The 57,671-nt window shown below is 62.8% G+C and carries 50 protein-coding genes and 2 pseudogenes (2 of these 52 cut by a window edge); 27 read left to right on the forward strand and 25 right to left on the reverse strand.

From position 1 onward, the window contains the following. Window positions 1-1,511, forward strand: the 3' portion of a protein-coding gene (locus tag KZX46_RS21715; protein ID WP_219777376.1) for an ATP-dependent helicase. 397 nt of this gene lie to the left of the window's left edge; the window shows 1,511 of its 1,908 coding nt (coding positions 398-1,908); the start codon falls outside the window, past its left edge; the stop codon is at window positions 1,509-1,511. 311 nt (window positions 1,512-1,822) lie between these two features. Here the strand turns inward: KZX46_RS21715 and KZX46_RS21720 are convergent, their stop codons facing one another. The 5 genes from KZX46_RS21720 to KZX46_RS21740 form a co-directional block, all read right to left on the reverse strand. Next, window positions 1,823-5,443 carry a hypothetical protein gene (locus KZX46_RS21720; RefSeq protein WP_219777377.1) on the reverse strand — a complete coding sequence of 1,207 codons (3,621 nt, stop codon included), beginning with the start codon at window positions 5,441-5,443 and terminating at the stop codon, window positions 1,823-1,825. A 417-nt stretch (window positions 5,444-5,860) separates the two neighbouring features. Next, entirely contained in the window at window positions 5,861-7,081 is a 1,221-nt protein-coding gene (locus tag KZX46_RS21725) for a tyrosine-type recombinase/integrase (RefSeq protein WP_219777378.1), read from the reverse strand. After that, window positions 7,078-8,070, reverse strand: coding sequence for a site-specific integrase (locus KZX46_RS21730; protein ID WP_226896345.1), 993 nt, complete (start codon window positions 8,068-8,070; stop codon window positions 7,078-7,080). The genes KZX46_RS21725 and KZX46_RS21730 overlap by 4 nt, the downstream gene beginning before the upstream one ends. 1,243 nt (window positions 8,071-9,313) lie before the next feature. Beyond that, window positions 9,314-9,583, reverse strand: coding sequence for a hypothetical protein (locus tag KZX46_RS21735; RefSeq protein ID WP_219777379.1), 270 nt, complete (start codon window positions 9,581-9,583; stop codon window positions 9,314-9,316). Between the two features lie 60 nt (window positions 9,584-9,643). After that, the gene (locus KZX46_RS21740; protein WP_219777380.1) at window positions 9,644-9,877 is read right to left on the reverse strand and encodes a hypothetical protein; all 234 of its coding nucleotides are present in this window, start codon (window positions 9,875-9,877) and stop codon (window positions 9,644-9,646) included. Window positions 9,878-10,277: 400 nt separating this feature from the next. Here KZX46_RS21740 and KZX46_RS21745 point away from each other — a divergent pair, with 400 nt between their 5' ends. After that, on the forward strand, window positions 10,278-10,628 hold the full coding sequence (locus tag KZX46_RS21745; RefSeq protein ID WP_219777381.1) for a DUF6437 family protein: 351 nt from the start codon (window positions 10,278-10,280) through the stop codon (window positions 10,626-10,628). Continuing rightward, window positions 10,594-10,833, forward strand: coding sequence for a hypothetical protein (locus tag KZX46_RS21750; protein WP_219777428.1), 240 nt, complete (start codon window positions 10,594-10,596; stop codon window positions 10,831-10,833). The genes KZX46_RS21745 and KZX46_RS21750 overlap by 35 nt, the downstream gene beginning before the upstream one ends. Window positions 10,834-10,936: 103 nt before the next feature. Here KZX46_RS21750 and KZX46_RS21755 read toward each other — a convergent pair whose 3' ends face one another. From KZX46_RS21755 to KZX46_RS21770, 4 genes are all read right to left on the reverse strand, one after another. Next, a complete protein-coding gene (locus KZX46_RS21755; protein ID WP_219777382.1) occupies window positions 10,937-11,137 on the reverse strand; it encodes a hypothetical protein in 201 nt (66 codons plus the stop codon). Window positions 11,138-11,164: 27 nt separating this feature from the next. Continuing rightward, window positions 11,165-11,416: a hypothetical protein gene (locus KZX46_RS21760; RefSeq protein WP_219777383.1), complete on the reverse strand. Its 252-nt coding sequence runs from the start codon at window positions 11,414-11,416 to the stop codon at window positions 11,165-11,167. 268 nt (window positions 11,417-11,684) lie between these two features. Continuing rightward, window positions 11,685-12,374, reverse strand: coding sequence for a hypothetical protein (locus KZX46_RS21765; RefSeq protein WP_219777384.1), 690 nt, complete (start codon window positions 12,372-12,374; stop codon window positions 11,685-11,687). Between the two features lie 71 nt (window positions 12,375-12,445). After that, window positions 12,446-12,964 carry a hypothetical protein gene (locus tag KZX46_RS21770; protein ID WP_219777385.1) on the reverse strand — a complete coding sequence of 173 codons (519 nt, stop codon included), beginning with the start codon at window positions 12,962-12,964 and terminating at the stop codon, window positions 12,446-12,448. Between the two features lie 50 nt (window positions 12,965-13,014). On the opposite strand from KZX46_RS21770, the gene KZX46_RS21775 reads away from it, so the two are divergent. Then, the gene (locus KZX46_RS21775; RefSeq protein WP_219777386.1) at window positions 13,015-13,218 is read left to right on the forward strand and encodes a hypothetical protein; all 204 of its coding nucleotides are present in this window, start codon (window positions 13,015-13,017) and stop codon (window positions 13,216-13,218) included. Between the two features lie 399 nt (window positions 13,219-13,617). Here KZX46_RS21775 and KZX46_RS21780 read toward each other — a convergent pair whose 3' ends face one another. From KZX46_RS21780 to KZX46_RS21790, 3 genes are all read right to left on the reverse strand, one after another. After that, window positions 13,618-13,971, reverse strand: coding sequence for a single-stranded DNA-binding protein (locus tag KZX46_RS21780; RefSeq protein ID WP_219777387.1), 354 nt, complete (start codon window positions 13,969-13,971; stop codon window positions 13,618-13,620). 747 nt (window positions 13,972-14,718) lie between these two features. After that, window positions 14,719-14,907 carry a hypothetical protein gene (locus KZX46_RS21785; protein WP_219777388.1) on the reverse strand — a complete coding sequence of 63 codons (189 nt, stop codon included), beginning with the start codon at window positions 14,905-14,907 and terminating at the stop codon, window positions 14,719-14,721. A gap of 344 nt (window positions 14,908-15,251) precedes the next feature. Beyond that, on the reverse strand, window positions 15,252-15,605 hold the full coding sequence (locus KZX46_RS21790; RefSeq protein ID WP_219773887.1) for a single-stranded DNA-binding protein: 354 nt from the start codon (window positions 15,603-15,605) through the stop codon (window positions 15,252-15,254). An 850-nt stretch (window positions 15,606-16,455) separates the two neighbouring features. Between KZX46_RS21790 and KZX46_RS21795 the strand changes: the two are divergent. The 4 genes and pseudogenes from KZX46_RS21795 to KZX46_RS21810 all read left to right on the forward strand — a co-directional run. Further along, window positions 16,456-17,231, forward strand: a pseudogene (locus KZX46_RS21795) (IS1380 family transposase); the annotation flags it as partial. Window positions 17,232-17,745: 514 nt separating this feature from the next. Then, a complete protein-coding gene (locus tag KZX46_RS21800; protein WP_226896346.1) occupies window positions 17,746-19,899 on the forward strand; it encodes a TonB-dependent receptor in 2,154 nt (717 codons plus the stop codon). A gap of 28 nt (window positions 19,900-19,927) precedes the next feature. Then, a complete protein-coding gene (locus KZX46_RS21805) occupies window positions 19,928-20,371 on the forward strand; it encodes a Fur family transcriptional regulator (protein ID WP_219777390.1) in 444 nt (147 codons plus the stop codon). Window positions 20,372-20,423: 52 nt separating this feature from the next. Then, window positions 20,424-20,924 (forward strand): Fur family transcriptional regulator, encoded by a 501-nt coding sequence (locus tag KZX46_RS21810; RefSeq protein ID WP_370647573.1) that lies wholly within the window; start codon window positions 20,424-20,426, stop codon window positions 20,922-20,924. Window positions 20,925-20,939: 15 nt separating this feature from the next. Here the strand turns inward: KZX46_RS21810 and KZX46_RS21815 are convergent, their stop codons facing one another. Then, complete coding sequence (locus KZX46_RS21815) at window positions 20,940-22,616, reverse strand: S10 family peptidase (RefSeq protein ID WP_219777413.1); 1,677 nt, start codon at window positions 22,614-22,616, stop codon at window positions 20,940-20,942. A gap of 127 nt (window positions 22,617-22,743) precedes the next feature. Here KZX46_RS21815 and KZX46_RS21820 point away from each other — a divergent pair, with 127 nt between their 5' ends. The 8 genes and pseudogenes from KZX46_RS21820 to KZX46_RS23120 form a co-directional block, all read left to right on the forward strand. Beyond that, window positions 22,744-23,211 (forward strand): MerC domain-containing protein, encoded by a 468-nt coding sequence (locus KZX46_RS21820; RefSeq protein ID WP_219777391.1) that lies wholly within the window; start codon window positions 22,744-22,746, stop codon window positions 23,209-23,211. A gap of 108 nt (window positions 23,212-23,319) precedes the next feature. Next, window positions 23,320-23,760 carry a hypothetical protein gene (locus KZX46_RS21825; RefSeq protein ID WP_219777392.1) on the forward strand — a complete coding sequence of 147 codons (441 nt, stop codon included), beginning with the start codon at window positions 23,320-23,322 and terminating at the stop codon, window positions 23,758-23,760. Next, window positions 23,748-24,401 (forward strand): ABC transporter ATP-binding protein, encoded by a 654-nt coding sequence (locus KZX46_RS21830; RefSeq protein ID WP_219777393.1) that lies wholly within the window; start codon window positions 23,748-23,750, stop codon window positions 24,399-24,401. Before KZX46_RS21825 ends, KZX46_RS21830 begins: the two co-directional genes overlap by 13 nt. After that, a complete protein-coding gene (locus KZX46_RS21835) occupies window positions 24,398-25,630 on the forward strand; it encodes an ABC transporter permease (protein ID WP_219777394.1) in 1,233 nt (410 codons plus the stop codon). Before KZX46_RS21830 ends, KZX46_RS21835 begins: the two co-directional genes overlap by 4 nt. A 3-nt stretch (window positions 25,631-25,633) precedes the next feature. Next, on the forward strand, window positions 25,634-26,089 hold the full coding sequence (locus tag KZX46_RS21840) for a DUF3299 domain-containing protein (RefSeq protein WP_219777395.1): 456 nt from the start codon (window positions 25,634-25,636) through the stop codon (window positions 26,087-26,089). Next, window positions 26,086-26,568 carry a DUF3299 domain-containing protein gene (locus KZX46_RS21845; RefSeq protein ID WP_219777396.1) on the forward strand — a complete coding sequence of 161 codons (483 nt, stop codon included), beginning with the start codon at window positions 26,086-26,088 and terminating at the stop codon, window positions 26,566-26,568. Before KZX46_RS21840 ends, KZX46_RS21845 begins: the two co-directional genes overlap by 4 nt. Continuing rightward, entirely contained in the window at window positions 26,565-27,341 is a 777-nt protein-coding gene (locus KZX46_RS21850) for a phosphatase PAP2 family protein (RefSeq protein WP_219777397.1), read from the forward strand. Before KZX46_RS21845 ends, KZX46_RS21850 begins: the two co-directional genes overlap by 4 nt. A 157-nt stretch (window positions 27,342-27,498) precedes the next feature. After that, window positions 27,499-27,989 (forward strand): annotated as a pseudogene (locus KZX46_RS23120) (transposase); the annotation flags it as partial. A 1,266-nt stretch (window positions 27,990-29,255) separates the two neighbouring features. On the opposite strand, the gene KZX46_RS21865 reads toward KZX46_RS23120, so the two are convergent. Further along, window positions 29,256-30,440 (reverse strand): helix-turn-helix transcriptional regulator, encoded by a 1,185-nt coding sequence (locus KZX46_RS21865; protein ID WP_219777400.1) that lies wholly within the window; start codon window positions 30,438-30,440, stop codon window positions 29,256-29,258. Between the two features lie 116 nt (window positions 30,441-30,556). On the opposite strand from KZX46_RS21865, the gene KZX46_RS21870 reads away from it, so the two are divergent. From KZX46_RS21870 to KZX46_RS21910, 9 genes are all read left to right on the forward strand, one after another. Continuing rightward, the gene (locus KZX46_RS21870) at window positions 30,557-31,045 is read left to right on the forward strand and encodes a nuclear transport factor 2 family protein (RefSeq protein WP_219777176.1); all 489 of its coding nucleotides are present in this window, start codon (window positions 30,557-30,559) and stop codon (window positions 31,043-31,045) included. 53 nt (window positions 31,046-31,098) lie between these two features. Continuing rightward, window positions 31,099-32,283, forward strand: coding sequence for a ScyD/ScyE family protein (locus KZX46_RS21875; protein ID WP_219777414.1), 1,185 nt, complete (start codon window positions 31,099-31,101; stop codon window positions 32,281-32,283). Window positions 32,284-32,465: 182 nt separating this feature from the next. Then, window positions 32,466-34,130 (forward strand): hypothetical protein, encoded by a 1,665-nt coding sequence (locus tag KZX46_RS21880; protein WP_219777177.1) that lies wholly within the window; start codon window positions 32,466-32,468, stop codon window positions 34,128-34,130. 234 nt (window positions 34,131-34,364) lie between these two features. Further along, on the forward strand, window positions 34,365-34,544 hold the full coding sequence (locus tag KZX46_RS21885) for a hypothetical protein (RefSeq protein WP_219777178.1): 180 nt from the start codon (window positions 34,365-34,367) through the stop codon (window positions 34,542-34,544). 106 nt (window positions 34,545-34,650) lie between these two features. Continuing rightward, a complete protein-coding gene (locus KZX46_RS21890) occupies window positions 34,651-34,974 on the forward strand; it encodes a hypothetical protein (protein ID WP_219777179.1) in 324 nt (107 codons plus the stop codon). Window positions 34,975-35,216: 242 nt separating this feature from the next. Then, window positions 35,217-35,435: a hypothetical protein gene (locus KZX46_RS21895; RefSeq protein WP_219777180.1), complete on the forward strand. Its 219-nt coding sequence runs from the start codon at window positions 35,217-35,219 to the stop codon at window positions 35,433-35,435. Between the two features lie 447 nt (window positions 35,436-35,882). Then, window positions 35,883-36,545 (forward strand): SOS response-associated peptidase, encoded by a 663-nt coding sequence (locus KZX46_RS21900; protein WP_219777181.1) that lies wholly within the window; start codon window positions 35,883-35,885, stop codon window positions 36,543-36,545. A 540-nt stretch (window positions 36,546-37,085) separates the two neighbouring features. Further along, window positions 37,086-37,535: a LexA family protein gene (locus KZX46_RS21905; RefSeq protein WP_370647564.1), complete on the forward strand. Its 450-nt coding sequence runs from the start codon at window positions 37,086-37,088 to the stop codon at window positions 37,533-37,535. Between the two features lie 3 nt (window positions 37,536-37,538). Beyond that, window positions 37,539-38,801 carry a Y-family DNA polymerase gene (locus KZX46_RS21910; protein ID WP_219777183.1) on the forward strand — a complete coding sequence of 421 codons (1,263 nt, stop codon included), beginning with the start codon at window positions 37,539-37,541 and terminating at the stop codon, window positions 38,799-38,801. 8 nt (window positions 38,802-38,809) lie between these two features. On the opposite strand, the gene KZX46_RS21915 is transcribed toward KZX46_RS21910, so the two are convergent. From KZX46_RS21915 to KZX46_RS21925, 3 genes are all read right to left on the reverse strand, one after another. Next, window positions 38,810-39,037, reverse strand: a complete 228-nt coding sequence (locus tag KZX46_RS21915) for a hypothetical protein (RefSeq protein WP_219777184.1) — start codon at window positions 39,035-39,037, stop codon at window positions 38,810-38,812. A 58-nt stretch (window positions 39,038-39,095) separates the two neighbouring features. After that, the gene (locus KZX46_RS21920; RefSeq protein ID WP_219777185.1) at window positions 39,096-40,034 is read right to left on the reverse strand and encodes a DUF2493 domain-containing protein; all 939 of its coding nucleotides are present in this window, start codon (window positions 40,032-40,034) and stop codon (window positions 39,096-39,098) included. Between the two features lie 340 nt (window positions 40,035-40,374). Further along, window positions 40,375-40,653: a hypothetical protein gene (locus KZX46_RS21925; RefSeq protein ID WP_219777186.1), complete on the reverse strand. Its 279-nt coding sequence runs from the start codon at window positions 40,651-40,653 to the stop codon at window positions 40,375-40,377. Window positions 40,654-41,538: 885 nt separating this feature from the next. On the opposite strand from KZX46_RS21925, the gene KZX46_RS21930 reads away from it, so the two are divergent. Beyond that, complete coding sequence (locus KZX46_RS21930) at window positions 41,539-43,149, forward strand: peroxidase family protein (RefSeq protein ID WP_219777187.1); 1,611 nt, start codon at window positions 41,539-41,541, stop codon at window positions 43,147-43,149. Between the two features lie 176 nt (window positions 43,150-43,325). On the opposite strand, the gene KZX46_RS21935 is transcribed toward KZX46_RS21930, so the two are convergent. The 4 genes from KZX46_RS21935 to KZX46_RS21950 form a co-directional block, all read right to left on the reverse strand. Continuing rightward, window positions 43,326-43,943 (reverse strand): zincin-like metallopeptidase domain-containing protein, encoded by a 618-nt coding sequence (locus tag KZX46_RS21935; RefSeq protein WP_226896321.1) that lies wholly within the window; start codon window positions 43,941-43,943, stop codon window positions 43,326-43,328. Continuing rightward, complete coding sequence (locus KZX46_RS21940; protein ID WP_226896322.1) at window positions 43,940-45,709, reverse strand: reverse transcriptase/maturase family protein; 1,770 nt, start codon at window positions 45,707-45,709, stop codon at window positions 43,940-43,942. Before KZX46_RS21940 ends, KZX46_RS21935 begins: the two co-directional genes overlap by 4 nt. Before the next feature lie 774 nt (window positions 45,710-46,483). Further along, complete coding sequence (locus KZX46_RS21945) at window positions 46,484-46,912, reverse strand: ArdC-like ssDNA-binding domain-containing protein (RefSeq protein WP_219777189.1); 429 nt, start codon at window positions 46,910-46,912, stop codon at window positions 46,484-46,486. Between the two features lie 75 nt (window positions 46,913-46,987). Then, window positions 46,988-51,250, reverse strand: coding sequence for a strawberry notch family protein (locus KZX46_RS21950; RefSeq protein WP_219777190.1), 4,263 nt, complete (start codon window positions 51,248-51,250; stop codon window positions 46,988-46,990). Between the two features lie 362 nt (window positions 51,251-51,612). Here KZX46_RS21950 and KZX46_RS21955 point away from each other — a divergent pair, with 362 nt between their 5' ends. Then, a complete protein-coding gene (locus KZX46_RS21955; protein ID WP_219777191.1) occupies window positions 51,613-51,873 on the forward strand; it encodes a hypothetical protein in 261 nt (86 codons plus the stop codon). A gap of 50 nt (window positions 51,874-51,923) precedes the next feature. Here KZX46_RS21955 and KZX46_RS21960 read toward each other — a convergent pair whose 3' ends face one another. From KZX46_RS21960 to KZX46_RS21975, 4 genes are all read right to left on the reverse strand, one after another. Then, window positions 51,924-52,340 (reverse strand): BLUF domain-containing protein, encoded by a 417-nt coding sequence (locus KZX46_RS21960; RefSeq protein WP_219777192.1) that lies wholly within the window; start codon window positions 52,338-52,340, stop codon window positions 51,924-51,926. 4 nt (window positions 52,341-52,344) lie between these two features. Beyond that, entirely contained in the window at window positions 52,345-54,225 is a 1,881-nt protein-coding gene (locus KZX46_RS21965) for a bifunctional diguanylate cyclase/phosphodiesterase (protein ID WP_219777193.1), read from the reverse strand. Window positions 54,226-54,971: 746 nt separating this feature from the next. Then, on the reverse strand, window positions 54,972-56,939 hold the full coding sequence (locus tag KZX46_RS21970; protein ID WP_219777194.1) for a ParB/RepB/Spo0J family partition protein: 1,968 nt from the start codon (window positions 56,937-56,939) through the stop codon (window positions 54,972-54,974). Window positions 56,940-56,978: 39 nt separating this feature from the next. Beyond that, on the reverse strand, window positions 56,979-57,671 hold the 3' portion of the coding sequence (locus KZX46_RS21975) for a toprim domain-containing protein (RefSeq protein ID WP_219777195.1). 198 nt of this gene lie beyond the right edge of the window; 693 of the gene's 891 nt are visible here — the last part of the coding sequence; the start codon falls outside the window, past its right edge; the stop codon is at window positions 56,979-56,981.

The raw sequence follows: 57,671 nt of genomic DNA on the forward strand, positions 1-57,671 counted from the left end.
GGCTGGACAGCGACGACGATCGGTTCCTGGGTACGATCGACAAGCTGAAGGCACGGTTGATTCAGCCGGATGGCTGCGCGAAGCTATTCAAGGACAGCGGCGTCGGGCAGCGCGTCGAGCTGGTCTATAGCGCCTATGAAGCGGCTCTCCAGTCGGCCAACGCGCTCGATTTCGGATCGCTCATCGCGCAGGCCTACCGCCTGATTTCCACATACCCGGGCGTCGCGCTCCACTACCGCCGCGCCTACGCCTATTGGATGTTCGACGAGTTTCAGGACACGACGGACGGGCAATATCGGCTCATCAAAGCCCTCGCCGGAGACGGCTTCCACAACGTGTTCGCGGTTGCAGACGACGACCAGATCATCTATCAGTGGAACGGCGCGAGCTATAAGCAAATCCAGCGGTTCCGAGCTGACTTCGACCCGACTGAAATCCAGCTCCCCACTAACTACCGCTGCCCGCCGAGCATCGTCGCCGCCGCGAATCGGCTTGTCGTTCATAACACGCAGCGCACGGCTGCCAAGCAGCCGCTGGAAGCAGGCAAGACGACGCTGCTTTATCCAGACGGACAGCATATTAACCTCTTGCGCTATTCGACCGAGGAGGCAGAGGCGACGGCGATAGCGGCTGGTATCGCTGGGATACCCAAAGGCAAGCGTGGCCAGATCGCGGTGCTGGCGCGGACTCGGGCGCTGCTCGAACGAATGAACAGAGCGCTCGCGAATGCCGGGGTCGCCGGCGCTATTGCACAGCGCCGGGACGACTTCCGGTCTGCACAATTTTTGTGGCTGGCCGCTGCATTGCGGCTCGCGGCCCGCCCCGCCGATCGGCGCGCTCTCGATGCGCTAACCGGCGCGTTTAATCGCTGGTTCGACCTTAGCGTCTCGTCCGACGACATCGCCGCAGGCGCGGAAATCAGCGGCCACTCGCTGCTCGTCGAATGGGCCGAGGCCGTTGGATTTGTGGAAGACGACCAAGCAAACGCCCTGACAGGCATGACGACGGCGCTGACCGCCCAGCCGACGACGTTTCGCGCGTTCATCGACCAAGTTCTCGAAAAACTGCCCGCCGAGGGAGGCGAGGACGCGACTGACATCGATGAGGACCGGACGGCGTGGGTGTCACTCGTTCGGAGCATTGGGCAGACCATCGGGCGCGACGCGGGACTCGATCAATTTCTACAGGAATTGGCGCTGCGCTCGAAAGAACCGCCGGCTCCCGCCAACGCCGTCACGCTCATGACCATTCACAGCGCCAAGGGGAAGGAATTCGACCACGTCTATGTGATTGGCCTTGCCGAAGACGTTCTACCCAATTTTCAGAGCGTGAAGGCCGGGGAACAAAGCGCCGAAATGGAAGAGGAGCGCCGCAACTGCTTTGTGGCGATCACGCGGGCGCGGGAGTGGCTTTGCCTCTCCTATGCCGATCGCTACCGGGGGTGGGCAAAGCAGCCCTCGCGCTTCCTGCTGGAAATGGGGTTGAACCTGCCGCAAGCCGTGAGTGCGTGAAGTCGGGGATCGACCGAACTGCGCCCGCAAAAGGCGGCGTTCGATAGCTGCCGTCGCGCTACAGCTAAACGGACGTCTGCGTACGCCGAATCGTCGCCTGAAAGCAGCCGTTCCGCTCTCCACCCAACATCGCCTCTGTCGGCAGTGAACGAACGGCAGCTTTTTCGGGATCGCCGTCGGCACTTTCGAACGTCCGGAATTGGAGGCATAGCCGGCGCGCTGGCTAACGAAGCGATCGCATCGGGCGGGGAAGACACCCCTACACTCCGTCGTTAGAACTGACACCAAGACCGAAAAAAAACGTCGATGGATTACAACGAGCGACGTCGGACTTCGTAGATGCAGGCCTCGACGGCCGTGTGGCCAGTGTGGCGTAGAGCCGGCGGGATGCGGTCGAACAAAGCGAGATCCGGTCGCTCGCCGAAGTAGGTTATCGCCTCGCACAGTACCCGCAGGGCAGTATCGCTGCCGCGGTCGACTGCCCAGTCCGCCACAAGGTCGAGCAGGGCGGAGCGCTGCCACAGCTCCTTCTCCCTGGTCTCGAACCAGTGGTCGATGGCCAGCCAGCCGCGATCGTGTTGAGCGGCGCGCTCGGCTTCGGCGTCGAGGGACGCGTAGATATCGTGGCGATCGGATCCGCAATGGCCGAATTTCCCGGTGGTGAGGAGCGGATCGAGGTGTTGCCTCCTCCATTCGAGCTCATTCAGGCTGTTGGCGGCACTGGCCAACTCGCTCAGATGCATCTGTCCAAACTGCCCCTCCCCGATAAGCGCGAGGAACGGCTCGATCGCCTGCAGTTGGGCTAGTTCGGTGACGCCGGGCCGCCGGTTGGTCTTGATGCCCCAGCGGCTGGTGAGGAACTCAAGCATTCGCCCCGGCTCGCCGCTCTCCCGCACGGCTGCTTGAGCGAGCGCGATGGTCTCGGGCGTCGCCAGATGCAGCGCCGCGAGGACGTAGACCGGGACGGTCCGGATGTGCTCCCAGTTTGCCACGATGGTGGTCACGGCAAACTCGCTGCGCGAATCCATGAGCAGCTCGGCCACAATAGAGTCGCTGTAGCCGTCATCCGTCTCCGGCGGATCCGCCCGCCGGTCCTCGAAGTGTCGACGGACCTCAACCTCGAGACCGGTCAGGCCGACCCTGCGCGCCTCCTGCCACCAAGCCGATCGACGTGCAGAAATATGGAGGCGATCGGCTAAGAGGGGAATGGCGGTCCGGTCGCCGGCGGCCAGGCGGGCGCGGAGCGCATGGTCAGCAAGGACCTTGTCGGCCTCGAGGACGGGTAGGCCGGCCAGCTCGAACGCGGTCGGGGCCAGGGACCAAATGCGGAAGGTCGCCCGGCGGTCGAACCGGTTGGTCCGCCGGTCGCGCCAGACCTTCTGCAAAGCAGCGCGGCTCTTTGGGCTGAGCGCCCGCCCGTCCCAGTCCGGCGACCAGCGCCGTTCGATGTCGTTTCGGAAGATGTTGATGCCGCCTGATCCCTCAGCGCGGCGGTCGATCGCCGCCGATGCCCTTGCCGATGAGAGGATAGCATCGGGATCGTCGATGTGGCCGATGATCTGCTGGACGATGCGGGAGAGGCCCCTGTAACGCTTCGGGAGCTGGATCATGAAGGCGAGTGTCGCCGGGTCGGACCTTCGAGCCAGGCCCCACGGTAGGGTATAACCAGCGACGTCCCATCGCGGATTTCGGTCGCGGTCATTGGCCCCGTCGCGGACCTTGGACGGTAGCGCCGCCCAGACGCGGCATACGTCGTCGGCCAAGGTATGCCCGATGCGCGGGCAGCAGCGCAGGACTGCCCACAGCCATCCGGACGAGAGCGCCGCGCTTCCACCACCGCGGGTCCAGCGGTCGGCGAGCGGGGCGCACAGCCGCGGATCGCCGATCTCGCCGGCGAGGTTAAGGACGCCCTCAAGACCCGTCGCCGAGAGTTCCCCATCGAGCAGCAGGGTCGCGACATCGTCGACAAATCGGGGGTGGCGCGCGAGCGCATGCTCGACGATGCGGTCGCGCCAGGCGTTGCGCACGCCCGGGTCGGACGCCAGGCACAGCGATGCCGCCGCGCGGGCGTCGCCGTTGCGGGCCTGCGCCTCAAGCGTCCAGAAGTTTCGGGGGAATGGCTCGACTAGGGGCCTCACGAACTGGCCATCGGTCCGCAGCAGGTACCTCAGCGCGTGCGAACGCCGGCTCTCGGCCCCGGAGTCATTGAAGCCGGCCGACGCGGTCCACCGAGTCGCAGCGGCGAGAGCGCAGGCAAGCCTCTCTTTGGTCAGGCCCGGATCCTGAAGCGCCGCGAAGACGGCCACCGGATTTCGGGCGGCGGCTTCATCGATGCGCTCGAATGGTAGCACGGTCAGCGCCGTGCCGATCAGCCCTGCGTAATACGGCTCTTCCCAGAGATCGGGAGTGAAGCGACCGGCTTCGACCAGCCGCACCATCGCGCTGACGAGGAGGTGGTCCCGGACCCGGTCGTGCCTATAGGCAAGTCGCCCATCCCCACCGAGCCGCACCACCCTCCCCCGGTCGACGAGCCGGCGGATCGCCGCCAGACCGTCGGACTCTCCCGCGAACCAGGTCCTGATCTCGTTCCACGACGGCGATATGATGCGGGACTCCACCATTCGTTCGGCAAGGGATTCGAGAGCTGATAGGAGGTCGGGTGCCAGCAACCGGTCGTCGGCAGCATCCCCGACGTCTGCGGCGACGTAGGACCGGATCGCGTCGCTGGGATTGGCACCCGTCCACTTCGTGGTGAGCCCGATCAAGAGGGGGTCGTCGCCTAGCGAAGCGGCAAGATCGCCCGCCTGGAGATCGGTCAGCGCGACCCCGAACGACTGGGCTCGGGTCAGGACGGCCTCGATCGCCTCGGCGGGCTCGAATCGCTCGACTGTCAGCGAACGGCTGAGAACGTGATCCCGGAGCCGATCGTCATTAACGCCGGAGTTGCCGCGCCACACCGGGCAGAGGAGGCGCCACGCGGGCGCCCCTTCGCCCGCGGTGGCGGTGCCGGACCAGGCGATCAGCCGCTCGACGATGCGGCCCGGGTTGGCGGAGCGGTTGACGTCTTCGAGGATCAGCAGGAGCGGGTACTCGGGTGTGGCGAGCGACAGCGCGGCGAGGCCGCATCCGGCATCGAGCGAAGGCGCCCACCTGCGCAGGCCTGACGCGACCGCCTGGTCGATTGTCGCCGATCGCTCGATCGCCTCGTGGTCGAGCACGAGGGCGTGCCCGCCGTCCTCGAGCCACCTGTCGCCAAGTCGGCGGAGCGCTGCGCTTTTGCCGAGGCCGGATTCGCCGATCACGAACCCGGCACCCCTCACGTCCCGCGCGAACGCCAGCAGCGCAGGATCGAGAGAGCGCGCAACGATGTCGGCGCGGGACACGAGGGAAAGTTGTCCCTCCAGCGACAGCCGTCCGATCTCCTGCGCCTGCGACGGCGAGAGCCGGACCGCCTCGATGCCGAACGCGCGCTCGCGGATCCACTGCCCCTCCGAGTCGAGATCGAGGAAGTCGGCGATCCGCGAGCCCGGCCAGATGTCGAGGTGAAGGCCGCAGCCGGCCGCGGCGTGGACGTCGCGGACCAGCTGCTCATCGGGATCCGTCGAGCTGCAGAGGATGAGGGTGGCTGCGTCCACCGCCCGCCGTGCCCGTTCGGCGGCTGCGATCACTTGCGCCTTGGGAAGATCGCCGATGTCCGGCTCGAGCCATTTGCGCCTTAGCTCCCGCCGAGCCGTCGTCGTGTGCTGGGCCAGAAGCAGGCGGCGCGAGCCGCGATGGACGCGCAGCCCGATCCCGTCGACGGGCGACCGCACGGTTCTTCCAGCGGCGTTGGTCCCGACATGGATGAGGGAGGCGTAGGACGCGTCCGCCGCGCGCAGGACGGCGGTGGCAAGCGTCTCGAAGGCCTCCGCCGAGGTCATCGCGCCGATCATTTCCCGGGTTGCCGTTAGCATTGCCATCGATCGACACATGAACGTATGCCGCCGTGACGGCAACGGTGGGCATCGGGACCCACTATTCCAAGGGCACCGTGCCGCGGAGACTGCAACTTGGGTGGTAGGCAGCGGTCTCGATTGACAGGGATTGGGGGCGAAGCCGGAGCCGTTAGATTTCTGAACAAACGACCGCTTTTCGGCCGGTCGGCGGGGTCTAGAATCGGCTGAGTTTGGGCGCAAAGCCGTCTTGAGCGGCATGCTGAACAAACGACCGCTTTTCGGCGGCGCGACGGCGGTCTCGAGCGGCCCATAATGACGCGCGTAGCTGCCGTTGCCGCGTTATCATCGAACGATTGCTTCCGCTGGCTGCGAGCCAGAAAGCGGCCGTTCCACATTCCCCATGCAAAGGCGACCTTATCGCAAAGCCTTCCCGCTCATCATCGCTTCAATGACATCGCCGACCTTCCGCGCGGCGCCGATGAGGTGGGTATCATCGAGATGGGCATATCGTGCGGTCGACTTCACCGAGGCATGGCCGAGCAACTTGCCGATCATCGGCAGCGCCTCTTCGGTCATTGCGGCATGGCTGGCGAACGTGTGCCGCAGGTCGTGGATGCGAACGCCGCGAAGGCTGGCGGCATTGCGGACTTTGCCCCAGCGAAAGTCGAGCATGCCGGGAGTGATGCGCTTTCCTGCCGACGTCGTGAACATCCACGCCGGCTCCATCTTCCTCGATCGCGGCAGAGTGTCGATCAGCGCTCGGGCATCGTCGCCGAGCCAGACGATACGACCGCCTTTCTTGCCGTCGCGGAGACGGAGCCGGTTGCCCCGTACGTCGGGCCACTGCAGATCGAGGACCTCGCTTTTTCGGCAACCGGTCAGCGTCAAAAGCGTGATCGCGGCAGCTGCGCGGGCATCGGTTTGATCCTCGCTGGCGCGGACTGTGCCGAGCACGGCTCCGAGCCGCTCGAGCTCGGGCACCGACAGGAAGCGCTCGCACTTGCGCCGCTTATTCCAGCGGATGCCCTGCAGCGGGTTGCTTCCCTCTGCGCGGTAACCCCACGCCTCTGCCCTAACCATCATCGTATTCAGGATCGTCATGCACTGGTTCGCTCCACCCGGTCCGCTGATCCGGGTCGTCTCCGCGAACCAGCGCGCGACGTCGGCGGTCGTTATAGCATCGATTGTCAGACCTTCGAAGGCGTCGTCGATGTAGAGCCGCCGATAGACGTCGTAGGCCCGTCGGGTTGTCGGCTTCCAGCGCGGACTCGCCTTAGCCCAGTATTCGTCGAGGAACCGCCGGAACGTTGGCGCCTGGCGTTCGCGCTTGCGCGTCGATGCCGGGTTATTGCCGACCATCGCGTGCGCAAGAACGCGCCGGGCCACGAGCACGGCTTGCGCCTCCGACAACACCGCGGCCGACCCGATCGTGACCGTTCGAGACTGACCGCCCATCCGCGTTTGGGCGACGAAGATCTTCCGCCCCGAGGCATAGTGACGAAGCCCGATACCGAACAGGTTGGGGAACCATTCGGTCCGTCGCGGGCGACCTCGCGGCGGCGCTTCGGGGTCGATCCTGACGCCGATATCGGCAAGCGATTCCGCGACGACTTGCTCGATCGTCAGCGCGTTCATGGCCGCAGCCCGAGGTGTTTGGCGAGCCCGCCGCAGACCCGCTCGGCGGCCTCGGCGATCGCCTCGTCGGCGAGGTGCGCATAGCGCGCCGTCGTCTCGGGGAGGGCATGCGCGAGCAGCCTGCTGAGGCTCGCAAACGGGACCCGCGCGCGGGTAATTGCCGCCGACGCGAAGCTGTGACGGAGGTCGTGCAGGCGGACGTCGGGCAACGCTGCCCGACGTCGCGCGGCGGCCCAATACCGCTCGACTTTGCGCGGCTTGCGCCGGGTTTTCATCGGGAAGATCAGCGCGTCAAGATCACGCAAAATCGCGGGACGGAGCGAGGCAAGAACAGCCTCGGCTTGGTCGTTCAGATAGACGATCTTCGCATCCGTTTTGCTATCGTCGAGCATCAGACGCGAGGGCTGGACCATGCGCCATTTGAGCGCCTCGATCTCGCCCGATCGCGCGCCCGTAAAGATCAGCAATCGGACGATTGCGACGTCGAGCGGATGGTCGCTTTCGTCCGTCGCGAGCACGCGTGCGAGGCGGTTATATTCGATCGGCGAGAGGAAGCGTTCGGGCAGTTCTCGCTTGTATCGAGGGATGCCGCGACACGGGCTCGAGCCCTTCTGGCGGTAGCCAAGCAGCTCGGCATATTTGAACATGACCGACAGCACCGGGACCGCGCGATTGAACACGCCCGAGCGGGTTTCGGCGAAGCTGTCGCGCCAGCGAACGATGTCGCTCTTGGCGATCTCGGCGAGGTTCATCGCGCCGAAGAATGGCACCAGTTCGCGGTGGATCGCGCCGGCTGATGTCTCCTGCGTCGAGGGCTTCCAGTGCCGGTGGTAGTCACGCCAGAACTCGGCCACGAACGCCTCGAACGTCGGCACTTTCGGCACCGCGGCGCGCTTCGGCAAACCGTCCAGCGCCGCCTTCGCCAGCAGCTGCTTTGCCTGTACCCGCGCCTCCGGTGCATCGAGATTCTCGGTTTTGCCGAGGGTCACCCGGCGAGCCTCGCCACGGCTTCTAAACTTGACGATCCAGCTGCCGCCGACCCCGCTCTGTTTACGTAATCGCAGGCCAAACCCGACCAGCTCATCGTCCCACAATACGCGGTCGCCCGATGACGACCGATAACGTCGGCGGGCGACGGTGCCCGTCAGATGCATGTGGTTGGCGTCTTTCGCCGACACGGGTACCATATAGCCAGCGGGCGCTTCATCCGGCGGTGGACAAGCCATTGACGGGTCGTCGCTTTCGGGAACCGCATGGCCTGAACGAGACACCGACTTCCCCTCCACTCGCGCGAGTCGTGGCATTGATTATACTCGATAATTTTCCTCTTGCTGGCGGTACGCTGCGTAGGATGTGCTCACTGAATACACATCTCGGTATTCGTTCTCAATGGGACGGGACTGTCATTTTGTTTTTGCGGAGCATGACGATCCCGTAATCGGCGATGCCGCTTCAGGCGAGCCGGACAGGGCCACGCGGACCTCGTTGTGATCGTGCGGAGCGACACCGCCACGGCCGTAAGCCGGGCGGTCGGCGATGCCGCTTCAGGCGAGCCGGACAGGGCCACGCGGTCCTCGTTGTGATGGTGCGGAACGACACCGCCACGGCCATAAGCCGGGCGGTCGGCGAGGCCGGTTCAGGCGAGCCGGACAGGGCCACGCGGTCCTTGTTGTGATGGTGCGGAACGACACCGCCACGGCCATAAGCCGGGCGGTCGGCGAGGCCGTTTCAGGCGAGCCGGACAGGGCCACGCGGTCCTTGTTGTGATGGTGCGGAACGACACCGCCACGGCCATAAGCCGGGCGGTCGGCGATGCCGCTTCAGGCGAGCCGGACAGGGCCACGCGGTCCTCGTTGTGATGGTGCGGAACGACACCGCCACGGCCATAAGCCGGGCGGTCGGCGATGCCGGTTCAGGCGAGCCGGACAGGGCCACGCGGTCCTTGTTGTGATGGTGCGGAACGACACCGCCACGGCCATAAGCCGGGCGGTCGGCGATGCCGCTTCAGGCGAGCCGGACAGGGCCACGCGGTCCTCGTTGTGATGGTTCGGAGCGACACCGCCACGGCCATAAGCCGGGCGGTCGGCGATGCCGCTTCAGGCGAGCCGGACAGGGCCACGCGGTCCTCGTTGTGATGGTTCGGAGCGACACCGCCACGGCCATAAGTCGAGCGGTCGGCGAGGCCGTTTCAGGCGAGCCGGACAACGCCGCAGGTGCGATACCGCGATCGCATTATGGCTCCGGCTTCTCGTCATAGGTGTAGAGGCGCTGATCAAGGGCATCAGCATGGATGAGCAGGTTCAGGACCATGGCGTCCAGCTGCTCGCTGCGGGCTGCGAAGGTCGCATCGTTGGACGGCACCGTCAGTTCTCGATGGGCTTTGTCGCGGCGTTTGGCCCGGCGGATCATATAGGCTCGTAAGCGGTCGATGCGCCTGCCGGTAGCGGCGGCTTCGACTGCGTACCAAGTCAGCGCCTCATCGGACAACATCGTGGTCGGCATGGGGACCTCCTTTGGATAAACGTGTGACGGCCGATGCCGCCACGAGGTGGGATGGCGCGCTCAGTAGAGCCCGCTCATCCGGCCGCAGAGGGTGTGGACGATCCGGTCCTCGAACTCACCCAGCTCGCAGGCGTAGTCACCCTCGTCGACGTACCAGTATGAGCCGTCGCCGTTGCGGATGACGTGGACATCGAAGTCGGAGACCCGCGCGCGCTGCTCGGCGAGGTTGTATGTCGCGAGGTACGCTGCGGTGTCGGTGACGACTGGCGCGATCGAGAGGGTGTTGATCTGCATTTGCGGTCTCCTCTGGTGGTGCCGGGCGGCCTGTCCGTCGGCGTGTGCCCTCTTTCTGGGCGGGGCAGCCGGAGGGGTCAGGGACGCGCTCTTGCGCGCCGCGGAGCGGGCGGTGGGGGAGCCGATTTTGTTGGCCGCGAGCGAAGCGAAGACGGGCCGGCAAAATTGGGGGAACCACCGATCCTTGCCCTCTCCGGCTGCCTCGCCCAGGGGCCTCTGCACGCCGACGGACAGGCCGCCCGGGAGCACAATGATGGCTGCGTGGATCAGCTAACCGGATGTCGCGTTATCCGGCCCCGTGCCTTCAGTGCGAGGGCTTTCGTGCTTGTCTGGTTTCGCGCGGTCTGGCAGATTCGGTGCGGTCACCTGCGGTTGGTGGCGCGTGGCGGTGGAGATCGGTGTGGCAGCGGGAAAGAGTGCGGCAGTCGAGGCCTACGAACGGGCCGAGGACGAGATGCGCAAGCAGCAGGCGCGTGTTGCCGAAGCGCGAAAAGCGGCGGCACGTGAGGTTGGTGAAGCGGTTTTGGCGACGGGTGCGGGCAAGCTGCCGACAGCGCAGCTGAAGGCGATTCTTGGCGCGGTCGTTGCCATGGGCGGCGAGCAGGCGTTGACGGCGCTCGGTGTTAAGGCAACGGGGTCTGACGGGTCGAAGGCCAATGGTGGCGGTGAGCGCGGGTCTGGACCGCGCGGGCAGACCAATGGTGCAGCGTCCGACGATGGAAAGCCGGTCGGTGCTGTCGCCTTACTGTGACGGCGATGCGCTCGGCGTAGCCGAGGCGCGCATCGCCGCTGTGCGCAATCATCCGGCGACCAGCCAATGGTTGAGGGACGCGCTTGGTGGCGCTCTTGGTCGTGATCCGGTCGATGTTCTCGACGACGCCGACGCGCTTCGTGAACTGCTCTGCGACCGCACCGCAGCGGCCGTCGATCTCATGATCGACAGCGCTCGCCGGTAGCCGGAAGCCCGCCGGTTACGACGATCCTGCTGGCCTTGTTGCGCGTCGATAGGTGAAAAACGGGGGCCGTGTCGTCGGCTATGCCATCTCGTGTCGATCGCGGTCAGCCGACTTTTAGGATGAGCGCGATGAAGCCGGCGCCAGCGGCGAAGATCGCTGCGCCGGCGCCGAGGCTGGTCACGACGATCTGCCATGGTGCGATGCGAACCTCCTGCCGTTTACGCGCCGCATCGGCGAGCAGCTGGTCGATGCGGGCGATCTGCTCGCGCAGGTCGAGGGGCTCTTCGTCGAAGATTGTCGCCATGATGGTCTCCATATAGCTGGTTACGGGTCAGTTGCTAAGCGCGGTTACGCCGCGCGCTGCGGCGGCCGTATCGAGATCGCACGGGTGAAGGTCGACGAGCCAGCTGGGGCCGCGATGATTGCGGATCCAGCGGAGCGAAGCACTGCGCGGATCCTGCTCGTCGCGGCCGTTCTGCCACGCGAACAACAGGTCGTTTTTCCAGCTGCGGCCCTTGCGCTGTTTCCAGTCGAGCAACGCCGAGAGCTGCTTGTCATCGAGGTCGTTGGGATCGGATTTCATGCGAACATCTCCTGCTGTTTTGGTTGGCGAGCCAGACCGCACAGTCCGAGTGGACAGGGGCCATAGGCCCCGGCGGCATCGGCGGCGAGATCGCGCGCGGCATGCAGTTCGACGAAGCCGCCATCGTGTCCGCTCGGCCGGCGACAGCCGGTGCCGACGGGCGCGAAGCAGTCGGGGCATACCACGTCGAGACAAGGATCACGCGTCCATGTAAGGGTGCACCCGGGCTTGGCGCAGACGCATGGACCGCGGCGGAGTTCGAGGCCGCTCATGCCGCCAGTGCCATTGCCGACCTTGGCTCGGCACGGAAGCGCTCGCCGCGAACGAGCGTCGCCCGCGACAGCGTGCGGAAGCGGAAGTAGTCGACGACGAAGTCACACCCCTCGTCGTAGGCGCATCCCGGAGCGTCGCCGATCTGGCCGGAGGTCATGTCCACGGTCAGCGATCCGTCGAACGTGACGGTGTGACCACTGCCCCAGATGTAGGCGATGATGCCCACCTGAAACCTGCCGGTGACAGTGACGGCTGGCATTTCGCGCGGGAGACAGAAGTCGGTATCGACATAGCCGGCAATCGCGAGGACGCCGCCGTAGCTGGCGTTCTCCATCACCTCGACGAGCTGGTCGTCGGTGAGCAGCTGCGGCCGCTTGGGGTCATGCGGCACGATGAGCGATCGCCATGCGGCGGCGTACTCGCCGCGGTAGCGCCACGGCCCGGTCCCGGATCCCTGCGGCTTCGACGATCGCAGGTTGATGCCACGCCGCTCGATGACGAGATCGATAAACCGTTTCTTCGAGATGTTGATAAAACTGAGTGTCGCCGCGAGCGCCGCATTCGGTTCGGCAAACTGGAGATCGAAGCTCGGTGCGGTCTTGGTCAGATATTGATCCTCGACCGACAGGCCGGCGGGCAGGCACGGCAGGATCGCGATTTCGCGGAGGTGTTGGTAGCGTCCCATGGAGGTGTCCTTGTCGGACCTGATTGTCCGACCGGGTGCCGCCCCCTCCCCTCTGGGTCACGCCGTAGTGGTCAGGCGTGTCCGGCGGCCTCACCGACGAGGGCGGCGGCCATTCGGGCGCAGCCCGGATAGGCGCGGGTGAGGTTGGCGACGACAGCCTCCTCGCGCTCGGTGCCGTAGCCTTGGGCGATGAGCATGTGGCACGTTGCCAGCGCGTCGACGATGCAATCGAAGGCGGTGCGGCGCGAGCCGGGCAAGGGCTGGCTGCGATCGTCGTAAAGCACCGGGGCGGTGAAGTTTGCGGCCATCCACGATTTGAGATCGGCGGCGAGCTTGTCCGCGTAGACCGAGGCGACGACGTCGCCGCTGGGATAGCGCACTTCGATGCAGGCATAGCCGCCGAAGTCATGGTGGAATGTGACAACTGGCATGTGCAGGTCGGCGGGCGGTGGTCCGAGGACAGCGATGAGCGCGGCGCGATACGTCGTCGCCTCGAGCTGCTGCAAGACCAGCCAGTCGGTGGTGACGCGTGTCTGCGCGCATCGCTCGTTATAGGGAGCGGGTCCGAGTGTGAAGGTGAGCGTGGACATGGCTACTAAACCCGGAACGGCGACGTCGGACTAGCCGGCGCGCAGGTTGCATGATCAGTTTTGAACCCGTCGTGCGATTCTGCGATTGCAGCCTGTACGGCGTGCGGCCGGGACATTTCGTCGTCGATGACGAAGACGGCGTACCCGAATATGACGGTGGCGGTAATCATTGCGGTATTGGTCAGGTGGACGAACACGGTGGATCTCCGAGCGGGCGGAATGCCCATTACCCGCGCAGCCCCCTCCCCTTCTAAGTCTCGGAGCCCGGCCAGAAGTGTGCTTTTGTCCGGCATCGATGATGGATTACAGACGGTGTCGACGGTCGATGAAGGTGCGAATGTCGACGCAGTAGCTTCGGCGGTGGCGGCGGCTCGATGCCGTCGACCCCGCATCTTTTGCGCGGTCATGCAGCGACGCACAGAGTCTCAGTTATCGTGGCGTGAATCTCACCTTTTGACGAACTGAGTCTCAGCGTTGGTGAATTTCCCATGGTAACGGGTCGTTGCCAGTCTCAACTTTCGTGAACTGCGAGACACGCTCAGTCTCATCTTAAGTGAATATCTTGCCGTGCCCGGTCTCACTTGTCTTGCCGCCCTGCCTTGCTGCGAGCACGACAAAACCCCGGCGGGCGAACCCGCCGGGGTCGGTGTCGATCAGCCCTCCTGACCGATGTCGGCTGCGCCGGGGGCCTTGGTGAGGAAGTCGACCGTCTCGGCGATGATCTCGACACCGTAGCGCTCGGTGCCGTCCTTGTCGGTCCACTTGGTGTAGTGGAGGCGGCCCTGCACCGAGACCTTCGAGCCCTTGCGGACGTACTTGCCGACGTTGGTCCCGAGGCCGTTGAAGCAGGTGACCTTGTGCCACTCGGTTTCCTTCTTGGCTTCGCCGGCGGGGGTGTTCCAGCGTCGCTCGGTGGCGACCGAGATCTGGGTGACGTTGCCGCTCTGAGTGGCGCGGGTGATGGGATCTGCGCCGACGTTGCCGACGATTACGACGATGTTGGTCATGGTGGTTTCTCCTGAGCTTCACTATCGCGGGCCTGCCCCGTCGATGGCTCCGTTAAGAGCCGTGCGGTGGTGGCCCGGCACCGAGCGCGAAGACGCGAGGGGAACCCCGATTGCAGGGTCTTGGTGCGGGCAGCCTGTCCCCCGGCCCCGCGTAGCGGAGAGCCGGAGAGGACAGGCAACACGGCCCTGCCATCGGGGTTGCTGGGCTACTGCCGTGCGGCTTAGGAAGGCCATTGAAGACGGGTCAGGCCTGCGAGCGAAGCGCCCCAGTGAGAGACCGCTGACCCACTCGCCCGCAAGGCAGGGTTGGCGCCGGTCCCGCTCCCCCGTTCACCGCGGCATTGTCACGGCTGTCGGTGTCCGGATTTCGCGGACGTTTCGCTGTTGGGTCAGAAGGTGGGTGTGGCACGGGTACGCTGATCGAGGCCGGGGCCATGCTCGGGCAGGGGTCGACCGGGCCGACTGACGCGGCAGGGCCGCCGCACCACCGTGAACCGACGGCGAGACGCGCCGTCGCCGGTGTCGCCGATCGCCGCGGCGATGATCACCAGGCCGCGGAGGTCAGCGATAGCGTGGGGGCGTGATTGATGCTGGCCGGCGTTCACCGCCAGGCCGCGAGCAGCCCGTTGGACCGAGCGCGGTAGCGCCGGGCGGTGATCGGGGCTCGATGCCCCGATCCCCGCCTTGCTCGGTCGCGATCATGGTCAGCGGCGAGGCACCGCGCGGGCGGCACCTCGCCGTGTTGTCTCACGCCTGTGCGTAGGTCTCCCGGCGCTTGCGGCTGAGCATCGCGTCCCAGGCGGCGTCTTCGGCATCGTCGTCGCGGCCGTCGAGGCGCAGCTGCTGGACGCGGTCGAAGCTGAGTTCGACGAGGTCATCGTAGGAGACTTTGTCGTAGTCGACTTTGGCAATCGCCGTGTTGGCCCTGATGAACATTTTGTCCTCCATCTAATCGCCTCATCATCGAAGCGGCGGTGGAGAGGACGGGCGCGGTCGCTCGGTCAGGAACCGCGTCAGCGGCCGCGGCACGCGGCGGTAGGGGCAACGATTTTGTCGGCCGCGAGCGTCAGCGAAGACGGGCCGGCAAAATGGTGGGACCCTGCCGTTCTTGACGGAGCGAGAGCCGCGCCCGTCAGACTACCGCCCAGTTGAGAGAGAGAGCGTTCACTTCGTGGCGCGCAGCGCCGCGGCGGTCGGGGCCTTGTGCCCCGATCCGCTTCCCTGCCTTGCTGCGAGCACGACGAAACCCCGGCGGGCGAACCCGCCGGAGTCGGTGTCGATCAGCCCTCCTGACCGTTGTCGGCTGCGCCGGGGGCCTTGGTGAGGAAGTCGACCGTCTCGGCGATGACCTCGACACCGTAGCGCTCGGTGCCGTCCTTATCGGTCCACTTGGTGTAGTGGAGGCGGCCCTGCACCGAGACCTTCGAGCCCTTGCGGACGTATTTGCCGACGTTGGTGCCGAGGCCGTTGAAGCAGGTGACCTTGTGCCACTCGGTTTCCTTCTTGGCTTCGCCGGCGGGGGTGTTCCAGCGGCGCTCGGTGGCGACCGAGATCTGGGTGACGTTGCCGCTCTGGGTGGCGCGGGTGATGGGATCTGCGCCGACGTTGCCGACGATTACGACGATGTTGGTCATGGTGGTTTCTCCTGAGCTTCGCTATCGCGGGCCTGCCCCGTCGATGGCTCCGTTAAGAGCCGTGCGGTGGTGGCACGGCACCGAGCGCGAAGACGCGAGGGGAACCCCGATTGCAGGGTCTTGGTGCGGGCAACCTGTCCCCCGGCCCCGCGCAGCGGAGAGCCGGAGAGGACAGGCAACACGGCCCTGCCATCGGGGTTGCTGGGCTACCGCCGTGCGGCTTAGGAAGGCCATTGAAGACGGGTCAGGCCTGCGAGCGAAGCGCCCCAGTGAGAAACCGTGGCCAGCTCGCCCGGTTCTGTCGACGTCGGCGCTGGTCCCCCTCCCCCGTTCACCGCGGCAGTGTCTCCGCTGTCGGTGTCCGGGCTTCGCGGACGTCCGGTGGTGGGGTCGGAAGGTGGTTGTGGCACGGGTATGCTGATCGAGGCCGGGGCCATGCTCGGGCAGGGGTCGACTGGGCCGACTGACGCGGTAGGGCCGCCGCACCGCCGTGGACCGAAGGCGGGACGCGCCGTTGCCGGTGTCGCCGATCGCCGCGGCGACGATCACCGGGCCGCCGACGTCAGCGCTAGCGGGGGGCGTGATCGATGCTGGCCGGCGTTGACCGCCGGGCCGCGAGCAGCGCCGTTCTTTCCCCGCGCGCCGCGCACACGAATTGGTTTATCCTCGGGCTCTTCGGATTAGTCGCTGGCGTTCGCGAGCATCTGCGGCCGCCCATGCCTCCGGTGAAACACCTGCAGGGGCTCGGGGTAGCGGGGCGCAGGGCGGAGGCTCATCGTCCGGTGGCGGGGGAAATATCCGGGTGTTCTGGCCCTTCTCAGTCAACAGTGGCCACCACGGCGTATGTTCGCCGGTGCTGAACATGTTGCGCACCGGCAAGACACCCTCAGGGCCGAGATCGCCGGCCATGTCCGCCGACTGATCCGGCGTATCAAGGGCCACTGTCCCGACACCGCGATTACGCTGCGCGGCGACGGTCATTATGGCCGGCCCGAGGTCATGGCGTGGTGCGAGGCCAACGCGGTCGATTATGTGTTCGGGCTGCCCGGCAACCGGACGCTGCACGGCGATCCCGTCATTGTCGCCGCCGCGGATGCGGTCTGCGTCGACCGTGCCACCCGCGCGCTACCGGTGCTGCACCGCTATGCCGAGACCAGCTATGCGGCCAGGAGCTGGGGCGACACTGGCAGGCGGGTTGTCGCGCGCATCGAGGCCACCATGCTCGGTCTCGACATCCGCTTCGTCGTCACCTCGCTCAAGGCCGGCAGCGCCGAACATATCTACGACACGCTCTATTGCGCCCGCGGCCAGGCCGAGAACCTCATCAAACTCCATAAGACCCAGTTGAAGAGCGATCGCACCTCGTGTCGGTCGGACAATGCCAACCAGATGCGGCTGTTCCTGCACACCGCCGCCTACTGGTTGATGTGGCGCCTACGCCAGGCGCTGCCGCAAACCACTGCGCTCAAGGCCGCTGAGTTCGCCACCATCCGCCTGCGGCTGATCAAGGTCGCGGCCCGCGTCATCGAGACCGCCACCCGGATCCGCATCGCGCTCGCCAGCGCCTGTCCCGATGCCGCCCTGTTCCGCCATGTCGCCGTCAGCTTGTGCGCCGCAAGCCCATAGCCGGTTCGGCGGTTGCTGGCGCTGGCAGTGATTTACGATGGCGCGGCACGAAGCGGCGCGGGCCGGTGGTGTCGGTCTGCAGACGGTTCGGAATTGGTGCACTCGGTCGCAAACGTGCACTAACCGGCGGACAGCGTGGTGTTGGTTTTGACCAACTCCTCATATGTCGTACAGAATGCTGCTGGCCTGGATGGCTTTCCTGAGCCTGAAGTGGCTGCTGACGAGCATTGTCATGGCGACCGCAGCTAGGGGAGCGACGCTAAGCATCCCGCGGCGTTTTCTAAATTTCACCGAGACACTGTAGAGCTACCTCGCCAACCTCATGTGCCCGCGCAGACGGGTTATGATGTAACATTTCTACCACAGGCTACTGCTTATTACCGTTGTTTAGACGTCATACGAGAAAATTGATTGGCGACATGCGCGCGAGGCGGTTATCGACGAAATAGTATATTGTCACCCGGAGATGATCGTGAAATGTATGCGGCTCAGCCTTAAAGCATCTCTGCTCGCGATGACGGTCCTCGCCCCGTCTATCCTTTATGCCGCCGATGCCGCCGATGCCGCGAGCGGAGCCCCCGCCGATGAGATCATCGTCACCGCCAAGCGGCTCGATGAGGCGCGCGATGCCATCCTGCCGAGCCTAGGCGCGAGCAAATACACCTTCGACCGGCAAGCAATTCTGGTGCTGCCACAGGGTCAGGATCAGAGCCTCGTCAACCTGCTGCTGCAGGCTCCCGGCGTCGTTCAGGACAGCTACGGCCAGATCCACGTCCGCAACGAGCACGCCAACGTCCAGTACCGGGTCAACGGCGTCATCGTGCCGGAAAGCATCACCGGTTTCGGTCAAACGATCGACGTCCGGCTGGCGGATTCGATTTCATTGCTGACAGGCACGCTGCCAGCGCAATACGGCTACCGGACGTCGGGCGTGGTCAATATCACCACCCAGACCGGAGCGTTCGCCAACGGCGGCGATGTCGGGTTTTACGGCGGCAGCCGCGGGACAATCGAGCCCAGCGCTTCGATCAAGGGATCGAGTGGCGGCCTCAACTATTTCGCGAGTGGCAGCTATCTGCGGAACGATCTCGGCATCGAAAATCCGACGTCGTCGCGCGATGCGATCCACGACCGCACAGATCAGTTCCGCGGCTTCGCGTATGTCTCCGATATTTTGTCGGAGACGAGCCGGATCAGCGCGTTCGGCGGAGCCTTTTCCGGCCGCTTCCAGATTCCTAATAATCCCGGGCAGACGGCTGGCTTTACCGTCAACGGCGTGTCGGACTTTAACTCGGCGCTGCTCGATCAAAATCAGCACGAGAACACCTATTACGGCGTCCTTGCGTACCAGTATTCGGCCGATGCGCTATCGGTCCAGGTGGCTCCCTTCGTGCGCTATTCGCGGACGACGTTCACGCCCGATCCGCAGAACGGCGATATCATCTTCAACGGCTTCTCCGACCGATCGCGGCTGTCGAGCCTCGCCTACGGGGTCCAGACTGACGCCAGCTACAAGCTGTCCGACCACCATACCCTGCGTGGCGGCTTCTTCTTCCAAAACGAGCGGACGCGGTCGAGCGTCACGTCGCTGGTCCTGCCGACCGGCGCGCCAAATGCAATCGGCGGCTTCGATCCGTGCACCTCGGACAATTTCGACCAATGCGTGCCGACGAGCGACGCACCCTTTGCGCAAAATGTTGCCGGGACCAAGACCGGGCAGCTTTACGGCGTCTACCTTCAGGACGAGTGGTCGATCACGCCTGAGCTGACGCTCAATTTCGGCGCGCGCTTCGATGCGGTCCACGCCTACACCACCGAAAACCAGCTCAGCCCGCGGATCAACCTCGTCTATCAGCCGAGCAAGGCGACCACGTTCCACGCCGGATATGCCCGCGACTTCACACCGCCGCCACAGGAGCTGATCGGGACATCGACCGTCGCGGTGTTCAACAGCACGACGAAGCAATCGGTCGTGCCGTTCGCCGATCCGGTCAAAGCCGAACGCGAGCATTATTTCGACGCCGGCGTCCTCCACACTATTTTGCCCGGGCTGAGCGTCGGCCTCGACGGCTATTACAAGATCAAGCGCAACCTGCTCGACGAGGGCCAGTTTGGCGAGGCCGTTGTCCTGTCGCCGTTCAACTACGCCCAAGGCTATGCGTGGGGCGTCGAGGTGACAACAAACTACCATGCCGGGCCGCTGACGATCTATGGCAACGCCACGCGCGGGCAGGAACAGGGGCGTAATATCGTCTCAAGCCAGTTCTTCTTCGCACCGGACGAGCTCGCCTACATCGCCAACCACCGCATCTTCACCGACCATAACCAGTTTTGGTCGGCGTCGGCCGGAGCGAGTTATGTTTTCGACGACGGCATCGGCAAGCTGACGCCGACGATCGATGCGATCTACGGCAACGGACTGCGTGCCGGTGATCCCAACGGCATCATTCCCAACGGGGGCAAGCAGCCGACGTACACCGTCGTCAATCTCGGGATCGAGCAAAGCCTCGACGGACCCGGTTTCCTGAAGGGTCTCTCGGTCCGGTTCGACGTGATCAACGTCGGCGACAAGAGCTACGCCATCCGCGACGGCTCAGGCGTGGGAGTCGGAGCGCCGCAGTACGGTCAGCGCCGAGCTTTCTTCGGTGGTATCCGCAAGAGCTTCTAGGTTTGGGTGATGGGCCGGGGCTGATACGATGGGAGGATTAAGCGGGGCCGAAACGGCAGCCGCGATCCTCACATCGCGAGGCGCGGTCGTCAGCCTGCTCGGGCAACGCGTTCTGGCGACGATATGCGATCAAGATAAACCTGTTGGTGCGTATGAGATCGCCGACAAGCTTGGCAGACGTCAGAATGGCCGTCCAGTTACACCCAACAGCGTCTATCGAATTTTGAAAACGCTGGTCGAGTGCGGTGCGGTCCAGCACATCGAATGCCAGCGAGCCTATATCGCACGAACCGTCGTCGATTATGCAACGTCCGCCGTGCTATGCGTCTGTGACGGCTGCGGCCGCGTCGACAGAATAACGGTGCCGAACATCGAAGCAGAGATCGCCGCCGCCGCGCTCGGGCGCGAGTTTCATCTGCATCGTCAGATTATCGAAGCCACCGGCTTGTGCCGCGAATGTTCAAAGAGCTGAGTGTCCGCCTTGCTCGCACAAGCTCCAAAAGGCTCGGTTGGCGGGACCGGGGTTGCAACAGCACGACCACCGGCCCAATATTCGCCGCATGGCAAACGTGTGCGCCGCCTCAATCACCACCTCGCCAACAGCACTGGCCAGCGCGGCGCGGGGCGTGCTTGAAGCCTCGGGCGAGCAGTGGACGCCGTTGCGCGCCGCCGTGTTCGCTTCACTTGCCAATTTCGCTGCTCCCGTCAGCGCCTACGACGTTGTTGAAGCGGTATCGTCTACTCAAGGACGTCGCCTGGCAGCGACGTCGATCTATCGCATCCTCGACCTGTTCACCGCGACGAACCTCGCAACGAAGGTTGAGAGCGAAAACGCGTTCATCGTTAACGCTCACCCGCAGCACCGCCATGACTGTATTTTTCTTGTGTGCGATGGTTGCGGACGAACCAACCACCTCGACAGCGATGATACCGTCGATCGCTTGCGCATTATGGCGACGGCGACGGGGTTCAGGGTCGACCGGCCCGTTATGGAGCTACGTGGCCGGTGCAAGGATTGCGTTTAAGCCGAATGCTGCCGTTCAAGGAATGTTCATTTTCCGACTCCCCGGTGCCGGCGTGTGTGCCGCTCGTCCCGTCGTCGCGATCGCCGGGGTACCCGAAGGAACGGTGGAACTGGCGGCAGCGACGGCGTCATCGTAATAGGCGGAGAGGTCGGCGTGCAGTTGACGAAGCGCGGCCGGATTTAGATAGATCATGTGTCCCGACGGGTAATATTGGAAGGACAGGTTCTTCTGCTGCGCAGGTTCGAGCATCATGTGGCCCAAATCATATTCGGTGGCGAAAAACGGCGTGGCCATATCATAATAGCCATTTAGTGACAGCACCTTCAGGTACGGATTGGTTCGCATCGCTGCGGCGAGGTCGGCAGCCACGTTGGGGTTGTTCTGAGGATATTGACCGCCAGCTGCCTTGTGCTTCCAGTCCCAATCAAATCCTTTCAGTCCGTACGCACTGACGCGGTACGGCAACTCAGTCTTGTAGCCGAGTTCGTGGATGACATAGTCGCTGAAGGTGGCAATGAACGCGCCGCTGATTGCGGTGTCGGAGGCATCGAAGTCGGGGCTGGATCCGGCGGCGTCGGCATCGACACCGGTATAGCGCGAGTCAAATCGTCCGACGGTCTGGCGCTGGTCGCGGAGCAACTCCTTCTGGAACCGATCGAGATCGACGCGCAGATTGGCCCGTTTGATAAAGTCTGCCGATAGGCCCGTGAGCGCGCTCATCTGGCCGGCGATCGAGTCGCGATCGGCGGCCGATAAGGTCTGTCCTCTGGCGAGTGCCGCCGCATACGGTCCAGCGGCGAAAACGCGTGCGCTAGCTACAGCAGCCTCGACCGTCGCCGGCGGGTTGGCAAGGCGCTTATGGTACCATGCGGTCGCGGCGTAGCTCGGCAAATAACTGATATAGCCCTGATCGTAGCCCGACTGCTCGATGCCATAGTTCAGGATCGACGACAGCAAGATGACGCCGTTTAATGCCATGCCGCGATCCTGCAGCTGATAGGCGACCGCGGCCGAACGCGTTGTGCCGTACGACTCGCCAAACAGGAATTTGGGACTGTTCCAGCGGCCATTCTTGGTGACGTAACGCATGATCGCTCGAGTGAAGGCGTCGGCGTCCTGATCGACGCCCCAAAAATCCTTTCCGGTGGCGTCGCCCAGGGGTCGCGAATAGCCGGTGCCGATCGCGTCGATAAACACGAGATCGGTTTTGTCGAGTAGCGTGTCGGGGTTCGGGCCGAAGGGGTACGGAGCCGGGTGGATATATTCGGGGCCGCCGGTCTGGACCCGCATCGGTGCGAATGACCCCATGTGCAGCCAGACGCTCGATGAGCCCGGTCCGCCGTTGTAGAAGAACGTGATCGGTCTTCGCGTGCCCGGGGCGGTGCCGGCAAGTGTGTAGGCGACGTAGAACACGCTCGCCGTCGGCTTGGCATCCTCGCTTCGGATTGTAAGCGTCCCTGCGGTCGCTTGATACTTCATCACGCGCCCGCCGGCAGTGATCACGTGGCTAGTGGTGGTTGCAGCCTCGGTGACGGGTGCCCTTGCCCAGCCCGCTTCGGTCTCGCTGGCGATCGACTCCTTGAACTTGGCATCGGCTGTAGCCTTGTCGCTGTCCGCAGGCTTGCCAGTCGTTGGCGTCTCGTCGGCATGCGCCGCAGCCGAGGCAAGCAGAAGCGACGCAACGAGAACCATGCGCACGAGAATTCCTATTGACGATACAGTATATCATGCCTAGCAAGGGTGCTGACCAGGCGCAAGAGCAAGTTCCTCCATTGGGTTTCGCTTCTGTCCGAGTGGTCATTCCGGCCGGAGTTAAATCATGGGCGCGTCCAACCTCTCATCGTCACGTCCCGCGCATCGCCACACCCACGGCAGCGGTAGCGGGAACAGTCTCACCCGGTGGTTGGATCACAGCGCGATCGGACTGTCCGGTTTATGCCTTGTTCACTGCCTCGCGTTTCCCGTGATCATCGCGTTGCTGCCGGCGATGGCTCCCATTTTGCCGCAACAGCCGTGGGTTCACCCTGCAATTCTCGCGACGGCTCTGCCGCTGGCGGTATTCGCCTTGTGGCGCGGCTGGCGACGGCACCGCGACGTGCGACCGGGTTTGCTAGGTGTTCTCGGTCTGTTGTTGATGGGTGCCGGACTTGCGATGGGTGAGGGGCGTTTAATGGAAACGGTCCTGACGGTGATAGGTGGACTGCTTCTAGCATCGGCGCACGCGCTGAATTGGCGGCTCGACCACGACGCCCGCTTTCACACGAACCCTTCAACTATCGGCGAGTGACCTCTTTTGCTACGCGCGTGGAGAGAGCAGGCGATCGAGGTGTCCCGCTTGAAAAGAGGCGGCGGTGATTGCGCTCGTTCGACCCTAAGATGGTTTTTAACAACGGTGTTGCTCGCCATCGCTGCAACCCCGATCAAAGCTGAGCCGGGCCGAGCGGATTTGCAGGTTGTCGAGTTAGCCTCAGGCCGCCTTGCGCGGCTGCCGCATGGATCGATTGTGTTGGTCTGGGCAAGCTGGTGCGTTCCGTGCCTCGCCGAGCTGGGTACCTTTCACCGAATTGCTGCGGCCGGTGCGCCGCTGGTACCGGCGACGCTCGCGCTCGATCCGCCGGTGAAGGCGACCGCGATCCTGAGCAAAGCTAATTTGCCCAAGACACTCGCCTATGCAACCACCGTCGCTCCCGCGACGGTGCTCGCCCAATTCGGTGGTCCTCCGCCACGGCTGCCGCTTGCTTTTGCAATCGATCGCAATGGTCGGGTCTGCGGCGTCCGTCATGGCCTGCTCGGCACCGACCAGGTTCGGCAATGGGCGGCCCAATGCGCGAAATAGCTGGACTCGACGTGACGGCACTCGTCGCGGGTTACGGTAGTCGGCCGCTGGCGCGCCTGCCCGCCCTGTCGGTAGCGCCCGGCGCGGCGGCGCTGCTCCTTGGTCCATCGGGTTCTGGGAAAACGACGCTACTTCTTGCGCTGGCGGGGCTGGCACGCACGCTCGCCGGTACGATCGCCGTCGCTGGCACCGAGGTTCAAGCCCTAGCGGCTCGCGCCCGTGATCGGCATCGGGGTCGCTCGATTGGCCTGGTTTTCCAGGATTTCCACCTGATCGGCGGGCTGTCGGCGCTCGACAATCTCCTGCTTGCCCCGTTCGCGGCGGGGACGCCGCAAGACCGCGCCCAAGCCTGCGCTTTGCTTGACGACCTCGGCGTCGGTGGCCGGGTCGACGCACGCGCTTCGACCCTCAGTCGCGGCGAGGCGCAGCGCGTTGCCATCGCCCGCGCCCTCCTCCAGCGGCCGAAGCTGCTTCTCGCCGATGAACCGACGGCGAGCCTCGACGATGCCGCCGCCGCGACCGTGCTGTCGCTTCTGACCGGGGCAGCTGCGGCGAGTGGCGCGGCGCTGGTGATCGCCACCCACGACACCCGCCTGAAAAGCGCGATCGCGCATCAGGTCTTCGCCGAGCCAGTCGTATGAACGCGGCGCGGCTGATCCTCGCCTTCATCCGCGAGCGCCCGCTTGGCTGGGCATTTAATCTCGTGTCGCTGGCACTCGGCGTCGCCGTCGTCACCGCGCTGTTGGCGATCAATTCGGGCCTCGACGCGCGATTCCAGCGCGACCTTGCCGGGGTCGATCTCGTCGTCGGGGCAAAGGGGTCGCCTTTGCAGATCATCCTGTCGGCGCTGTTCGAGCTTGACACGCCGACCGGCAACATTCCGCTCGTCGACGCTGAACGTTTTCAGCACAATATGCTGGTCAAGCGCGCCGTGCCGGTGTCGCTCGGTGACAATGTTTCGGGCTACCGCATCGTCGGGACACGTCCGACGTTCGCCGACTTGTATGCGGCTAAGCTCGCAGCCGGGCGGTGGTGGACGATGCCGCTTGAAGCTGTTCTCGGCAGCGAGGTCGCCCGCTCGACCGGACTGCGCGTCGGCCAGGTCTTTGTCGGCGAGCACGGCCTCGCCCGCGGCGGCGAACGCCATGAGCACAGCCCGTACCGCGTCGTCGGCATCCTCGCGCCAACCGGAGCGGTAATCGACCGGCTGGCGTTGACCGACACCGCCAGCGTCTGGAAGGTTCACGAGCATGAGAATGCGGAACATGCCGCCGCCATTGCGTCGATGAAGCGTGTCGACGAGGGGCCGGACCTCTATCCCGCGGTGGGACGCGAAGTGACCGCCGTGCTGATCCAGTACCGCTCGGCAATGGGGGCCCTGATGCTGCCGCGACTGATCAAGGCCAGCCCTTCTCTCCAGGCGGCGGTACCAGCGCTTGAGGTGGCCCGGCTGACGAAGCTGCTCGGGACCGGGTCGGATGTCCTTCGCGGCTTCGGCATCGGTCTGCTCGGCCTGTCGGCACTCGGCTTCTTCGTTGCATTGCTCGGCGCGGTCCAGGCGCGGGCAAAGTCGCTGGCGTTGCTTCGTGCGCTGGGAGCGCGCCCGGCGCTGCTGACCGGGCTGGTGCTCGGCGAGGGGGCGCTACTCGGCGCGCTCGGCGGCATCCTCGGTATCGGCATCGGGCGTGTCGCCGCGATTATCGCGGCGCGCGCGACGGCAGCCGGTGGCGGACCGATGCTCGGGCTGCCTCCGCTGGGCATGAGCGATCTGGCAATCGTTTTGGCGGCCGTCATGCTCAGCCTCGTCGCTGCGCTGATCCCGGCAATGATCGCCTACCGGGTCGATCCGGCGCGCGTGCTGAGGAGCTGATCGATGCGTATTCTTACCCCACTGATATTACCTGTGCTGTTCGTCGCGTTGACTGCAATGACGTGGGCTGGCGCCGCGCCGATCGGTCAGCTCGACCACGAGGACGATCTGCAATGGGTCGGCTTCAATGACGCCAAGGTCGTCGCCGATGCCCAGCGCGGGGTCTACACCGCGACCTTCTCGACAACTTTGGCGAAGATGAACAACGTCGCATTGAGCATCTCGGGGTACATGTTACCCATCGAGGCGACGACGCACAGCGCGCATTTCATCATCACCCGGCGGTTAACCGGTTGCCAGTTCTGTCCGCCGAACGAGCCGACCGAGGCGATCGAGGTATTCGCCAACTCACCGGTGGACTACCGGCAGACCATCGTCACCGTCGCCGGACGCCTCAAGCTCGTCCGCGAAAGCAGCCAAGGTCTGTTCTACCGTCTCGAAGGAGCCAAGGTCGAATGATAGCAAAGGTCATCATCATTGCTTTGCTGGTTGCGGCGCCAGCGGGGGCACAGTTCCGCGAGGACGGCGAGGCTGCGAAGCAGGCCAAGCTGCCGACGTCGGCGTCGAATATCTGGTCGGTGCTGCGGACGACGGTCGTCAAAGTCGATGATCGCGCCGGACGCTTCACCGCAAGCCACCCGGCCCCGGTTCGCGCGCTCGCCGGTCAATCGCTGACGATCACCGGCTTCATGCTGCCACTCGAGCCGGCTTCGAAGGTCAGTCATTTCCTGCTGTCAAAATACACCCCGGTGTGCGCCTTCTGCCCGCCGGGCGAGCCCAACGAGGTCGTTGAGGTGCAGACATCGCGCCCGATCGCGGTCGACACCAGGATGATTAGCGTTACCGGCGTTTTCGCGCTCCAGAACAACGGCGATAACGGTCTGTTCTTCAAGCTCAGCGGGGCGAGCGTGGGGGCCGCGCAGCGGAAGGCATCGTGACGAGTTTGCGTCGCGTCCTAATCGTAGCTGTGATGACCGCCGGGTCGGTTGGCTTGCTCGCCGCCGCGCCAAAGGCCGAAGGTTATCTTCGTCCGGGCGACGCCCCCGACGCGATCCGGATTCTGCCGCCGCCACCACCACCCGGATCGCCGGCCGCGGCCCGCGATCGCGCTGCCTTTGTCGCAACACGGGCGTTCCAGGGAACGTCGCGCTGGACCGCGGCGGCGCACGACGACAAGATTGGGCCGCTGGATGTTCTCGCTGATTTCAATTGTGCGACCGGCGTTGCCCTCGACGAGTTGAAGACACCGATCCTCGCCCAGTTGTTCGCCCGCGTCCGGATCGACAGCAGCGCCGTGGTCGGGCCACCGAAACGCTTTTACGCCCGCCCGCGCCCCTACGTCGGCACCGGGGCACCGATCTGCGTCGCCGAAACCGAAGACCTAAGAGGTAGCCCCGACTACCCGTCGGGTCATGCGACCTACGGCTGGGCAGCTGCGCTGGTCCTCGCCGAGATCGATCCGGCGCACGCGACTGCGATCCTCGAACGCGGCAGGGAGTATGGCGAGAGCAGGGTGATCTGCGGCGTTCATTCGCCGAGCGCTGTCGATGCAGGCCGAACAAACGGTGCCCTGCTTGTCGCGACGCTGCACGGCAACCAGGCGTTCCGCGACGATGTCGACGCCGCCCGCCGCGAGCTTGCCGGACTGACACGCTCGACGACGGCAGCGTGCGCCGTCGAAGCCAAAGTCCTGGCGGCAGCGGCGTATTGAGCGGATCGGTTTCCGGCGCGCGAGCACACGCTGGGTGGCTTGCCGCACCGCGGCCGTGCTCCTCGCCATGATAGAGGTGGCTCGGCTAATCTGCACAGTGCGCTAAGTGGAATTTCTGCCTGAAGGTGGCCACGATGGCTGCCGAACAGAAGAACAGATGACGAGGCGAATACGCCGGAACCACAGTCCAGCTTTCAAGGCGAAGGTGGCTTTGGCTGCCGTGAAAAGCGAGAAGACGCTGGCCGAGTTGGCGCAGCAGTTTGACGTGCATTCAAACCAGATCACGACCTGGCGCGGGCAGTTGCTGGAAGGCGCTACCGGGGTCTTCGGGTCTGATGGCCACGCTGAACCGGCGGAGCCGGCGATCGACGTGAAGACGCTGCACGCCAAGATCGGCGAGTTGACGCTGGTGAACGATTTTTCGTCCGGGGCGCCCGGCAAGGCGGGACTGTTGCCGAGCGCAAAACGATGATCGACCGTTCGCACGCGCTGCCGGTGACGCGGCAGTCGCGGGAGATGGGAATCAGCCGCGGCAGCGTCTATTATCTGCCGCGACCGACCTCGGTTGCTGATCTCGCCATCATGCGGCGGCTCGACGAGCTGCACATGGATTTTCCGTTCGCGGGCAGCCGGATGTTACGTGACGTCCGATGGGTAGCCGGTCGATGGGATCGACCAGAATGAGATCGACTTTAGTATGGTCGATCTGAACGAGATCGAGCGCGTGCTCGGCGACACGAGCCGGCCCGTGCACGGGTGAGGGATCGCGTCCACCTTCGACGCGTGCCATGCGCTCAATGAGTGTCAGCTGCGTAAGCCGCCGACGGATTGTGCTGGCGGACGGTGCGCTCACCCCGAGCTTGCCACATTGACGGCGGACTTCAATGACCAACTCCGAAGGACGTAGCCGCTGTGCCGTCAAGAAATGTTCGGTGATCGTTTTCGCGATCATCGCCTCCGACTCCGGCGACAAGCGGCTTACGCCGCGGCCGCCGCTGGAGCCCGCTATAACCATGGCGGTAACTTCGCCACTGCCAACTCGAAGCCGTTTCAGCAGCGTCCATACTTGCCGAGGCGAAAGACCGAGCCGAGCAGCAGCCGCCTGCACCTCTTCACGCGAATTATGCGCAGCCTCAACTAACGGGCGGAGGGCCGTAGCTCGACGGTCGGCTTCGTGCCAGCGGCGATCGTCAATAACCGTGAGGTCTTGCATAGCTAGTTCCGATCTCACCGACGATGCACTCGACTATGCTAATTTGCAAGCTGCTGCGGTCAACTCTGGATGTTCGTGAAGCGGACTATGACAAGCCGTTCGAGGGGCGCCACCGCGTTGGCTGCAGATGTCTTTGGAAAGTGACACCCCCGTTAGCGGTCATTCAGCATTGACGCGTATTGTTCTATTGGCAGGCGTGGAGGGGCAATGACGTGTGAGCCATGGAGTCAAACCCTATGACGACGACGCAGGGTTATCTCCGGAATACAGTAAGCATCTTGCTAGTGTTGGCGGCCCCGCCGCTGATTTTGGCTGTGTTGTTGGCGTTCCGACTTGCTCCTATGGCACCCGGCCTCGCAGTGACATACATCGAGATTGGTTTGGCTTTGATCCCGGGTTTAGTCGGTATCGGGCGCCTCTCGCAACGGCTCAGCCATCGGCTTGTAGCGCTGCTTGTCTACATCCCGACAATGAGTTTTGCCCTTAGCGCTTGGGGTCTGCTCTTCATGTGCGGTGCCTTCGGAGCCTGCTTGTAGCCGATGCCGGCTGACGAACCCCGGCCTCATCATCAAAGCGGACTGACCGCTAAATATCCCCCAAGCTGTCGGTCCGGAATGATTTAAATCGGGCAAACCGCTTTATCTATTTGGCCCTAGCCTGCGACTCTATTCAGTTTGAGGAGCAACGTCGTGTCGCCCCTTTTACTGCGGCATTTGTGCGATCCTGGCGACGAGTTGTGCCTGACTTGTAGTGTCGGTTTTACGGAAAATATGTTTGAGATGGAACCGCACAGCGTTGACACTGACGGTGTTGCGGGCGGCATAGTCCTGAGGGGTTTGTCCGTCGACCAGCGCGCCGACGACGCGTGCCTCTGTCGGCGTCAACCCGAACCATTGCGCCAATCGGTCAATGCCCAAAGACGGTGCTTCACCGACGCCGCTGCCAATGGTGATGATTATTGCAGCGTCGGCAAAGGCGCCGCCAATGGCTGGGAAGGTCTTCGGCGTGACCAAGGCCACCAGAACCGGCCGTTCCCGACCCACTCTATCGACTGCCTGGAACGCAAGGTCATCCCGCGATGCGGTCAGGCTCAGGTTTGTCAGCTTCTGCTGGCTGATCGGATCGACAAATGCCAATTTTCCGCCGGCGGTCGTAATCAGACCGGTTGCCTCATAGTGCGCGGCTCGGTTGTTGACCGACAAGATGTGAAAGTACTTGTCGAGCGTAACAATCGCGTAGCGCGACCGGTTTGCCGCCGCTCTTGCTGCACTTGCCGCCACCTCGGCACTGGCGATGCGATGGCTGATCCGCACCGCCCGTTGGATATGCGGGCCGAGCACCCGCAGGCCTCGCCGCAGTAGGGTTAGGTCGCGATCTCCCGGACCGAGGAGCATCAGACCCAGACGTTCGCCGTCACGCCGATCGAGCATCAGGCAAAGCGTCCGATCGAAGTTCAATGCTGCCAAAAAGTTCTTGTAGAGGCTTGTCGCGCGCAGTTCCTCGCGCGACATAAATTCATCGGTATCGACCAGCGTTCCGTTGGGTGCCGGCCATCCCCGCTGTGACCACGGATTATTGTAGGCGAACACCGTACTATAAATTGCTTCGATGCCAGGCCCGACGTTGGTCATCGCGATGAATTTAGCGCTTGGCGGATTTCGGCGTTCGAGCATGAGGAGAACGGTCCGCCAATCGGTCGGACAAATCGCCAGCCTGATCTGCTCGAGCGTTGCATCCCACCGTGATGGGTCGAGAGCGCACTCGTAGATCTCACCGATCAGCCAATTGAGGCTCTCCCACCCCATCGGGGCCATAGACCCCACAGCCGATGGGTCGCCGGGTTGATGTCCCTCGTCCGGCACGGCGTCAGCAACTGTGAGCGGCATGGTTATTTTGCAACCTCCTACCCAAACAGAGAGCGCGAGGCACGGTACCGCTGCGGCATACGTCCGACAACAGTGGAATGCGGTTAGATTATGAAGGTCAAGTTGTGGTGGTTCGGATGACGTCACCTTTGAAAGGTCTGGCTTTGAGCTCGGCGCTGCTCGCGGCGCCGGCAATGGCCGACTGGAAGCCCGCAAGTTTACAGGTCATGGAGGCCACGAAGGACCCCCGCGTCGCCGCCGTGCTCAAGGAGGTCGATCTTATCGACGCCGCGATCGTCGCAGGCGACAAGGAGGGCTTCGTTCGCGCTTTTGCCGACGACGCCATCGTCAACAGCCCGTTCAACAACGTGACGACCAAGGCGATGGCAGCGGCGCGCTACCAGTCGGGTGTACTGACATACAAGTATCTTCACCGCTCGATCGAATACGCCGGTTTACGGCGCGACGACGAAGTCGTCCTGATGGGGGAAGAGACCTGCGAGCCGCCGGCCGGCAACATGTTTGCTGGGAAGACCGTGCGTCGGCGTTTTACCGATGTGTGGCGACTTCAGGGCGGCCGCTGGCTGCTCAGCTTGCGGCAAGCGACGGTATTCGAGGTAAAGTAGCTCCGGCGCTCGTGCATCCGATCTCGAGAAGAAGCGTTCTGGGAGGGCTGATCATGAAGAAACAGTTGATCAACTACGCTATCGTAGGCCTGCTCACCGCCACGGCGCTGTCCGCCACCGCCGCGGTGGCAAAAGCTTACACGACGACCGTGGTCGCCTCCCATCTAAATAATCCACGCGGCCTGGCGTTCGGGGCCGACGGCGGGCTGTATATCGCCGAGTCTGGCTACTATAGCGGCACCGCTGGGCCCGGCCTGACCGCATCGAACGGCGAGTTCGAGGAATATCAGTCGACCGGCTCGATCACACGGGTCGCGGGAGGCATACAGCAGCGGGTGGTCACCGGCTTGGCCGCGCTGGTCAACCCAGTTACTGGCGAGGCCACCGGCCCGCAGGACATCGCGTTCGGCACCGACGGCAAGGGCTACGTCGTGATCGGCCTCGGGGCGCCGCCCTCGGTGCGTACCGGGGCGCTCGGCGCCGCGCCTGGTGCCGGCGCGCTCGGCCATGTCTTCAGTTTCAACGGTGCGTCGCTGACCGACTTTGCCGACGTCAGCGCGTTCGAGACGGCGAACGATCCCGATCATGCCGGTCCCGACAGCAATCCGTATCACCTCACGGCCGGTGCCGGCGGCAGCTTGCTCGTCACCGACGCCGGCGCCAATACGTTGCTGAACGTCGGGTCGAGCGGCACTGTCTCACTCGGCGCAGTATTTCCGCTGCGGTTCATTGGTGCGCCGTTCCCCAGCCAGGCGGTGCCGACCGGAGTGGCAGTCGGTCCTGATGGCTTGACCTATGTCGCCGAACTTACCGGCTATCCGTTTACGCCCGGCGCTGCTGATATCTTCCGGGTTGCCGCCGACGGAACGGTCAGCCCGTATCTGACGGGATTTACTGACATCGGTGACATCGCCTTCGCGCCCGACGGCACCCTCTACGTCCTCGAAGTCGACGCCGACGGCCTCGCCAATGCCACACCGGGCGGTGCGTTGATCCGGGTAGGAACCGACGGCTCGCGCCAGACAATCCTTAGCCGCGGCCTTATCGTGCCGACCGGCCTCACCGTCGGGCATGACGGTGCGGTTTACCTGACCAACTTCACTGGTTCACCGGGCATCGGCGAGGTTTTGCGTGTTGCTGCGGTGCCCGAGCCCGCGACTTGGGCGCTGATGGTGAGTGGATTTGGTGTCATCGGCAGTATGATGCGTCGAACAGTCTCGAGAGTCGTCACCGCATGAACAGTTCACTCTCGCACAACCGAACTCTTAAGTATTCTTGAAAATATTCCAAGCAGGCCTTGGGCAGTAAGTCAGAGGCATCGCCGGACAAGCACCTCTCTCAGTTTCTCGCCTCTGCTCAAGGCTAGAAATATAAGATAGTTCTTCGTCATACGCTAGTCATTGATTACGGAGAATAACTTATGGCACTTCGACAGATAACCGTGCCACTTATTAGTGGTTACGACATAGGCGTTGGAGTCGACTATGCCACTGGTGACCGCCGCGGCCTTGCGGTCCAGCAGAATGCCACCACCACAACCGGTTCCGACGGCACCAGTGGCATGCTCCGAATTCAGCGCATCACCTCCACCTCCGATCTTCTCGAGCAATTTGGCGTTCACGTGGAGGCAAGCTACGGTGCGTTCTTCGGTCCCAACATATCCGCCCGTTTCGATCTTGGCAGCCGCGCATCCGTCAATACTTTCCAGCTCTTCATGGCTGTTACGGGTGAACTCGAATTCGCTACTCTATCAATCGATGACCCGCAACTCACGCCGCAGGCTGCGCTACTCCGGGGTAGCGACCCAAAGCTATTCACGGAGCGCTATGGCGACATGTTCATCAGCGCCTTGTCTCGCGGCGGCTTTATCTATGCTTTCATGCGCATCGACACCAAGAGCGAGTCCGAAGCCGAAGACGTCGCCGGCGCAGTCTCGGGTAGCTACGCTTTGTTCAAGGGCGAGGCCGATACCGCATTCCACAAGCAGCTTTCGCGCTACGCCGGCCAGATGGCTATCGACCTGCGCCACGAAGGCGGCCCCGCCAACACCACCGTCGCAAATAAAACTGACCCGCTCGACCTTTATCAGACCGTCGCTGCCTGGTTCAACGCCCTTCAGAACGACAAGAGCCTTGCCGTGGCATACGACGCCACGCTCTCGCCGCTGTCCATCGCCGGGGGCGGAGCGCCGCTTAACCCCGCCGCGCTGCAGTCTTTAAGTGATCTTCTCGTCAACGCCAGCCGCTTACGCAACACTGCGCTTGATGGCGTTGGGCAGATGAACCACATCCTTGATCGCCCCGCTGAGTTCATCGATCTTGACGGTCAACGGGTAGCTTCAGTCCAAAAAAATCTGAATAACTATCTGAACGATATCCAGACCATCGGTGCAACCGCGTCTCGCGCCATCAACGATGCCGGCAATCCTAGTTCAGACAATACTATCGGTTTCGCCGGCATCGGCAAAAGTCTGTTTGGGCCAGATTATTTATTTCCCAGCGGCGGCCCGCTTATTCCAGCAGTCATGCCAATTCCTAGAATCATTGCCTATACCGACCCGGACTACGGCGGCGACTCTATGATTATCGACATCGGCCGCGATCTCGATTCAGCCGCGCAAAACTTGCTCATCGGTAATGACGCGCTTAGCTCCCTCCGCGTACCTAGCGGCTCGGCGGTGCGCCTCTATGAACATTCCTGGTTTCAGGGTGCCTGGATCGACCTGACCGCGGATCAGCCCTCGCTCGGCACCTTCGACAACAAGACGAGTTCCCTTCGCACCTACGCTGCTGGCGCTATCGTCCCACTTACAAATGTCGTTTCGCTTTGGTTGTTCGATCGCGGCGCTAACAGCAACGCGTGGTTCCACTTCGGCATTGGCGACCACGGTTTGCCTAATCAGGGTCGGATGCAGCTCTTCTCATGGCTTGTCCCTGCACATCTCCAGCTGGAACTCTTCGATGGCGCTGGCCAAGGTCAAACCCTGCTTGACACGAAGCTCGGCGACAACCCGGCAATTTACGAGGACGTTAATCTTCATAAACCGTGGCTCGAGTTTGCGGCTCTCACAGTGTCTGAAAAATGACAGAGCCGATCTATAGCTTGAGCAGACAGCTTGCCAAGGACAGAGCCGAAACCGGCGCAAGCGGCCCGCCAGCCTATGGCGGCGGCGGAAAACGCCAGGCCCGTCGCGGTCGACACAGTGATCCCCAGTGCACCCGTTGCGACGCCGGTACCAACACCGGCGGTCATCTGCTCGTCAAAACAAGCCATTGCTCTTTCCCCATTTTACCCCGCTCCCGAATAGCTTTCATCCGAGATGATCGACATGAGCGGTACATTACAGATCGCCGGATGCGTTCAGACGCAACTGGCGTTTCCCGACATCACTCCAACCGCAAAAGATCGACATCTCCGGAAGCCGACCTACCGCCTGCGCGCGATTCGGCTCGATGATGCGGGCCGCAAAGAACCTGCCCCGGTGTTTCGGACGTTCTAGAGATCGCGGAGTTGTAGCAGATCGGTAAACAAAAGACTCGCGGCCTATCTCGATCTTTTTCAATTCAGGCGGCCGCTTTCGCATTAGTCGAACTAGGGAGGACATCATGCCCGCAACGATAATCTTCGACGATCAGGTAAGTTATGTCACCGACCCCGTGGATCCTTGTTCGGGGCAACCATTCAGCGTGTCGTGGCAGGAGAAGAACATTGGTGACGCTGACTCCGACGCGTATCAGGATATCTTCGACATCGACGATCACGGCACGGGCGACAGCGCTAGTCTCCAGTGCGACCCCCTTGCCGCCGGCGCATCCGCGATGCGGTCGGCAACATTCACGCTGCCGTCGGGCGATTACAATATGTCGCTCGTAATCAACGGCAAAGGCCCGGCGATGCTCGGCAATGTCATCGTCGGCGACTGCATCTAACTGCAACCATTCGAGGCACCACTCAAAGGAGTTGAAATGATGGAGACGCTACCCAACCCGCCTCCAGCGATACCACGCGCTTTGAGGCTGCGCCCGACCCTGACGGCACGCTCATTCCCATCCCCTCAGCGGCACCGCAAGGCAGGCCGATCCGGGACGATGCTGGAATCACGGTCAGCGCACGCCAGCAAAACGGCTACTATGTTACGAACTACAATGGCCCCCCAGACCCTCCAAGCGAAGTGGCCAGCTCGATCGAAGACACCCTTAATGATGTTGGAAGGGAGGCTATCGAGCACGCGCTGCTGGAAGCGGCTCCCGCGGTGCTCGAATATGGCGTGGCGATCGCGGGATTCCTCGCGTCGGTACTGACGACTTCGCCCGTGCTCGCGGAAAACTTCTACCGGGGAATCATGGATGACGGAACACAAGTCACTTCCGTCGTGCTCACTCCCAAGTAACCGTATCGATCAGTGTCCATATGTATCTTCGAGGTACAGCTACGCTTTGCGCTAGATGTTTGCTCCCGGGCGTGATGGCGCATTATTTAACTTCAGCTAGAATTAAGCGCTAGGGGCTAGGTTTTCATGGGAGCGCCACAACTACTGGAGGTAGTCGTCGAGCAATACAGCATATCGAGCGTGAGCTGCTGCCGGTCACGTCGACATTTTGATCCCCTAAAATACGGGATTTGATATGGCGGTTATCCCAATTAACAAGGCGGTCGCAGCTGAGCATGCTCGGCTTGGCTGTTATCCACTGAAGCAGTCGGAGTGTCAGGTTCCCGACGAATGGCTCTCGCTACTCGAGCATCTCAACGGAGCGGACGGCTCTATCCACCCGAGCCAGTACACGGTAGATTCGCGGCCGAAACACTAGGGTCGCCATTCAATGTGTAACCGTACCGAATGACGGCACGTGACGTCGATCTCGCGCACGCCCTCAACATTGCTCTTCCGATCGATGGTTGTCCGAATCTGCCGCCGCCGGAGCTTTTCCCTAAGAAGCCGGCGTGGGTCGCGCGTGATGTCGACGGCGCGCGTGTTCTCGATGTCATGTCGTGGGGGTTCCCGCATTTGGTTAAGACGCCAAAGACCGGCAAACTTGTCGAGAAGCCGGTGACGAACGTTCGCAATCTCGCGTCGTCGTTTTGGCGGACCGCTCTTACCTCTTTATCGAGGCGGTGTCTGGTCCCAGTGACTGAGTTTTCGGAGTATGGGCCTGGTGTGCCAGGCAAGCTTCCTCTTCATTGGTTCAGCATCCCGAGCCGGCCGATCTTCGCCTTCGCCGGGGTCTGGCGGCCGTTAGGCGAGGGCGGAGCGTTCGCGTTCCTGACCTGCGATCCTAACCCGCTCGTCGCCGACATTCATCCGAAGGCGATGCCCGTCATCCTGCATGAGGAAGACTATGACCGCTGGCTGACCTGCGATTACGACGGCGCGATCCAGCTCGCTGCGCCGTATCCGTCGCAGCTGATGGCAGTCGGTCGACATATACCATCGACCGGACCGGGAGAGATCGAGGTCGAGGAGGTGCCGGAGACCGGCCTACTCGACGTGATCGCAGACTGACGGCGTCACCCGGCTACCGAAGTGATCGTTACCTTGCGCACCGACGACGACTTTCTTTGCCCTGCCCCCATCGTATATGCCGTCGAGCAGCTGAGAGTGCAGATCTGTCGCAGCTGATGGCGATCGCCGCATTCAGGTCGGTCGGTGCTTTGGCGAAAGACGCCCACGCCCGGCTCGTGTAGGCCACGCCTGGGCGTCGCGGTGTGGCGTCTTCAGCGTAGCATCGCAAATTCGTCGCCCAGGACGGAGGTGATGCCGATGACAGCCTACGAGGCTGTAATGGTCACGATCGCGGGCGTAATGCTTGTGATCGCGATCGTTAAGCTGGGTCGACCGAAGGGTTGATCCAGCGGGGCGGGGAGTCTTGCGAGGGCTCCCCGCCCCTTAGACGTGAGCCCGGCTGTCTTCAGCACCCGAGCTCGGAGGTGATCGACTTGGCTACGAGGCCACAGCCCATATAGCGCAAAGCCCCCTCTTCGCCAAGATCGCGGCAAAATCTCCTGTTCCCTTTTCGTTCGCGCCGTCGCTATCATGTCGGCCATGATGATTCTGCTTGAGCTTCCGGTTTCGCGTCCGATCCCGATCGCTGAGGTTGCACCGGGCCTGCGGCTGCAGATTGTGGGTGCCGCCGGTGCTGGCTTTCCCTCGCCTGCGCAGGACTGGCAGGAGACAGCGATCGATCTGGTCGAGCTGTTGCGTCTCGACCGCGCGGCGAGCTTCGTTTTTCGGGTCAGCGGTCAGTCGATGATCGACGCGGGCATCTTCGACGACGATGTCGTCGTGGTCGACCGTGACGCCAAGCCGTCGAACGGGCGCATTGTCATCGCCGTCGTGGACGGGGGCTTTGTCATCCGCCAGCTCTGCATCCGGGCCGGGGTGCCGACCCTTGAGGCGCGAAACAGCCGGATGAACTATCCGGCTACGATCGCCGACGAAGACGTCGACGTTTGGGGGGTGGTCCGAGCCAGTGTCCGTAACCTGAAGGGCTGAGGCGTGAGCCATGCGATCGTCGACGTCTCGAACTTTTACGTTTCGGCCGAGCGTCTGTTCGACCCCTCGTTGCGCAATCGGCCGACGATCGTGCTGTCGAACAACGACGGCTGTGCCGTGTCGCGGAGCGAGGAAGCGAAGGCGCTGCACATCAAGATGGGCGCTCCGGTGTTCAAACTGCGCGACACGATCCGCCGGCACGGGGTCGAGCTCCGATCATCTAATTACGAGCTGTACGCCGACCTCAACCGGCGCTTCAATCAGGTCATCGCCGAGCATAGCGATTCCTGTGAGATCTATTCGATCGACGAGAGTTTCTTCCGCTTGCCCACCTTGCCCTCCGGCCTTGGCGACGTCGCCGGCGCTCACCGTATCCGCGCCGCGATCCTGCGCGCCGTCGGCTTGCCGACGCGGATCGGGCTCGGGCCGACGCGAACCTTGAGTAAGGTCGCGAACGCGCTCGCCAAGGCCAGCGAGAAGATCTGGGATGGCGTCGTCGATCTCCACGACGAGGATCTGCGCCGCCGTCTATTGGCGGTGTGGCCGGTCGAGGAGGTGTGGGGCGTCGCCGGGGCGCTGAGCGCCCGACTGCGGCCGCTCGGCGTCCGCACCGCGGCCGATCTAGCGTCAATGCCGCCGGCGGTAGCGCGCGAGGTCGGCACAGTCGTGCTCGAACGCTTGGTGCGCGAGCTCGCAGGTGTCGAGTGCGTCGAGCTCGACGTGCCGCCGGGGCCGCGCAAGGGAGCGGCGGTGACACGGTGCTTCGGCGAGCCGGTGAGCGACTGTGCGACGCTTCGCGAGGCGATGATTCGGCGCGCGGTACGCGCAGCCGAAAAGGCCCGTCATGAGGGGCTGGTCGCGTCGCGGCTCATCGCGTTCGCGCATGGCAGCCGTTACAAGCCCGATGCGCCGTCGGCATCGCGGTCGGCGCGGCTGTCGCCGGCGACCCACGACCCCCGCGCCATTGGTGCGCTTGCGGGGAACATGGCGGAGGCGATGTTCACGCCCGGTGCCGTCTATTCAAAATGCGGGGTGATGCTCGAAGGGCTTCATCCGGTCGCGGCAACCCAGGGGGACCTGTTCGCGTCGGCCGACGCGCGCGCGCCACAGTTGCTCGCGGCAGTCGACGGGCTCAACGAGCGCTACGGCCGCAGCACCGTGCGCCTCGCGGCCGAAGGCCGGGGCGCGAGGGCGTACGATACCAAGCGGACGATGAAGAGCCCGTCGTGGACGACGCGGCTCGCTGAAGTGCCGGTCGCCCACTGAAGGGATGGTCATGACGCACGCGGCATCGTCATCGGGTCGCCGAACGGGTCGGCGGTGAATAGCAGATCTTCCGGACCGAGACGGTCTCCGTGTGCGAATAGCTGGTGTTCGTCGATGACCATGATCGGCATGGTGTCGTTTCCGGTGGCGATTACATGGACGACCTCGCCGGTGCGTAGTGCCTGGCGGGTCGCCATTCGGGCGCAGTGGGTCACGTTCATAAAAGCGGTCGTCATTTTCGATCTCCGTGGAAAAATGCCGACGCTGGCGAACCAGCGTCGGCGATTGGCGGGGTCAGGCCGCCTTGCGTTCGGCGACAGGCGGGGTGCCGAGGGGACCGCGACGGTCGACCACACTGATCCGCCGCGTCCTCGCCTCTTCGACCAGACGCTCGAGAACGCCGTTCCCCGGGTAGGCGATGACGTAGCGGGGCTTGATCGAGAGGAACTGTTCATTGCGGCGGAACCCGGCACGCTGTCCGAGCTTGGGATCGAGACCGAACACGACCTGCGGGATTTTCTTGCGCTCGGCCCAGCCAGCGGCGAACCGGTCAATTCCCTTGGTGTCCCCACCGTGGACCAGGACCATGTCGCCGACGCGGTCGTGAACCCGGTCGAGGGTGCGGAACAGATCGTCAGCGAACTGCTTCGCGTCGGCTTCGTCGATCACCATGCGGCCACCCGAGAACACCACCGGAGTGCCTGCGGGCATCGCCTGAGCCTTCTTGGTCTCGGCGCGGGCACGCATGAACGCGCGACCTTCGACGATTGCGGAGGTCATTCCCGGTACGGAGCGACCGCCGCGCTGTGCACGCCAGCTGTAGCTGGTCTCGGCGCAGTAGAGCATCGCGGCCTGTTCGCGCATGACCTGGAACGACTGCATGACCTGCTCGGCTTCACGGGCGCGGTCGATCACGGTTTCGAGGTTGGCGGAGCCGATCTCCGATTGGTCGCGGTCGCGGACGAGCATGCGGATCTCGTCGCTCAGATCATCGAGCTTGCGCTCCTGCTTTTCACCGGCCCGGTGGAAGATGTTGACGAACTGCCAAGCGAGGTCTTCGGCGGGTTTCTCCATCGGCGTATCGGCGAAGATACCGAACATCTCGTTCCAGGCGGCGCGGACGGAGTGTTCGAGAGCATCGGTGCCCGGGAAATCCTGTGATGGTTCGGCGTCCTTGACGCTCAGGCCCTCCAGGCCGGCGGCGAGGAGGATGGAGGCGAGACTGGCTTGCATCGGGAAAGCTCCTTGGATGATCGCCGGCAGGAGATCCGTCGGCGTGAGCCCGATCAGACCGGTGGCCTTGGTGGCAGCACCGAGCGCGAAGACGCGAGGGAAACCCCTGATCGAGGGGTGGTGCGGGCAGCCTGTCCCCCGGCCCCGTCGAAGACGGAGAGCCGGAGAGGACAGGCAACACGGCCCGCAGGTCAGGGGTTGCTGCTACCGGGGCTTCCGGTCAGGGCTCCCTCTAAGCCGACGGACCCCGCCGGTGGTCAGGCAAGCACGCTATCGTGCAAGCACGCTTGCTTTGACCTCCGCCGTTGGTCGGGTGGACGCGCAGAAGACGCGGTGGAGGTCATTCCGGCTCGTCGCGGTCGAACAGGACCCAGTCGCATCCGGCGTGTTCGGCATCCGACAGGATCGCCCAGAGCCGTTCCGAGACCTCGGTCGGCTTGCTGTCGTCGAGCACCATGCAGGTGTGAGCGATGAAGCCGTATGGATGCGCGACGACGGGAATCCCGTGATAGTTGAGCGGGTGTCGGGCATCGCTGCCATCAAACAGACGATCGATCGCCGCGAGTTCGGCACCGGGGAGTGTTCCGGTTGAGATGTTAGCGAGGCCGGTGATGCGCATGGTCGAGCTCCTTGGCTGGAGAGGCGCGGAGAGAGGAAGAGGGAAGGCGCGGACATCGTTGGTTGTTATTTACGCCAGCACCGAGATTAGACGGTTATCTTGCCGGCCACGCAGCGCGGAGTTCGCGCTCGTTGCGCAGCCGGTCGACGACAGCCAGGTCAGGATGCGTCTGGATCAACCGCTCGAGGGCTTCGTCGGTCAGCATGGCCGGATCAAACTTTGGACCCTTGGGGCGAGGCATGAATGCGCGCCCCGATGCAAGAGACCGTTGCCGGTTGCAAAGCTCAACCAGCAGTGTGCCCATTTCGGCCCTGGACAGTTCCGAGGCGAGGCCGTGGTGTGGCGGCACCGGATTGTAACGACCGGGTTGGAACATGCGCGCGGTGCGCGATGCCGGGTCGATCGGTGCTCTGTCGAACTCGCCCGATGGTCAGGGAGCGGCACATGTCACGCATTCGGCCATAGTGTTCCGACGACGCGCGCAGCTTGCCGCCCTCGTCCATCACGCGGTCGCACCATTCACCGATGGTGGCCCAGTCGATCAGGGACCTGACGATGTCGAAAATCCGGCCTCGCGCTCGGCTTCGACTTCAACCCGCTTGGCCTCCTCGGTTTCGGCGCATTAGTCTTCGCAATCTAATGCATCGGGTCTCTCGATAACGGAAGGTCGACCAAACGAACAGTCGACCATCGACGTACAGGCCGACAGCGGTTTGCGTGAGTTACTTTTGACCGAGTCCCTCTCGATGACTGCGGCAAGTCCTACCGGAGTTGCGACTTGTAAGAGAAAGCCATTGATTCAAATTGAAAAAAACAATGCATTGACTCCGTAGTAGCCTGAACGCAGGTTACTGCGTCGCCTGGGGCGAACATGTGGGGGGATCTATGTCGGCCGAACCGAAACCTGTCATTTCATCGAATGAACTCAAGGCGCTTTCGACGATCAAGCCGTCTCTCGCCGATGCGCATGCGTCGAGCGTCATCACGCATTTCATGGCGCATGGTGCTCTTCAAGCGTTCGTCCAAGACGCCACTGTCGCTATCAAAACCGAACATCTGAAGAGCCGTCATCCGCGGGAGATGGCGTTAAGTGGGGTCCATGCCGGCGTCGAGGCCTCGCTGATGAAGTTGCAGGCGGCAGCCCGCTTTTACTTCATGAAGCTCGAGCCCGACTTCGAATATATCATCCCCTCTTCGCTGATGTCGTATCTGACTCGTCCCGGCAAAGGCACGATGTATGACGAAGGGGCCGAGCCGAGCGACCTTCCCGTCTCAATCACCTTTATAGGGCAGTTCATAGATCATGACTTAACCAAGAACGCTACCAACCTCGTATCCGACGAGAGCAGCGTGATCGTCACGGATGTGGCCTCCCCGTTCATTGATCTCGACAGTGTCTACGGTCCGCGGACTGACGATGACGGGTCAGGCGGCATGGTCTCGCCGATGAGTCACGGGAAGTTCGTCCTGACCAAGCTCGACGCGTCGAACAACGCCTATGATGTGCAGCGCGACGGCTCCGGCGGGGCCATGATTGAGGACGGGCGCAACGACGAGAACCAGTTGATATTGCAGGTGCACTTGCTGCTGATGCGGGTGCACAACCTGCTCGTCAAAGATCTGGGGATGAGCAAGTCCCAGGCACAGAGGGAAACGGTCTTCAACTGGCAAAGCGTCGTGCTCAACGATCATCAGGAATCGGTTCTAGATGCGACTGTCCGCCAACACGTGCTCACCGATCTCGAGAACGAGGTCAAGCACCCCGGTAGCGTCCATCGCTTGAAATACCGGCCTAGCAATAAGTCCCTTAAAATGCCTCATGAGTTTGCGATCGCATTCCGCTACGGCCACAGCCAGTTGCGAAACGGCTACTTCGTTGGCCCGAACCGTTCCTTTCCTTTGTTCGACAATCTCGATGCCGGGCCCGCATTCAAGGATCTGCGCGGGAGCCGCGCTTTGACACCCGATCGCGCGATCGACTGGCCCTTTTTCATCACTCCAGCCGACGACCAACGGCGGTCAAACCTTCTCGATACCCACATCACCAGCGCTGTGTTTGACCTGCCTGAAAGCGCGGTTCCCGATACTCCGACGAAGTTCCTCGGTAACCTGCCGCAGCGGAATCTGATTCGCAGCCGCGAGATCGGGCTGACGAGTGGTGAAAAGCTGTTCGACTTCTACTTTGGCGCGCACGCAGAGGGCAAACTGACACCGGATCAGGTCGAGCCGGACGCAAGTTTTCAGCCTCTTTTTCACTTCGCGGGCGGATTCCACACGCCACTGTGGTATTACGTCCTTAAGGAGGCAGAGCTTGCCGGCGGCAAGCGTCTCGGCAAACTAGGTAGCAGGCTGGTTGGCGAGGTGGTCGGAGGGGCAGTCTATTACAATCCCGTCGCCTACGTCCATGAACACTCGTGGAAATCGGTGATAAGTCATTCGCGGGTCGTCAAGATGAAAGATTTGGTCGATTTCGTAACTGGCAAAGATGCTAGTTGAATAGTTTTTAAAGATCGTATGCCATCTGCTTTGGTAAGTGCGCCGCAGCCAGAGCGAGTTTATTCAACATCAAATTCGATCAAGCTTCATTGATGCGGAAGCTTAGCCGTAAGCTGCAATGTGCCTGAGGCTTATTGGGTTGTCGCCAAAGACGGGAGGCAGCCGATGCCCTCCGCTCAGTCTGCGAGCGCGAGTGGTGATACGGCATACGTCTCTGATCTTGGCCCGCTATCGTCATCACCCTCGGTGCCGGAAGCGCGACCGGCACGGACGTGCAGGTAAGTTGCAGCTTCTTCGGCGCGGGCCGCTGCGGTCATTAGCGCGCGTTCATCGGCGCGAAGCATGCGCAGCCAGTGATCGATGTAGCTGGCGTGATTGTCGAGGTGGGTGACGGGTAACCCGAGATCAGCGCCGATCAGGGCCGAGCCGAGTTCGGCGACGAGCTCCTCGGCGGCGTAGGCCTCGCTGCCGAACCTGTTTGCGAGGTCGCGGTTGAGCCGGCTTGCGTGCCCCGTCCAATGTGTCAGCTCGTGCGCGGCGGTTGCGCCGTAATCGGCATAGGTGTCGAACGCCGCGGGCTGCGGCATATGGATGGTGTCGAGGCTTGGGTAGTAGCATGCCTGGTTGCCGCCGTGGACGATCGCTGCGCCCGTGCCGGCGATGAACGCGTCGATCTCGGCGCGGTGGGCTTCGTCCTGCGGACTGCCGGGTTCGACAGCGACGGGCGCCGGCGGTGCGAACCGGTCGGGAAGCCCGTCGACCTGCGCGAGTAGGGTAGGCCGGCAACGTCTCATTGAGAACATTGCTCGGCCCCCCTCCGAACCGGACGTGCACCTTTCAGCGCATCCGGCTCTCCACGACTGCGTGCTATCCGCCGTTGGCGGTCGGTTGGTTGTCCGGCGTGGACGGCGTTGTGACAAGGCACGCAGAGAACCGCGCGCTTGCGCTGTCGTGCTGCTCGCATGGAGCGAGACAACCCGGCATGCGCCATCTCAGCGATCCGGCGGACGTGATGGACTTCGCAGGGAAGATCTTCACGACCGCAACGCTCGCACTGACGCGCGTTGAGCCGTTCGACTAACTCCGTTCTGCTGAACACGAACTGGGTGGACCGGGGTATGTCTATCCCTCCCCACGTTCGGACGTGCTGCCGAAGGTCCTTCAACTGCCACAGCTTGATCGCTCGGGCTTCGTCTCCCACCTCGAAGCGTATGAAGAAGTCTGTCCCACGCCGCATTCTCGCGAAGACACTGCGAACCGATGTCCGATGCTTCGAAGCGATGGTTTTGACGCAAGAGAATAGGGCGAAGTAGCCGCCTTTATTCAGCTTGCGCTTCACATCGTCGGCAAGGGCATAATAGTTCGCAAAGCCGCGCCATTGTGCATTGTAGGCGAGAACGATCTCCACATCGCTCGCGAAGCGCAGTTCAGGTCGGCCACGGGGTTGGAAGGCTTCATAATCCCCCCAACCCTTGTCGTTGACGAACCGGACAACCCGATCTCTTGGAACTCGGAGCCGCAACCGATCCGCCAAGCCGCGCCGCAATGTCGGACGACCACTGAAGATCGCCTTATGCGGGTTACGGTTGGTGCTGGTGCAGACCTGATATCCAAGGAACCGCGCCCCGTCCGTCGCTTTTCGGATTCCGCTTTTCTCAGCAGAGATTTCCAGCTTTAGAGTATCGGCCAGGAAAACCCTGACCTCGTCCATGAGCTGGCGAGCTTCCGCCTTGCTGCCGGTCACCCCGATGAGAAAGTCATCGGCGTAGCGACAGTATCGCAGTCTCCGATAGTTTGGGTCAAGGGCGTCGGATGCCGGAACGGTCGCCCGTTCTGCTTTAAGCCGACCTATCTCCTCCAACATGGAGTCGATCTTCTGGGGGTCAGCATGCCCTTTGGCACGCTTAGCATCCAGTTGCTTCCGAAGGTAGCAAGTTCGTAGGCCTATACGCCTGCTGTCTTTCGACCGCGCGCGTTTGTCCCCCTTGGTAAAGCTGGCGATCCGCTCCTGCACGAACAAATCGAGTTCGTGCAGGTAGATATTAGCCAGCATCGGGGAGACGACCCCACCCTGCGGTGTGCCACTGTAGGTCCGATGATAGACCCAGTCCTCGATATAGCCTGCCTTCAACAAGCCGCGGACGAGACGCACAAAGCGCCGATCCGCAATCCGTCTTTCCAGCAAACCGATCAGAACATCATGATCGATGTTGTCAAAAAATCCGACAACATCAACGTCGATCAGCCACTTCACCCCCGTCCATTGGGCGCGGATTGACTCCAACGCCGTATGGCACGAACGCCTCGTTCTAAATCCATGAGAGTGCTGTGAGAACAGCGGTTCATAGATTTCTTCAAGCAGCGTCCGCACCACTTCCTGGACGAGCTTGTCCTCCGTGGTCGGCACGCCAAGCGGCCGTTTCTTGCCGTTGGCTTTCGGAATGTAAACCCGACGTACCGGCTTTGGTCGATAGCTTCCATCCGCCAGCCGGTCGATGATCGACGAGACCTTCTCCGGCGAAAAGCCGTCGAACGTCTCTCCGTCAACACCCGGCGTCATCGCCCCCTTATTAGGCGCGATCTTTTGATAAGCATGCTCCCATAGGAGCGGGCTTTTCATCAAGCGGAAGAGACCATTAACCTGCCGACCCGACCTGATTATGGTCGGGAGTGACCGGACGGCCCTCTCAATGGTATCTGGCAGCATTAGCACACCTCCTTGTGAGGACGTCTGATCGCAGTCGCTGCCGCCCTTCCCCCGAGCGTTGAGGCGTTTCGCGCCGGTTGCCCTGCGCTTATGGCCGCGCCCGTCCCCCACCAATTGTGGGGGCTGTCCCGGTCGTTACACCGGGCTTTCGAGTACTATGGCGGCTCCGTCGCCGTGCAGGTCTGGCAAGCCATCCTGTTTAGGCGATCCCGTAATTACGGAAGTTGGAGTTCCGACGTGGTTAGGTGCCCCGTTCGTTCACTTACCCCTCCCTACAGAGGGTGCGCCGGAGAGGCTGGCAGGCTTACGGTAAAACCGTTCGCTCGGGAGGAACTCAACGCCCTTTCCTCCATCTCTCCGATGTGCCGCGTCAACCATTCTGCGACACCGCTCCGTTATTTGCCGCTGCAAACTGGGGTTCAGGCAGTATAGCTTTCACCTTACACGTCTTGCCCTGATCCATGACGCCGCAAATGGTTTTGGCGCTTCCGGACCTTTTCTGAACATGCTACTTTTCCCCGCCCCTTTCGGGGTTACAGCCATTGCTGGCCGAGGTTAGTCCAGTGGACATGATCTATAACCAGCAAGATCATCTACTCATGGTAGAGCTCCTCTTTACTTCCGCCGTTACGGCGCACCATTAAACACGTTGTAGGACTTCATGACTCGGCGGGTGCGGTCTTCGTCACCGTCGTTCGTGTCAGCGCCGCTGGCGTTGTCGCGGGCGAGATAGGTCTTGTAGAACACCGCGATCGTGCTGCGCTCACCCTTGCGGACCTGGCCGCCGAGTTCGGCTGCCTGGCGGTACGTCATCCACGTTGGGCTGATATAGCCGTTGGTGTCGGCGACGACCCAGAGCCATAGCGCGTTGATGCCGCGATAGGGCTGGCCGCACGCGCGCATCGGGCGGCCGCTATGGCCGCGTGACGTCGCCCAGGTGCGCCGCCATGGGCTCACCCCGGCTTCGAGCCGGGCTATGATCGCGTCGGTGATCAGCTTGGCCGGGCTAATTGTCTCGGCGCGCGTGCGGGTGCTGCGGGAGGGAACGGATTTCATCGGAAGGGCTCCTCAGCCCCGGCCGGTGATCGGCGCGAGGTCACTCCGGCCCCGCCCCCTCCCCTTTCGACCCGATCAGGCCATGAGTTCGCCGATTACGGCCGCTGCACGTTCGACAGGTGCGAACAAACGAGTTTTGTAAGCGATAACTTCCGTGAACATTCCGAGTGACTTGTACCATTCGAGCCGCGTCGCGACGTAGTCGCGCACCTCGATGCGGGTCGAGCCGTTGACCAGAACCGACTTCAACGTCAGCGGCGTTCCGGGTAGCTGCACCTGGGTGCCACGGCGCGAAAGCGAGGCGACGATGGTCGGGATATCGAGCGCGATGTCGATCGCGATGCCGAGTGTGCTGGCGAGCTTGCCGAGATCTTCCTCGGCGACGTGACGGCCAAGATATGACTGGCCGTCGTTGTCGGTGACGCGCGACACCGACACGAAGTCGCCGGGAAGCTGGTTCCAGATCGGCAGAAGCAACCCGGTTGCGAGGTTGATCCGCTCGACGTCGACCCGCAATGCGGCGGCCTCGGCTTCTGCCCGCCACAGCGTCTCGAACGTCGCGGCGTCGACCGGAGCCCAGCTGCTTTCGTCGAGCAGCGATTGGCGCATCCGTTCCCGCTTGGTTGGACGAATAAGTTGCATGACGGTGATGACGTCGCCGTCGTCGGCCATCACCGAGTAGGACGGGATCAACGCGGCGACCATTCCCGATCGCGTGTTGCGCATCCATTCGACCTGTTCGCCGACAAGAGCGCGGGAGACGAGGTCGTCGTAGCCGAGCACCTTCGGCTTACGATGGAGCTCGAGCCGCACAAGGTGGGTTTCGGCTCCCGAGTAAGCGTCAGTGCGAAGCAGATGCCGCTCGACCTCGACGATGCGCTCGGCGGCGATCGTCTCGACCCCGACGTCGAGCCGACCTGCGGCGCGTAGAGCGTCGATCCGGGCTTCGACGAGGCCGAGATACTCGTCGAACACGGCATTTTGCAGTGCGATCGGGAACGCCAGCAGCCGGTTGAGCCAACGCTGGATTGGCGGCAGGTCCTCCTTGAGCCCGCCGCTGTCCTGGTCGGTCAGGGCGAGCCCCGATCTTCGGCAGAACGCCGCGAACCCGATGCTGGTCAGTTTTCCGTCGTAGAGCAGATGATACCAGCTGGTCAGAGCCTCCTTGGCATGATCGCTCTCAAGGTTGTCGGCGGGGTTAAACAGGTTCTGGCCGCCGGTCTGGCGCTGGCCGCGCGTCAGTGCGCCGAGACTGTCGAGGCGGCGGGCGATCGTCGAGATGAAGCGCTTTTCGCCCTTGACGTCGGTCGTCACCGGTCGGAACAGCGGCGACGACGCCTGATTGGTGCGGTGCGAGCGGCCGAGCCCCTGGATTGCGGCATCAGCCCGCCACCCCGGCTCGAGGAGGTAGTGGACACGGCGGCGCTGGTTCTTCGCCGCGCTGTCGGCATGATAGCTGCGACCGGTGCCGCCGGCGTCGCTGAACACGATGATCCGCTTGTTGCCGTCCATGAACGCGCTGGTTTCGGCGAGGTTGGTCCGGGGCGAACGAGTCTCGAGCTTCTGCTCGCCGTTCGATTGGCGGATCAGCCGCTTGGTCCGCCCGGTGACCTCGGCGACCTCGTCGCTGCCGAAGTGATTGATGATTTCGTCGAGCGCGGTCGAGACCGCTGGCAGCGAGCACAGCTGCTCGATCATCGCGTCACGCATCGCGACGGCCTCGGCGCTGACCACTGGGTTGCCGTCGGCGTCGAACGCGGGCCGCGACCGCATGAAGCCCTCGGCGTCGACGAAGGGCTCCATTGCGCGGGTCGGGAACGCGGTCGTTAAATAGTCGATGACGTATTCGCGGGGCGAGAGCTCGATCTCGAGCTCGGCGCGCTCGTCGGCCGTCAGGTCGGCCAGTCGGCGGCCGAGCATCGCTTCGGCGGTTGAGACCAGCTGGATCACAATCGCATTGCCCCCGGCAAGATCGCGTTCGATCGCCGCCAGCAGCGACGGCAGCTTCATCGCCGTCAGCGTCTGCGCAAAGAAGCGCTGCTTGGTACTCTCGAACCTCGACAGGGCCGCGCCCTTGGCCTGGCCGTTGAGCGTCTTGCCGGAGATCGCATCGACGACGCCGGTTGCGGCGAGGACGGCGTCGAGGTTCTGATGGATCACCTCCCAGGCTTCGCAATAGATATCGTAGATCGCGATCTGCGCCGACGTCAGTTTGTGCTCGAGGATGTCGTACTCGACGCCGTCGAACGACAGCGCTCGCGATGTGTAGAGGCCGAGCGCCTTTAGGTCGCGGGCGACGAGTTCGATCGCCGCCATGCCGCCGTCGATCATCTGCTGCATGAAGATCTCGCGGGTCTCGAACGCGGTGCCCGTCCCCCACAGGCCGAGCCGCGTTGCATAGGCGAGGTTGGCGATCGCAGTCGCGCCGGTTGCCGAGACATAGAACACCCGGGCGCGGGGTAGCAGTTGTTGCAGGCGAACCCCGCAAATCCCCTGTTCGGAGCCCTTCATCACGCCGCGCGTCGTCTCGCTGCCGGCGGCGTTCGCCATTGCGTGCGCTTCGTCGAACACGATCAGGCCCTCGAATGTCGCCGTGCCGCCGGCGGTCACCCAGGCGATAATCTGGTCGAGGCGGCTGCCCTTCTCAGGCCGGGCCGAGCGGAGCGTCGCGTAAGTCGCGAACAGGATGCCGTCGGTCATCGTCACCGGGTTGCCGAGCGACCAGTCCGACAAGGGCTGGATATCGATGCCGATGCCGCCGAGCGCCGACCAGTCGCGTCGGGCGTCCTCGAGGAGCGACGATGTCTTCGACACCCAGACGTGGCGTCGCGACCCCCGGACCCATTGGTCCATGATCGCGGCGGCGACCTGACGGCCCTTGCCGGCGCCGGTGCCGTCGCCGAGAAAGTACCCGGCGCGGTACGCCCTGCCCTGGGCATCTTCGACGAGGGTCATCCCCTCCTTCTCGACGCGGTACGTTCCGGGAAGGTCGCGGTCGAACGACTGGCCAGCGTAGCAGACCGTCTCGAGCTGGGCCTGCGAGAGAGCCGTCGCGGCCATTTGCGGCAGCCGCGGTATGTACGACGGCGGCGGCGGTACGATCGATGCCATCGCCAGGGATTCAACGAGCGCCGTCGGGTGCGGTGTTGCCTCGGCAAAGTCGATCCGGGCGACACGGTACGGGACGTAGATCCCGACGGGGTCGGCTGCGGGGAGGGGTACGGGGCGCACGGTGTAGTCGACGTTTCGGACGTCGGCTCCGGCGAAGTCGAGCTGCGGCGGTCGCGGCGCGAGCGGACGTGCGGTTTGCGACCGCGTTAGCAGCCCGCCAGACGGCACTGGAAGCGTCCTGATGCCGATCCTGGGCGTTGCGGGCGCGGACGACAGGCAAAGACGCGGAGGAAGGGTGGAGACGGCCTGCAGGACCTCGGCGAGCGTCGCGGCGGTGACGCGTGGTCCGGCGTCACTGCGGCCCTTGTCGTAGACCATCAGGCGGACATCGATGCCGGTGCCGTGCTTGGCGTAGACCGAGCCGAGGCACAGGATGTCGGCGGTCGGCGGCACGATCTTCGCCACGGCCGCATAACCGGCGGCTCCGCTCGTGTCAGCGGCGAACCACGACGGCATGATCGCGACAAGGCGTCCGCCTTCGGCAAGGGAAAGCAGTGCCGAGCGCAGGTGCCGGGCACCGGCGAACGCGTCGTCGCCGATGCCGGCGGATTTCGAGTAGGGCGGGTTCATCACGACGACCGTCGGTCGTTGGGTCAGCTGATCGGCGATTGTTGCCGCATCGTGCTTGCTCACAACCGTGCCAGCGAACAAGCGTGCAAGCAGGGTAGCACGCAAGCCGTCGAGTTCGTTGAGAAGAACACGCCGCGTCCGGCGGAACGCCTGGACAGCGAGCAGCCCGGTCCCCGCCGACGGTTCGAGGACGACATCGGTCGCGGTGATCGCGGCGGCAAGGCCGGCGAGATAGGCGAGCGTCAGCGGCGTCGAGAACTGCTGCAGTGCGATTTGACCCTCGCTGCGATAAGTCTGGGTCGGCAACGCGGCCCCGTGCGCCACGAGATCCGCCAGCGTCGCCGTCGGCTCGCTCTCGTACGATGCCGGCATTGTCTGGAGCACGAGGACCTGTGCGACCTCGAGGGCGTCATACGCATCGCGCATCGACCAGAGGCCGCTGGCGTCGGATACGCCGAACGCCGCGGTCATCGCGTCGCCGAGAGATTGACGGGTGATCGCTGTACGCGCCACGATCGCGGCTGCGAGCGACCTGGCGACGTCGAACAGAGTGTCGGGCTTCGAACGCGGTTGCAAGAGAGGAAGGGTCATGGTCATGCGGGGGCTCCTGGGCTTGCCGCGGCTGTCAGCGCCGGGTCACCTCGCCGCTTGCCCCCTCCCCTCTATCGCCACCGCAATTGGCACTGCGGACCCCATGGCGTGGGGAAAAGAAAAGGGGGCCGCGATTGCCCGCGACCCCCACGGGCATCCAACACTCGCAAAACATCAGAAAGTTATGGCAGTTCGCTGGTGTCAGAATAACAGTTGGCAAAATCCCCGCTGGGCAGCTATTTACAAAAAAAGACCTCTGCATATTGTTACCAATCATAGCCCAACGAGTTAGTCGCTTTGAATTGAGGAGCTTCGGCAGGCATTCCTGCTCGAGACGTTACGAACACTAACGGGAAGTGGGTGAGTCAATGGACCTCGACAAACCGCGCTCTTTGTTAACGCACGCTGAGCAGCAGCGGATAACGGAGAATCTTGCTCGCGCCAAACAATACGGTCGACCGCGGAAGGTGTGGGTAGAAGATGGCCACGTCTTCGTCATGGGATACGACGGGGAGATTTTTTCAATGAGCTCCGACGATGCGATTGAGATGGGCCGGATGTTGAGAGAAGCCGGGGCGGATTCTTTGGTCAATCAGGTGATGGACGAGGAATATAAGCTACCAAGATAAGCTTTCTAATCGAAAGGCAATGACGCATTTACTGGCACCGAGTGAATTCTTTATATTTCTCGTAGGAAACTCTGCATCATTCCTATAATCTTCTTTTCGGTTACTGTGCGTTCAATTTCGGACGACGTATTTAATAATGTTGTGATGTGGCGCCCAATAAATCCCGAATGACCGCCATAAGCCATTGCCCATCCTTCAAATAGACGGCTGGTGACAATTCGTTGGGATATTACCCTCACATTTTTATGGCGAACATCTCGATGAATCTTATCCATTAACTCAAGGACGGACTCGTTTCGTCCCTCAAGTATTTGGATAAATCTAGCGCCAGTATACATGAGCGCGCCAGTGATTTCACTTTTTCTGTTTCGGATCATGCTCGCGTGGACAATATTGATTACAGCTTGTTCGGCATTTACGTCGTCGATACTGCTTTGACTTACGTAGAGCAGCGAAATCATATCCATCTTATTACTTCAGACGCATTTTTCTTTGGGTTAAAATATCGACCTCGTTGCTAGGAACAGCCTTGCTAAAAAGGTATCCCTGCCCCATGTCACACCCGTTGGCAATTATTGTTCGCAACTGCTCACTAGTCTCGATACCTTCAGCGACTATTTCAATCCCCAAGCCGTGTCCTAATTCGATCATTGCTTTTACAATAACGGCATCATCATGATCTCGAGTTACCTTCTTTATAAAAGATCGATCAATTTTTAGGAAATGGACGGGAAAACTCTTCAAGTGGATGAGAGAAGCATGTCCCGTGCCAAAGTCGTCCAGCGCAATTTTTACGCCCGCTTCGTTTAATAGATTAAGAGCGCGTTTGACATGGCTCTGCCCGCGATCGAGTAAAACAGTCTCGGTAATTTCGATCTGTATCTTCGATGCGGAAACATTACTCTCGTCTAAGAGACGAATCAAACGCTCTCCAAAATTGTCATCGGAGAAATCATAAGTCGAAGCGTTTATCGCAACATGCCCGAAGTTTATATCGTCAGCGATCCACCGTCTGATGTCGGCAAAGATTTTCACAGTTATCTGATCTGTTGCCGACCGGCTGAGTTTGGCATCCTGAAACAAAGCCTCAAACATTCGAGGATGTTCGGCCGCCACGCCGGGCCGATGGTAGCGGGCAAGGGCCTCAAACCCGATTACACGTCCTGATCGAAGATCGATCTTCGGTTGGTAGAAAGCAGTGACCCTCTGCTCATTCAAAGCGACACTCGCTTCCTCAAGAAATTCCATGTGCGAGTTTAGCTTTTTGAGCATTCTCGAATTAAAGGAAACAACAGCACCCCGCAGGGACTTGGCTTCAATAAGGGCCAAGTCGGAGTGCCGAAAGAGATCCACTTCGTTAGAAGCATGATCTGGGTAGAGGGCTATACCGATGCTCTGCCGGTAGGCGATCGTTCGTCCTTGATATTGAACCGGGTCTGCAAGACGGCCCGTAATCGATTTAACGGCGGAGGCAATTTGGTCATCGTCGTCAGTTACATGAATGATGATTGCGAACTCGTCTCCGCCGAGGCGGGCGACAGTGTCCTCATCACGCACGACGTTGCGCAGCTTAGTGGAGAAGTCTTTCAGTACCTCGTCGCCAGCATCATGACCGAGCCAGTCGTTGATCTGCTTAAAGTGATCCAGGTCGAGAAGCAGCAGAGCGACGCGCCCGCCCTCGCCTCGCTGCCTTTCTATCGCCTCCCTTAATGCTTTTTGAAATGCGGACCGGTTGGGAAGGCCGGTAAGAAAGTCTTTTTGCAGCGCATCGTTCAACCTAAAGGCCAAAGCGCGCTGGGCGGTAACTTGTTGATCGCGTCGGATCAACAAGGCCCTCATCTCCAGAAGGCGTTCGACCTGTCCGGCCAGCGCTCTGAGGGCTCGATGCTGCATGGCATCGAGCCCACTTGGCTTTATGAGGCGGCCTATCACACAAAGTGCGCCGACTGGCACGCCTCCAGGTTCGCGTATCGGCATGCCACCATAGAATCGGACACCAAGGTCGCCGGTCACCAGCAGATTGTCCGAAAAGGCCGGTGACTCCGTAGCGTCATTAATGATCAAAGGGTCGTTCAGGGCGACGACATGCGTACAAAATGACTCGCTGATAGGCGTTTCCCGTACCGGTAAATTGATGGCTGCCTTGAACCATTGGCGGTTCACATCGATGAGAGTAACCGCCGCCATCTCGGTTTTACAGATTTTCGCGGCCAGTATCGCGATTTCATCGAACGCGTCTTCCATGGGCGTATCCAACACGTTCAGACGGCTTAGGGCAGCGACCCGCTCATCTTGGCCAACTTCTATTAACTCTTCTAAGACGGCCCTTGTAAGGCCATCGCCGCTGTTCACCCTAACTTCCGGTAGTTTAACCCAAACACAATTCTATCCTTGGACTGTGACCGATCTATCGTGCCGTGCTCGGGAAGGCTATCATCGTACCAGAATACTTATCTGTCTGATAATTAAGAGTAATCCACCTTGGCTATGAGCCGCCAAGGAGGTCATGAATCAAGTTCTGTGTCAATGACGGCTTGGCACGACGACAGCTATTTCAGGCTGGCCGATAACAGCCTTCCTCGCATGGTCAATTGCCTTCGTGCTCGGGGCCATCGAATTACTAGCGGCCGTACGGAGCACGACATGATGGTGAATCGCCAGGCAGTGAAACGTAGGTGTCGGACCACGCCGGGATAAGCAAATCGAAGAGTGACGTGTTGGCGTCGACCCCCTCCGCTCCATTAAGAATCGGAAAGCGAGCTTGAGGCTGTCGAAGCTCGAACGTTAGCCGCATGATAAAGATTGGGCGGTCTTCTTATCCTCGAACGGGCGTCGCACCCTGCTGCTTCGACACCTAGCCTAATGCAGGCTTTGGCTCCATCCTTTCCGAAAGCTGCCAAACTGACCGTGCTCCACCCCCTTTGCTGCCACGCTCAGGCGGTGAAATTATACGTAAAAGAGCGTTGTTTGACAGCCCGCTAGAGCTTGCATTTTAAGTCGGTCGCTCCGCCGGCGCCGCTGGGCGGGCTGAGTAAAGAAAAAGGGGCCGCGTTGCCGTGCCCCCCAGTTAGTCTTCGCTAAGAAGCCCAAATTGACTTTTACGCGGCCTCCTCGAGTGCGGCCGGATTGGTTTCACCGTAGCCGGCGTCTTCGGTAGCGTCGCTAACACTGTCGTCGTTCAGCGCGACTTTAGCGTCGACGGTGCTGAACGTCATCACCGTCGGCAGCCACTCCATCGCAGCCGCCCGGACATTCGCCTCGACGATCGTCTTGCCGCTGCACAGCTTTTCGGCTGCGTCGGCGATCTCGGCCTTCTTGGCATTGGCATAGCGTTCTGCGAGCTCCGGGCCGCCGATCGTCGTCATCGCGTCGAGGACCATGCTCTTCTTGACGCGACCGAAGTAGTTTGCCGCCGTCGGACGCCACCACGCGGCGACGTCCACGCCCATTGTCCGCCCGAGATGGTTGTGGAACCCCGCGTATTGCTCGTCGGCGAGTTTCGCCTCGAGCGTCTGGGCGACAACCCACCCGGCCCACGCACCGCGCTGCTCGTCACCGAGCGCCCGGAACGCGTCGAACCGCGTGCCGGTGTTTGGCGATTCCGCCCAGCTGTGATCGAGTTGGTCGTGCATGGCCTGCAGCGACTCGACCGTCGCACCGGTCGGCTTGAAGTCGATTGGCGCGCGCGACGGCCGCGAGCCCGACAGGCTCGAGCCTCGATCGTACGACCGGCCCTGGCTGACCTTGGCATCGGCGAGCAGGAAGATCGCGAGGTCGACGGCCATGCCCGCATCGCTCGCGACGTGGAGGCCGAGCAGCTGCGTCCGTTGCAGCGCAAGCTCGTCGCGGAGGACGCGGCCGATGACCGGCGCACCGCCAGCGTCGTCGTCGCTCTTGGCAGCCGACCCGTCGGGTGCGGCTCGCGGCGTGTTCTCGACATAGACCTGCGAGTGGATGGTCGGCGTGCCGTCGGCACCGATGACGAGAAACGCAGTCGCCGAGCTGCGGATCTCGGGGTCGACTTCGCTCGGCCGCGCTTCGAGTGCTTCTGCCTCGGCCTGCAGCGCCTCCCACCGGGCTTCACTGGTCTCGGTCGGACCGTCTTCCTCGGTTTCAGCCTCGATGGTCTCGAGCTCGGTTGCGATCTCCTCGAGTCGGGCCTGCTGTTCGGGGGACGGCGCGATCGGCTTCGCGTAGACCGGGCGCAGCTTCTCGGTCATCGTCCAGTCGGGGCGCGTCGCTAGCACCGGGACGATCGCGCCGAACCCGCTGATCTGGGCTGCAGCTTCGGCCATCTTGGCCTCGGCCAGCGTGGTGACGATCGCGGCGTCGACCCACAGTTCGGTCTCGCTGTCGCCGAACAGGTCGGCTTCGACCCGGCCCCCGGCGTCAATATAGGCGTCGCGTCCGATCAGCTTGGCGAGCGGGTGAACCCCGGTGATCGTCTCATCGGTCATCATGCGGCGTACGGCGATCGCGGTGATGCCGTTGTAGCCGCCCTTGAGCTGCTCGTAGACGCGGGCCTGGCGCGCGGTGTCGGTCGTCGTGCCGAACGCCTGCGCGACCTCGAGGCTAATCTCGCCAGCGCGCAGCGCCTCGAACACGTCGTCGGCGAGGCCAGCGAGCCGGATGCGGCCCTCGATGAAGCGCGCCGTCAGGCCGAACCGCTTGGCGACGTCGTCGACGGTGGCCCCTTCGACTTCGATGAAGTGGCGGAACGCTACACACTCGTCGGCGGGGTTCATCGCCTGGCGCTCGAAGTTCTCAGCGAGGCTGGTCTCGGCGGCGGCTCTGGTGTCGTTCATCACGAACACGGGAATCTCGTAATCGACCGGGAAGATCGACGCTTCGATCAGCCCGTGTACGGCAGCGAGGCGGCGGCCGCCGGCGGTGATCTCGAACTTGCCACGCTTCTTGGGGATGCTGAACCCGATCAGGTTCTGGAGGACGCCGCGCGCTTCGACGCTCGCTTTGAGGGTCTCGAGGCGTGCCGGGTCGGCGGCGGTGCGGCGGACGTTGCGCGGGCTGAGGATGCAGTTGCGTGCCTGGATCATCTGGACGGTCATCGTGGGTCTCCGGTCGAGCTCAAGGCCACCATGGCCAGCTCACTCCGGCGCAGCCCCCTCCCCTCTCCCGGCCATCAGGACGTCTGCCCAGTCATTGTGTACCGACGGCGGCCACACGGCCTCGATTGTCAGACCGTCTCGTTGAAGCCCTTCGTGTGCCAGCTGCGCAGCGCGGGCGCCGCCGGCGTCGTTGTCGGCGAGTATGACGAGGTGTTCGACGCAGTGCGGGATCGACACGATGCCAAAGCGTTCGTTACCGAGAACCGCCCATACGGGGATGCCGTGGATCGTGCTCGCCGCCAACGCCGTCTCGATACCCTCGGCGATGCCCAGCACGCGGGTTGCTGCCCCGATCCGTACGGCGCCCGTTTCGGGTACTGCGAGCAGCCGCTTGGGGTTATCGAAGTTCGCCTGACGTGCGGTAGCGCCGTCGAGGAACGTACGGTGGACCGCGACCAGTCCGGCGTCATCCCTCACTGCGGCGATCATTGCTGGGTGGAACGTGGCATCGCTGGTACGGCCGAGCTGAACCCGAGGGTGAAAGCGTAGCTGCGCGCTGTGCGAGACGAGGTGTCGTGACGCCAGATAGCGCGCGGCCAACGATCCCGTCAGCGGGCGCGATGTCGCCCAGAGGCGCTCGGCGAGGGGTTGCAGGTTCGTGGTCTCGGCTCGGTTCGCCTCGTGGCTGGTGCGGACCCCGGCGCTGTCGATGACCCGAAGCGCCTTGAGGAC

Source organism: Polymorphobacter sp. PAMC 29334 (assembly GCF_019431245.1).
Classification (GTDB): domain Bacteria; phylum Pseudomonadota; class Alphaproteobacteria; order Sphingomonadales; family Sphingomonadaceae; genus Polymorphobacter_B; species Polymorphobacter_B megasporae.

Bases quoted from the DNA above. Each gene is read 5' to 3' on its own strand.
- KZX46_RS21930 (WP_219777187.1), top strand. From the start codon at position 41,539: ATGTCGGCCGAACCGAAACCTGTCATTTCATCGAATGAACTCAAGGCG.
- KZX46_RS21765 (WP_219777384.1), bottom strand. From the start codon at position 12,374: ATGGGACGCTACCAACACCTCCGCGAAATCGCGATCCTGCCGTGCCTG.
- KZX46_RS21735 (WP_219777379.1), bottom strand. From the start codon at position 9,583: ATGCCGACCACGATGTTGTCCGATGAGGCGCTGACTTGGTACGCAGTC.
- KZX46_RS21755 (WP_219777382.1), bottom strand. From the start codon at position 11,137: ATGGCGACAATCTTCGACGAAGAGCCCCTCGACCTGCGCGAGCAGATC.
- KZX46_RS21970 (WP_219777194.1), bottom strand. From the start codon at position 56,939: ATGACCGTCCAGATGATCCAGGCACGCAACTGCATCCTCAGCCCGCGC.
- KZX46_RS21750 (WP_219777428.1), top strand. From the start codon at position 10,594: ATGGAAAGCCGGTCGGTGCTGTCGCCTTACTGTGACGGCGATGCGCTC.
- KZX46_RS21815 (WP_219777413.1), bottom strand. From the start codon at position 22,616: ATGGTTCTCGTTGCGTCGCTTCTGCTTGCCTCGGCTGCGGCGCATGCC.
- KZX46_RS21900 (WP_219777181.1), top strand. From the start codon at position 35,883: ATGACGGCACGTGACGTCGATCTCGCGCACGCCCTCAACATTGCTCTT.
- KZX46_RS21845 (WP_219777396.1), top strand. From the start codon at position 26,086: ATGATAGCAAAGGTCATCATCATTGCTTTGCTGGTTGCGGCGCCAGCG.
- KZX46_RS21760 (WP_219777383.1), bottom strand. From the start codon at position 11,416: ATGAAATCCGATCCCAACGACCTCGATGACAAGCAGCTCTCGGCGTTG.
- KZX46_RS21800 (WP_226896346.1), top strand. From the start codon at position 17,746: ATGACGGTCCTCGCCCCGTCTATCCTTTATGCCGCCGATGCCGCCGAT.
- KZX46_RS21920 (WP_219777185.1), bottom strand. From the start codon at position 40,034: ATGCAAGCCAGTCTCGCCTCCATCCTCCTCGCCGCCGGCCTGGAGGGC.
- KZX46_RS21820 (WP_219777391.1), top strand. From the start codon at position 22,744: ATGGGCGCGTCCAACCTCTCATCGTCACGTCCCGCGCATCGCCACACC.
- KZX46_RS21955 (WP_219777191.1), top strand. From the start codon at position 51,613: ATGGACCTCGACAAACCGCGCTCTTTGTTAACGCACGCTGAGCAGCAG.
- KZX46_RS21725 (WP_219777378.1), bottom strand. From the start codon at position 7,081: ATGAACGCGCTGACGATCGAGCAAGTCGTCGCGGAATCGCTTGCCGAT.
- KZX46_RS21875 (WP_219777414.1), top strand. From the start codon at position 31,099: ATGAAGAAACAGTTGATCAACTACGCTATCGTAGGCCTGCTCACCGCC.
- KZX46_RS21905 (WP_370647564.1), top strand. From the start codon at position 37,086: ATGATGATTCTGCTTGAGCTTCCGGTTTCGCGTCCGATCCCGATCGCT.
- KZX46_RS21790 (WP_219773887.1), bottom strand. From the start codon at position 15,605: ATGACCAACATCGTCGTAATCGTCGGCAACGTCGGCGCAGATCCCATC.
- KZX46_RS21925 (WP_219777186.1), bottom strand. From the start codon at position 40,653: ATGCGCATCACCGGCCTCGCTAACATCTCAACCGGAACACTCCCCGGT.
- KZX46_RS21945 (WP_219777189.1), bottom strand. From the start codon at position 46,912: ATGAAATCCGTTCCCTCCCGCAGCACCCGCACGCGCGCCGAGACAATT.
- KZX46_RS21780 (WP_219777387.1), bottom strand. From the start codon at position 13,971: ATGACCAACATCGTCGTAATCGTCGGCAACGTCGGCGCAGATCCCATC.
- KZX46_RS21890 (WP_219777179.1), top strand. From the start codon at position 34,651: ATGCCCGCAACGATAATCTTCGACGATCAGGTAAGTTATGTCACCGAC.
- KZX46_RS21960 (WP_219777192.1), bottom strand. From the start codon at position 52,340: ATGGATATGATTTCGCTGCTCTACGTAAGTCAAAGCAGTATCGACGAC.
- KZX46_RS21740 (WP_219777380.1), bottom strand. From the start codon at position 9,877: ATGCAGATCAACACCCTCTCGATCGCGCCAGTCGTCACCGACACCGCA.
- KZX46_RS21840 (WP_219777395.1), top strand. From the start codon at position 25,634: ATGCGTATTCTTACCCCACTGATATTACCTGTGCTGTTCGTCGCGTTG.
- KZX46_RS21830 (WP_219777393.1), top strand. From the start codon at position 23,748: ATGCGCGAAATAGCTGGACTCGACGTGACGGCACTCGTCGCGGGTTAC.
- KZX46_RS21880 (WP_219777177.1), top strand. From the start codon at position 32,466: ATGGCACTTCGACAGATAACCGTGCCACTTATTAGTGGTTACGACATA.
- KZX46_RS21950 (WP_219777190.1), bottom strand. From the start codon at position 51,250: ATGACCATGACCCTTCCTCTCTTGCAACCGCGTTCGAAGCCCGACACT.
- KZX46_RS21775 (WP_219777386.1), top strand. From the start codon at position 13,015: ATGATCAGTTTTGAACCCGTCGTGCGATTCTGCGATTGCAGCCTGTAC.
- KZX46_RS21935 (WP_226896321.1), bottom strand. From the start codon at position 43,943: ATGAGACGTTGCCGGCCTACCCTACTCGCGCAGGTCGACGGGCTTCCC.
- KZX46_RS21870 (WP_219777176.1), top strand. From the start codon at position 30,557: ATGACGTCACCTTTGAAAGGTCTGGCTTTGAGCTCGGCGCTGCTCGCG.
- KZX46_RS21835 (WP_219777394.1), top strand. From the start codon at position 24,398: ATGAACGCGGCGCGGCTGATCCTCGCCTTCATCCGCGAGCGCCCGCTT.
- KZX46_RS21720 (WP_219777377.1), bottom strand. From the start codon at position 5,443: ATGATCGGCGCGATGACCTCGGCGGAGGCCTTCGAGACGCTTGCCACC.
- KZX46_RS21785 (WP_219777388.1), bottom strand. From the start codon at position 14,907: ATGTTCATCAGGGCCAACACGGCGATTGCCAAAGTCGACTACGACAAA.
- KZX46_RS21915 (WP_219777184.1), bottom strand. From the start codon at position 39,037: ATGACGACCGCTTTTATGAACGTGACCCACTGCGCCCGAATGGCGACC.
- KZX46_RS21940 (WP_226896322.1), bottom strand. From the start codon at position 45,709: ATGACGCCGGGTGTTGACGGAGAGACGTTCGACGGCTTTTCGCCGGAG.
- KZX46_RS21865 (WP_219777400.1), bottom strand. From the start codon at position 30,440: ATGCCGCTCACAGTTGCTGACGCCGTGCCGGACGAGGGACATCAACCC.
- KZX46_RS21805 (WP_219777390.1), top strand. From the start codon at position 19,928: ATGGGAGGATTAAGCGGGGCCGAAACGGCAGCCGCGATCCTCACATCG.
- KZX46_RS21885 (WP_219777178.1), top strand. From the start codon at position 34,365: ATGATCGACATGAGCGGTACATTACAGATCGCCGGATGCGTTCAGACG.
- KZX46_RS21770 (WP_219777385.1), bottom strand. From the start codon at position 12,964: ATGTCCACGCTCACCTTCACACTCGGACCCGCTCCCTATAACGAGCGA.